Below are 56,837 nucleotides of genomic sequence, written 5' to 3' on the forward strand. Positions count from 1 at the left end.
ACAAGTAATTATCTCTAATCAGTACTTGTAATCGTAATTTACGCCATTGAGTACTGTTATAGAACTCTGTATAGTCCTTGTTATACTTATTGTGCCTAACGCTTTGGTTATAACGCTTAGTATTGGCTTTCCTATAGTCTTGCAACTCGGTTTGAGTATATGACTTATTACCAAGTCGAACCTTTGGTTGAACAAACAAATGAATCAACTTCTTTCATTTGAATTTTTATATTTAAATTTAAAATTTATTTTGTTAAATAAAAAAAGACAAAACGAAATTGAATTAATCAAATCATTTTGTCTTTCAACTTTAGAATTGTTTATCAATCAACAACAAATTAATCATCAAACTTTATAATCAATAAACATTTCGTTGTTAAATTATTTAAACAATAAACTTATCATCATAATTATTTCTTGTTTCAATCTATCTCTTAAACTGATTAAACCTTTATCAATAAAAGTCTATTGTTCTAGATCACATACAATATGGTAGTTGTTAGCATATGACCCTTATTGCCTATGACTTAAACAGTCCACCTTAACAAGTAGTATCCTTTTGTATGTGCGTTCTTATTATGTGGCTCTTTAATCTGTAGCATATAAAAAGACACGCTACATAAAGTAACGTGCCGTAATATAATATAGTATCTATATATAGTACCTATCCCTTAACATTCGGGTACAATATCATAATATCGTTATTTCAAGCGCAATTCACTAACACGGTAATTGCGGTTAATCAAAGTGTATCCATCCTATTCTTTCTGCTGTCATTCTCATTATCTGATTACGCATTCTGATAACTGAATACTGACTAATGATCTTATCGTCTTTCCTTTTCTTAGTTAACTCGTGCGCTATATCTTGCCACTCATATATCAATAAGTCTTGTTCCCAATATCTGTGCTCTATAATAAACTTTTGTTCTGGTGTTGCCTTGTTATATACATCTTCTATCGCTTGTATAGTGGCTTGTAAGTTACAATACTTAATATCTTTATGGAGCTTTACTATCTCATTTTCCACTGGACTACTTGGAAGATTAGATTTACCACCACCAATATTTGAATCAGACGGTTGGTATAACAGTTCATATCTTCTATATGCTAACTGTCCTTTTAAATTGTTATACTTTCTGAAAAACTGTTCCAACTTTGGAATATCTTCTTTACCTAAATTCATCCAATACCTCCAGTTACTTCTTATCAATATATGCCTGAATATAATTCTTTAAGTACGCGTTCTCATATCTAAGTGTAGATATTAAATCACTCTTTATACTATTTGATATGATTGATATAAGCGCTATTAATCCTAATACCATTGCTGTTATAAACCAGAACATATTAAAACCCTCCATGCTTATAAGCTCCAAGTTGTGCACGTTTACCTTGTGACTTTGCAATAGACTTAGTTATTTCATAATCCTTAGGGTATTTATCCACCATGTCATTTGCTTGTTTACGACAAATAATTTCGTATGTGATTTCTTTTGATAGCTCGTATAAAAATATAATTAATAGTGTTTTTAATATTCTCATTGGTCGTCCTCCGTTTCCATACTCGCTTTAAGCTTAAATTTATTAAGTTCTTTCATAGCTACTCGTAATTCTTTCGCGGCACGTTCTACTCTCTTAGTTAACAAAGTAAGTTCGTTCATATTTTCTATTTTTAATGTTGCGTTCGTTTTATGTTTAGTCATTAATTGTCCTCCTTGAATTGCCATTTACTTATAACTTCTCCACACGTGTTACATTTATATTTAGCTGATAATGGATAATCTACAATTTCTCGTACATACCATGATTCATACTTTTCTGCTTTATATTTATAATCTGTATCAATATCTAAATCCTCACCATGACATTGTGCACATCTTCCGTGTTTACTTTCGTACAGACGTTTCCAATCATTGTATTGTTTCCAGTGGTTTTGTTTACGTTCTTTTTTATACTTATCAATAAGTGGTTGAGCGTATTCTAAAGTTTCTTCTAATGTAGTGATACGGTTATCGGTTTTATATGAAGTGTATTCACTTAGTGGTCTACTTGATATGAATCTTGTGTTTTCTTTATTTCGACTCACACGCCATATTGAAAATGTATTAATTATTATTGCTAATGCTAATATTGCTATTGCTATTGTCGTTATCATATTCACTCACTATCCTTTCTTTCATTTAATATACGTTCCGCCTCTTCCTTACTCTCTGCCTCAACAACAGTGAACGTTTCATTCTCTCGTGCTTTAGTTACATGAGTGAATGCGTGACCGGTTGAATCTGTTAAGGTGCGTATTAGGAATTGCATATAATCACCAACCAATTCGTTCCATTTTCTTATTTATATATGGTAAACGGTCATAAAATTCTCTTGCTTCAGTTTTCCAATAAAAGTATTCTTTATGCGACTTACCTTCATCATCGACCCACAGTACATTCCATTCGCTCATACTGAATGTATCTGTAATATCTTTAATTAGACCTAACATCCACACTCACTCCTTATTAAGTAACTCTTTAACTTTTTGTAGTATGTCCTTAGTATCCTGTACTTCCAAACCCTTTTTCTCCTCTTGCTGTTTCATTGCTAAACTCCTTAACTGTCTCTAACTCTGGTGTCCATATAGGTACGATAACTAACTGTGCTAGTCGGTCGCCTTGATGAATTGTGTAATTAGTATTAACGTATTCATTGACATATCCATGTTCAAATTTGTTTTGAATATTAAAATAAGCATCATCTTCTGTATCGAACTCTTGACTATCATTCTTAACATTAATCTTCATATGACCTTGAAACCCTGCATCAATCTTCCCTGTCTCAACTACAAGATGTGTCTTACTACTCACACCACTTCTGCTTGTTAGTAATCCCACATAGCCTTCAGGAATATTCACTGCTAGATCAGTTGCAATTAACGCTTTCTGTTGTGGTTCGAGTATCACTGTTTCTGCTGCGTATATGTCATAACCAGCGCTTAAATCATCTGCTCGTTTTGGTAATGTTGCGTTATCGCTTAGTAGTTTGATTTCTAGTGTGTTATTAATGTATTTTCCATATCCTAATGCCGTTTTATACATGTTAGCCATTTTGTTTGTCCTCCATAAAATAATCAATTACTTTCTGCGTTTCTCTTTCTATGTCGTCCTCTGTATTTACAGTAATCTTTACACGCTCTCTAACTTCTGCAATATAGTTATCCCACGCCTTTGCTTTGCCGTAGACTTCTTGTAATTCTTCAACTGATTCATTTGTAGCTAATCCTGAATACACGTTAGCCTTTATATTTCTATGTTCATACTCATACGCCATATACTCACGCTCCTTATATAAATAGACCTACAACAATACCTATACAAATACCAACAAGTAATCCAGCTAATGACATTTCATATACAAATCGTCTAGAAATTTTGATGAATTCATTTGTGAATTGATTGTTAATTCTTTCTAAACCATCAGAATAGCGTTCGAATATTTCGGTGTAAGTCATTTCATCAAGTTCTCTAACGTTTTTATTTTCCATTTAACTCTCTCCCTTTTCCAACCTATCAATGTAGTTAACCAACGCAATATATCGACTTACACTAGGATTAGCTTCTGCTTTTTGGCGAATGTGGTCGGTTAGGGCGGTATATAATTGTTTCCAATACCTCACTTCTCCATCACAAGCCATTAACTCGTCGTGTTGGATTTGACCATTCAAATCCATATTTCTCGCCCTATTATTTAGATTTTCATTAGTAGCTTTTAATTTCTCATTCTCACGTTCTAACCTTTCGTTTTCTGCTTTGTATTGGTCACGTTCACTTCTAAATCGGTCTACTTCAGTTCTCAATGCAACTATCGTTTCACCTAAATTTATTAATCCCACTCGCCATCACTCCTTAATCTAATATAAATATGGGTCTGCAACTCAAGAAGTTATCTATTGATTCACAAACATCCCAAAACTCTTGAAAGGTTAACTCTGTTGCTTCTTCTGGATTTTTTGTACCAAAAACTGCATGTTTTCCAATCATACCTTTGTAAAAATAAGGTTCTCTTTTTTCAGGGTGTATCTGCAATAACATCATCTACTCCACCAGCTTTCCGTCACGCCAAATTAACACTAGTTCTCTGTCGTCGTTTTCAATGTAAAAATGAGTTACCTCTACGCTTTCGGGGTTTGCAAATAAAACTCTATTAATACTCTTATCATCATGTCCTACATAACGAGATGCTTCGTCTCCCTTATCATCGTGTTTCCATCGTTCTATTAATTTAGGTAATACAGTATCTTCCGTAATTTCATCCGCTACTTCGACTGTGAAGTAGTCATCTGAACTAAATTGATGTACACTACTAAATTCTGCACGACCCGAAGTGTTAAAATGCACGTTTTCCATTCCAGTCTCACGAGCATAGAATGTTTCACCTTTTATCCCGTTCTCCCACGCGTATTCAATCAACTGTGGTAAGTTTAGTTGTTTCTTAGTTTTGATTTTCATATTACTTTTCCTCCATCTTTTGCAAGATATAAGGTGACTGTTTGCAATAAGTAAAATCAACTTTCACAAAACCTATTAACCTAACCCTTTTAAATTGCTTTAACATTTCAATATCTTTTTCACTAACGCCATCTACAAATAAGATGTCACCCTCTTTTAACAAACCGTCTTTACAAAGAATTTGTCTTATTGAATAAGCTTTCACATTTGGGTCTATACGTTTAACTATTTTATTAAAATATCTATTAGGACCTACATAATATCCGTTATGCTTTTTAGCTAAATTGATTAAATTTACCGTTTTACCACTTTTTCTTTTAAAAAAATGGTCAGGTATTAACGTATTAATATCACTGCCTTCTGTTGCTTTCACACATCTATCTAATTTTTTATATTGTTTTTGAAATTTCATTTTATATTCTCCTTAATATTTTTAATTATCATTTTATTTTTCTTAATATCCTCACGTGATACTGCAACAATCACACTACGTTCATTCACATACTTTAGGAATCCGTTTACTCGGTTTTCTTTTAACATCCTTGCAACTTCAACAGTGCTCATACCGTTTGTGTTTATTTTGTATTTAACATCTACTGTGTTGGATAGCTGCATTATTTATCCCAATTCTCAAATGCACGCTCGATATACCACTTAGCTTTAGCTACATCTTCTTTACCATTCTTATGTGGACTACGTGCAAGGTACTTAATCGCATTCCCAATGTGATAAGCTACGTTAGGATTGTAGTGTTTTGTTACCTGCTCTATAAAATCAATTACTTCTATATCACCGTAGTTATAATGTGATGGGTGATTGACTGTGTCGTTTGTTTCGTTGTTATACAATGAATCGACTATTGCTTTTGCTATGTTTTGCGTATCTTTAAACTTACGTTGTTGTAAGTCGTTAGATTGCTTTTGGTCGTTCAATATTACTTTTGTAGTAGCACTCAATCTTTCTTCACCACTCACACTTTCAGTAATACTTTCCATATGATCCTGCCAGTCATCAAAATAGTTTTCATCTGTAACTGTGTATAGATTACCGACCGAATCAATCACTGCCTTATTTTTATCATCGTCATCAAATTCTAATTCAATTACTTTACCTACAACTGCCATACCTTCGCTATATTCACTCTTGCCTAAGTCATACACAATGATGTTTTCACCTTTGTTCAAGTCTCTGATTTTCATTTAATGCACCGCCTTCGGGTAAATGCTCGTTTTCATTAAATACTCACACCATTTACTACGTTCATGTTTTTGAGGTGTACCATCGTATAACCATGGACGTTCGTTCATCTGTTTTTCTTCCAACAGATTGCCATACGCATTTTTATGTCGTTCTTCCCTTTCTAGCTCTCGTACCAAGTGTCTATATTCGGCTAATTTCATCCCCTCAGGCGCAAAACACGCCTCTTTGATTGTCCACCCTTTGTTACGCACCAATCTTTCATATACGCGTTGCCTACTTACACCATTAAGTTCAGCTTGTTTCATGTATTCATCTGGTATCTCGTATAATTGCCCTCTAATTCTCATCGTATTTTCCATCAGCTATATCTCCAATCCATAATTTTTACTTTGTCAAATTCAATAAATTGTCCGTCTAGATAATCATTCTTATACAATTCCATATCTCTATCGATTGCTTCTTCTATATCGTGATTTTCGTAATGATCATACACGGGTATTTCTACTTGTCGTTCAAACATTGCGTCGTAACGGATTGTTATTGTTTCCATTTTCATTATTCATCACCTTCAAGTGGCGTACTAAGTTTTTCTGCCGGTATCAATTCTGGGTTTTCATGGATATTGCCAATAATTTCCAAATCAATATTCTCTATATTAAATCCAGCGTGGAACTCTCTCCATTTCACTATTTTGTTTCTATAACTTTTGACTCCGTTTATACTTGCATACACTTCACGAACAATATCATCTTCGTAAATATCTTTTCCGTTAATATCAGTTAAGCCAGTGAATTGCATTAAAATGTAATCACTATATGGTGTTCCACTTCCTTCACCGTTTTGGAGATTATAATAGTTAACTTTTCCATCGTAAGTAGTTGTTAATTCATCATGTTGATCTTCTCCCACAATATGCATTGGACTTGTACAACTTTCTTTATCAAAAACTCTAAATTTAATTTTTCTCATTGTTCATCACCCTTTAGCTTTCTTTCTCTCTCGTCTTGCTATTATCAATTCTTCGTAAGTTATCCAGTCTTTACCTGTGTATTTAGGCGCTTTACATATCCAAGTGAGTTTCACATCGGGATATAGATATCTAAATAACTTCGCCTTTAACTTTGCTGTTTCTGTTGCCATGCCTTTAACGTCTATGACTTCAATTAATTTGTCGTTATCCCACAGTGCAAAGTCTGCAATATATTCGGCCTTACGTTGTTTCCCGTTCTTAGGTATCAACTCATATCTCGGTTGTATCTCGATATGATCATATCCACCTACATGTAATCTTTGTTCTAAATATTGGTAGTAGTCGCATTCTACTTTGCTATCGAATGTGATACCTTTATACTCAACTTTCTTTGCGTTATATTTACTCATTCAGCCACTCCTACAAGAAATCAAATATGCTTGTTTCTTCAATTCGGTTTAGTTTGTGTTCTGATTTAAAATTCTCTAGCTCGTTATCATTCATTCGCAGAATATCTTTTTTAAACCAAACGATATTCTCACCATCACCTAACGGCTTTACTGAACCAACATCTTTGCCTTTGGTATCGACCAATCTATATTCGTCCATCTGTCTGACCACTCCATCTCATTGAATATCAATTCTTTGTTATCGTCGTATGCGTCAAATGGCGTTATAAGTCTTTTATTAATCAATCTCTCTGTCGCCCAACCTAATTCAAGTAAGTTAGCTCGAATGACTTTATCGTCCTTGTATGTCTCTCTGTATAGGTATCCTAGTAAGGTTTGGAACTGTGCTATATTCATCCGTAAAACCTCTGTGATTTCTTATAAAATTCAAGCTCAACTGTTCCTGTTTCACCGTCTTTGTTTTTAGCAACGTTAAACTCTATATCAGATTTTCCAGTTTCATGATCTTGCATTGATTGGTCATAGTAATCATCACGGTATAGAAGGAAAATCATATTAGCGTCTTGCTCTATGCCACCTGCTTCTCTTAAATCACTCATCATCGGACGTTTGTTATTCCTAGATTCAACACCTCTACTTAATTGAGAAAGGGCTATGATGACGCACCCTGTTTCTTTAGCAATGATTTTTAAATCTCTTGATATCTTTTCAACTTCAAGTCGTCTATCTTTCATTTGCACATCAGATTGCATGAGCGTTAGATAGTCGATAAATATTACATGTGGTTTATCTGATTGCGTCATTGCTCGTTCTCTTATATCTTGTGGTGTAATCTGTGCAGTATCTTCAATTCTTAAATTGCCATGCTTTTTGATTTGGTCGATAGCATCCATCACTTTACTAGTATCATCATCGCTTAACCCGTCTGCTTGTTTAACCTTGTGCAGCGGTATGTTTGTAATGCTAGATACAAGACGTTCAACGATATTATTTCCTCCAGTTTCTAAACTAAAAAACGTTGTCGGATAACCTTTTAAAACGATATTCCACATAATATTCAATGCTAGAGCTGTTTTACCTGTACTAGGACGACCAGCTAATACATTCAACTGACCTTTTTCAAACCCCATTATCTTGTTATCAATTGATTTAATACCAGTTTTGATAAAGTCTTTAGGTTTGTCAGATAAGATGTTATCCATTACTTCCATTAAGTAATTATCTGTTGGGTTCTCTTTATCTATCTTCATATCATCCAATATCTTTAGTTGCTCCATGAGATGTTTAAAATTACTCTTACTAGGCATTGATTGATATTCTGACGCATGTCTTATCGATTCTCTTAGTACATAGCTTTCTAGCAAGTTAAGTTGATCTTGCATAAAGAACATTTTGTCTGTACCGTTCGAACTGTATATCTTGCTTAGCCTGTCTGTAGAAATGAATGTTTTATCTTCTCGGCTTTTGTAGTAGATGTCAGTTACATCAATCTTTCCTGTATCTAACGCATACTGTATAAAGCCTTGAATATATTCATCCGTAAACATTTGAGGTTTCAGCTTTAGTTTCCCTAATAGAGATGGATGGTGCATAAGATTAGAGACGATTGCTTCTTCGGTATTTAATACATCTATATTAGTCATCGTCATTCATCCACTCACTTTTCATCTTTTGCCATTTCTTTTTTAACTGCTCACGATTCTTCGCATATTCAGGATCATGTTTCATTCTGTATTCGTGCGTTTCTTCTTCGGGTATTAGTGATTCATTAACTAGTGTTGGCTTACTATCCATAACTTCCGATAATGATGGCTTATACTTCTGTTCACGAATGTACTTTTTTGTTTTGTGTAGTGTTCTGTCATAGTCTGCATACATCATTAGTTGTTCAAGCCATAATTTGGTTTTTAGGTCATCATTAGCAAAATTCATATTGAAGGCTGAATCAATGAGACTAAGTATTGTGACTGCCTCTTTTTTAGTCATAGTCATTTGTCTAGCCCTCCTCGTTCATCAACTTGTCAAAGAAACTGTTATTATTATTTTCTTGTTTCATTTCTTGATTAAGATATTTATCAAACTTATTACCAAATAATGTAGTAGGTTGTAAGTATGGTTTCATATCGTCAATGTTTATCCATTCATCTGTTTTAATGTCTATTACTCTAATAAAGTCGTCTTTTGTATATCCTTCATTCATACGTGCTTTTATTAGTTTCTGATTCGCTTTTGATTTATGACTGTATCTTTTACCAATCTTACTATTTAAATAATCAATAATTTCTTTGTAAGGAATAAAGTCGACTCTACTATCATTCTTAGTTAAATCATTATTAGTAAAGTCATTATTAGTAGTGTCCGATTTCGCGAATACCATTTTCGCGTCTTCCATTTTCACGTCTTCCATTTTTCGAACCCCATGCTTTATTGGGTATTCATGCAGTGTGTAATCATAGCCATCAAAGTCCCCGTTAGCCTTTCGGCGTTTTTCTCTCGTCATATAACCTTTGTCTAACAATTCATTGATAGTGGTTCTGACACTAGCTTTTCCATCTGTAGAGACTTTTTCTAATTGAGTTTGATAGATTTGCCAATCATCAGGTTTTGAAAACAAATAACTCATTATGCCTTTAGCTTTCCATGAGAGTGTTTCATCTTCGACATAGAATTTACTAGCTATAAAAAACTTCCCTGTAGTTTTTTCTGTTCTAATAATTCCCATCAACTTTTACTCCTTTCAGCATTTTGTTTAATCTCTCGTCAACGTCCACCCATGAATTTTCAAGATGATACTTCTTATTGAAACTATCCATGCCCATGTCGTGTTGCTCTTTATGATGAAAGGAACATAGTCCTAATACTTTGTTATTAAAATGTTCTATCTTGCGTCTATTGCGTCCACGACCTACTGCTTGATAATGTGCTAGCTCTGCATGTTTTCCGCATATAACGCACTTTCTCTTGATAGTAGCCATGTATAAAAACGTTCTGTCATTCTTGATTAGATCACTTGTTTTATATCTGAGCGGGATGTTGTTCTCGAATATCCATTCAATTGCAACATCTATAATTTGACTTGCTACTTTCCTAGAACAATCAGCTAGTGATATGCGCTCATCGTAGCCATATAGCACACGTACATATTCTTGGAATACATTTCTCATATAATCTTGTGGAGTGCCTGTATGAGCTTCTAGGTCGTTCACAAGAGCAAAGATTTTTCGGCGTTGCTTATCTGTTATTTTATATGGGTCAATGACTACTACATCGCATTCAACTTCAAGCCCATTGTCTAGCAATAAGAAATCTTTGTTATTAAGTGTCACACCCTCGATGACAGCAGTAATAGTGCCGTCATCTTGTTGGATGTAGTTTTTTATTACCGCCATATGACCACCTCTTAGAACGGTAACGAATCACTGTCTAAGTTTATGTCGTTATTACTGAATGGGTTATCATTGCTTGAACGTTGGTTATTTGCGCCTGTCTGTTGTACTTTAGAGGTGTTGTTTGCCTGTCCGTTGTTTTTTGGTTCTAAGAATTGAACACTGTCTGCGACAACTTCAGTAACGAACACTCGTTTACCTTCATTATTTTCATAACTTCTTGACTGTATACGACCATCAACGCCAGCCAAATTACCTTTTGATAAGTAATTATTTACGTCCTCTGCTTGCTTTTTAAATACGACTACGTTTATAAAATCAGCTTCACGTTCTCCTTGAGCATTTGTAAATGTTCTATTAATAGCTAGGGTGAAGTTAGCAATACTTATGCCAGATGGCGTCGTTCTAAATTCTGGCTCTTTCGTTAATCGTCCTACTAATACAACTCTGTTTATCATAATTATTCGTTCTCCTTGTCTAATTGTTTTAATCCTGCATCTAGTTTTGCGTTTGCTGTTGCCAAGCCTTTGCCACTTAATTTATTAATATTTTCAACGCCTAGCCAACGCATTGTTTTTTCAAGTGTGGCGTCTCTTCCTTTTTCTTGTGAAATGCGTACAAATTCAGCTATCTTAGCTTCAAGTTCTTGTGCATCTTCACTACTAGCATTCGGTAATTCTTCGCCATTATAGATATATAGACCTAAACCATGTAATGCTGCTGCTTTTACAAAACAACGTTTTTGAGCCTTGTTGATATCGAATGTAGTAGCTTGACCTTTAGATAGTGGTTTATTTTTAAAATCTAATACTGGTAGCCATTCTGATTCAGTCACACCTTTCAATGTGATTGATACTTTTACGAAATAGCCTTCCGGAGTTGCTAGATAAGGTACGAATACTTGGTCATTTACTATATCCGGGTGTGGAAACTCATGTATCTTTATTTCATAGTTAGGGTCAACATTTTTAAGTTGTTCATGTGCATGTGTCCAAGCTAGATAGTTAAAACCATTCTTCTTTTCAACATGATCAGTTACGTTAATTGTGTTTAACTGTTCAAATAATGTTTTTTCACTCATAATCTAACTCCTCATATTTATCTTCTTCTATATGTGTATGTTTAATCGCCATGTGATATGACATATCAATTGTCACTTCATCTAAACCGTTAAACTCTCTTGCTCTACTAAACTGCGTTGAGTAACTAATTTCAGGGTTACTATCACTAGGTTTATTAGTGACGTATATTGGCATTTCTCTGTGTCTGATTAAATATGTCACTGTTTCTTTTGTCATTGACGAAACACCTCTATCCGTGTATATTTAAGTTGTGAAATTTACTAAATCTTGGACTGTTAAGCGTTGGCGCGCTTAGCGGTCTTTTTTTCTGCATAATATGTGTTCCAAAATGCGTAACTACCAATGTAGCTTGAGATTGCGAATACGACACTGTAATGAAAATCAAAAGTTATCATTGAGAAAATCATTGTGCTTAGTATTGCAGTTGACCATGCTAAAATATGTTTCATGTTATCTCTCCTTAAAATTTTCTTTTAGCTCTCTCTTTAATTTCTTCATCATAATCTTCTAAAAATTGACGCATTTTCTTTCTGTTAAATAAATATTTACCTTTTCCATCTGGATTTGGAAATTGTGAAAACGGTGCTATCTTTCTTTTGAAATAATCGTCTTTAATGATGTTGTCGACTATCCATGCTTTTGTAGTAAGATACGTTTCTGCTACTTCTGTTAATGTCATGTTAATAGGTTTATTATCGATAAGTTCTTGGTATTCTACTTTAGAAATGATTATGTGCGTTTCCGGTATTGGTACAGTCACGTTAATTGTTTGTAAATCACTCATTCCATTTCCTCCAATGCTTCGTTATCTATTAAGTCGAACTCATTTTTGTATTTTGCATAACTTCTACTATTTTTGCTGAATGATATACCTGATTTATTTTCATCAACTTCATTAGTAGGAATTATCCAAAATGATGCTTTCTCTCCTTCCAAACCAACGAATATGAAATAATCAGCTGTATTTCTGTATATTTTCTTAGTACGACCACATTCGAGTATTCTTCGATTCTCAGATGCAATGTTCCCGTTCTCTGGTCTTTCAGATAATGCGAAATTAAATCTTTTATCTTTTCTTAACTTCGATGTTTTCACTTCTATTCTTATTTCATCATTAATAAGTAAATCGTATTCTGCTAACTTTGATTCATCGTTCATGTCAACAACATCAAAACCTAAATCTGTTAATTTAAAAATTGCTTTTAATTCACCTTTACGACCTGTTGTGATTGGTGTTTTAATACCATGATATTTCCTATACTGCGTTATAGTTGAACGCGTCACTTTGAATATGCCTGCTATCTCTTTGTCCGTCTTATCTAATTCGTAAAAGAGGTATTTAATCATAGTTTTTTTGATAAAAAATCATCCTTTCTTTTTATTTAACTTTAAAAGTTCAACTATTTTGAACTTCAAAGTTAAAAAAATATATTTGTAGCTCTTCTAAAGGAATGGATAGTAATTCGCATGCTTTAACTATTTCTGTTTGTTTCCAACCTACTTTGTCATTTAATTTCAATGACAGGCTTCTTTCCGATAACCCCATCGCATATGAAAAAGCATATTGACTCCCAAACTTTTCTACTATCTTTCCATTAAGAGCTGAATAATTAAATTGCATCATTTTCACCTCTTTCTAAGTTCAACAACTTTGAACTACAAATAATTTAACACAGGCATTTACCAATTACAACAATTATGTTCAAAAAAATTGAACTTTTCTATTGAACTTTTGTTCAATCAGTCTTATAATGTAACTATATTAATGAAGGAGATAAAGCCTATGAATTCTAACTTTAGTAATCGTTTAAAAGAAGCAATGATCACTTCAAACTTAAAACAAGTTGATATTGTAGAAAAATCAAAGAAATATTTTGAAGATACTGGTGTAAAAATTTCAAAAACCGATTTAAGCCAATATGTAAATGGGAAAGTTAAACCTGGTCAAAATAAACTTTACGTTCTTGCTAAAGTATTAGATGTAAGTGAAGCTTGGCTGTTAGGTTTTGATGTTCCTAAAAATCGTATTCCTGATAAAAAGAGAAATGAAGTGAATAACCAATCTTTAAATGTAGCAGCGCATATAGATGGTGATTTCACTGAAGAAGAAGTTCAAAAAATCATTGAATACGCTGAAGAAGTTAGACGAAAACGTTTAGAACAGCAAAATTCAGATAAGGGGGAATAAAATGTATAGATATGAAGAAATGGTTATGACATTTGATGGGATGGACGGAATATTTATTGATGATTGTAAAAGTTTGGACGGGGATTTTGAGGGGTTTTATTGTAATGGTACGTTGTTAATAGATAAAAATTTATCACAAGAACGTAAACTGGAGGTTTTAGCAGAAGAAATAGCACACCATTATTTTACATATGGCGATATTTTAAACCAAAGGATTTTTATAAATAGAAAATTTGAAACATACGCAAGACGTAAAGCTTATGAAATCCTTATTCCCTTAGAAAAAATTAATACTTTATATGAATTTGGCATTATAACTGTACATGAAATGGCAGTACATTTTGAAGTGACTGACGAATTTATAGTGGGAGCATGTAATCATTATAGGTTAAAAAAAGGTGTATCTTTGTTACCAGAATTAGAAGATATATTTTTTTGACACAAAATAGAACATACGTTCTGAAAAAGGAGAAATTAAAATGAATTTAAAAGAGTTTCAAGAACATATCGAAGATAGATTGCCTGCACTAGATAGTTTTTATGATAGAGCAATTAATTATCAATTAGATAAAGATAAAAGAAGACCACCCAAAAAACGATGGTCAGAAGCTAAAATCGAGAGAGCTGCTGATAATATGTATAAAGATTTAATAAAAAGCATATATGAAAAAGTTAAATCAGTAGTTGAAGAACATGAGAAGAAACCTGCAAATGTATGGATTGATTATTTAGAAAAATATGAAATGTATGAACAGATTAATGAATCGCTTTATGAAATTGAATTTGAATAAATAAAAAATATCTAAACTTTCATTGCAACCTATATTATAATAAAAACAGTATTATATTTATTATTAAGGAGAATGTTATATGGCACACGACAAGAAAAAACCAAACAATGCCATTGGTTGCATTGGTGCATTAGTTATAGCTGTAATAGTTGTAATTATAGTATTAATCACATCATTATTCGGAGGAGATGATAGCAAAAAAGAAACGAATAATGAAGATAACAAAGTAACAGTAAGTAAAAATGCTTCACCTAAAGAGAAGCTTTCCGCTAACATCAAAAATTCTATTGGGAAAAATCATTTTAAATCAATTAAGTTAAATGAAAGCGAAGATAAAATAATTATCTTTTTGAAAGATTATGATGGAGTTACTAATAAAAATCGTATCAAATCAATGGATACTGGAATAGTTAAATCATTACTAGAACTCAAAAAATCTGACATTAATGTTAGCGATATTGAAGTAACAGTTATGCAAAAAGTTGAAACACAAAAAATGAAAGAAATAGAAGCTGTTCAACTTAGAACAAAATGGGATGCTGAAACTGTTAGAAACTTAAATAGTGAAAATAAATCTAACGTTATGAATAATACTAAAGATTATGCAGAAGAATATCATTTAAATAAAAACATCAAGTAAAATTCGGGCAGTTCCGTACTGCCCTATATATTTTTATCTTTTTTAGGAGGAATTAGAATATGAATGTAAAAAAAGTAGGAAAAACATGGGAATACGATTTTAGATACGATAAAAAACGATATAGAAAACGTGGATTTAAAACGAAAAAAGAAGCAACTATTGCGATGAATGAAATATATAATGAAGTCACTAATAGTACAACAATTACTTCGGATATTTCTTTCATAGATTATTTTGATAATTGGATTAAAGTCAATAAAGAAAATCGTGTATCACAATCAACACTTAATAGGTATACGAATGCACTAAATATTTTCGATGAAAAATTTGGAAACATTAAAATCAAAGATATTACACAATTAAAATATCGTGAAATGTTAAAAGAATACGCTGAAGGTCAATTTGTAGGCGGACGAAAAGAAGGAAGAACAAAGCAGAGTGTAATGAAACTTAATAATTGTTATTCACAAGCTTTTAAAGACGCACTTAATGATGGACTTATACAACGTGATCCAACTTGGAACGCACCTATATATGAAAAGAAAGCTACTAAAAATGAAGAAGCTAAATTTTTAAACTTAACAAGTTACAAGAATTTAAAGGCATTTTCTAAAAGTAAAAATGAATTATCATATTTGGCGATTTTTATATTAATTGCTACTGGTGCTAGATTTGGAGAAGTACAAAAATTAAAATATGAAGATTTGAATAAAAAAGATTCGACAATACATTTAAAAGGTACAAAAACAAAATCATCAGATCGAATTGTTACGATTACAGATAAAGATATGCAACACATCCAAAATGTATTAAATGAAAGACCTTTACCCATAGACAGAACAGCATATATTTTTAATACAGGTGCAAATTTAATCAGTAATAAAGCAGTTACCAATACTTTTAGAAAGTTTCTTTTAGATGCTGGTGTAGGAAATTATACATTACACGCATTAAGACACACCCACGCGTCTATGCTTTTAAGCAAAGGATTAACAATACAATATATTAGCAAAAGATTGGGTCATGCAAATATTGAAATAACATGGCGGGTTTATAGCCATCTATTAGAAGAAACCAAAGCTGAAGAAGATAACAAATTGAATCAAGTTGTTGATTTTTAGGTTAAAAAACAAGGTGGACAACTAAACGGACAACATTTAAATATAAATGGTCATATTGTCCGTTCGATGACCAAAATTTTAAAAACAGACTTTTATATATTTTTGACAAAAATAAAAAGAACGCTGTAATGACAACGTTCTTCGTGTATTCTGCTTAACAGAATTTCATGTATTTTTAACTATGTACGGAAACGGAGGGATTCGAACCCTCGCGCCGCTCTCGCGACCTACACCCTTAGCAGGGGCGCCTCTTCAGCCAACTTGAGTACGTTTCCATGGCTCCACAGGTAGGACTCGAACCTACGACCGATCGGTTAACAGCCGATAGCTCTACCACTGAGCTACTGTGGATTAATGTGTTCTCTTATCAAGCACAAATATAATTATATCAATAACAGCAGATTTTTCAAGTATAAATGTTAAAAAAATATGCGGAATATTTACACTAATTTAATATAATATTCCACATACTTTATCTTTTACATTTAAAATTCATTTTCGTTAGCTATTTGTGCTCGAATAAAGAGTATTTGGCTAATGCTTCATAAATATTTAATTGTGGTTTTGTATAATCAATTGGGGAATCAGGATCAAATGTAGCTACTCTAGCTGCTCTATCCATCATGTAGTAATAATATATACCATTCAAGTATTGATGATGCATACTGTGAGCAGAGATATTAACTGTTATCGTTTGATCATCTACAAAGATAACTTTACATTTTTTATCCTTTAGTGGCTTTATTTGTTCAACATAGTGAATGTTAATCCATGTGTTTTCGTCTTTTCTATCAGAGTGAGTTGGGAAAAAATAAGTGGGAAATAATGGAGTAAATAGAAGTGGTGGTTTACTACTAATGCCTGTAATTCGCATTGTATCCTCTTTTTTAAAATTATAACTACTACCGTAAAACCTACATGACCGATCAATAATTTTAGGTGTTCGATCTTTGATTACTGTACATTCATCCTTATATTTAAACACCCGGGTACCTTCTAACAAACCAAATGACACATTACAAGGTTGCAATGCCATATCACCTTTTTTAATTACATAATGCAAATTCATAATTGATGCCTCCTTACACTTTGGTGATAAGCAAATAATATAACATTAAGAATTTAAAATCAATAAAATAATATAAAATTCTTTCTTAATTACCATCAACTTAAATTTCGTAAAAAAGTTTTTGCCATTTTTTATTTTTTGAAAGTTGCATTTTACACTTATTTTTTCGGAATAGTCAGAATATTTGTTGATTTCAATATAAAAAAACTGTATACTACATGTAAATATATAGAAAGGCAGTGGTTAAAATGAAACATAACACACATGTTAAATATAATACATTAGAGTCCTTTGTATCTACTATCAATGATTTGGGTATCGAACTAATAATTGATGAATCACTACGTAACGTTCGTAAGCATGAGTTAGAACATTTAATAGACGATGCTCTAAAAAATAAAAACGAGAATGATTTCAAACGCTATACAGATGAATACAAAAACTTGGAGGAATTTCTCGTTGGATAATTTAATCGATTGCCATTTAAAATAAGGTCTATCCCTACTTATCAGTTGATATTGTCGGTGGATAGACCTTTTCGTATTTTATATATTCATTTGTATGAATTATTTGTTCAATTATTAAGACATTAATCTAATTAATTCGTTTCTATCAATTGCACCAAAGTAATGGTGTATATCGTAATCAGCTAACGCTTCTTCTATACTATTAAAATCATGTAAAGTGCCTTCTAGAGCTGCTTCTAATTCTGTTATATCACCTTCACCAAAGAAATCACCGAATATTCTCGCATGTTCAATTCTACCTTTTTTAACATCTAGCTTAATTTGAACAAAACCTTTTTCAAATTTTTCCTCACGCTCAAAGTTATATTTTGGATTCTTGCCATAATTCCAATCCCAAGTGCGATATTTTTCATTGCTTAATTGTTCAATATTCGCCCAATCTTCATCAGTTAGTTTATATTCTTCAACTTGATTTGTTTCACCGAAAATTGTTTTTAAAATAATTTCTTTGAAGGTATCAATATCAATAGGTTCATCTAAAAATTCAACAATATTAGCTACTCTACTGCGGACAGATTTAATTCCTTTAGATTTGATTTTTGCTGGATTTACTCTTAAGGCATTTTGTACTTCATCCAGTTCACTATTTAAAATAAGTGTACCATGGCTAAACATACGTTCTTTCACCTTGACCATTGCATTTCCCGAAATTTTTGCATTCCCTACTTGTATATCATTTCTTCCACTAAGTTCAGCCTCAACGCCTAAACTTTTTAAGGCTTCAACAATTGGTTCTGTGAACTTTTTAAAATTATGGAAACTATTGCCATCATCATCTGTGATAAAACTAAAGTTTAAATTGCCCGTATCATGATATACAGCGCCCCCACCAGAAATTCGTCGCACCACATCTATACCATGTTCATCAATGTATGGTTGATTGACCTCTTCGATTGTATTTTGATTTTTACCAATTATAATAGATGGTCTATTTACATAAAATAAAAAATAGCTATCATCATTGGGCATATGTTTCAAAACATACTCTTCCATTGCTAAATTAAGTGTTGGATCTGTGATGTCATTGTTGCTAATAAATTTCATTTGTTCCACTCCTTTTCCCATAAATACGCCCTTATAATATTTATGCTACATTTTCACTTAAAATGCCAATCATTCACTCCAAAATTTCAAATAAATTTAAAATCACTTTATGAACATGCAATTTAATGGTTTTTTGTTTATTTGTAGATGATTTTTTTGTATAATACTATCTAGTTAGCATTTCTAGGGAGGATTAAAGATGACTGTTGCAGAAGTTGGAAATATAGTAGAATTTTATGACGGATTAAAAGGCCGCGTAGAAAAAATTAATGATAATTCAGTAATTGTTGATCTAACAATTATGGAGAACTTCAATGATCTAGACTTGCCAGAGAAGACTGTCATTAATCATAAACGATACAAAATCGTTGAACAAGAAGGTTAAGCTCAATGAATAAAATGTCAAAAGCTTTAATATGGTTTGTAATAAGCTTTATTATCTTTCACGTCATCTTGTATGTTATGTGGGGTGAAAAGCAAGTATATTGGTATCTGTACACAGGCATTATGTTAATTGCAGGCATAAGTTATGTTTTTTACCAAAGAGATATTGAATCCAAGCGCCTCCTTACATCACTAGGTATAGGGATATTAGTTGGTGTGGTACTCATTCTCATACAGCTTATTACATCGGCAATGGTTGCTGATTTGAAATACTCAGAATTAATTAAAGAATTGACAAGAACTGGTGTATATTTTAAATGGCAAATGTTAGTAACATTAGTTTTTGTTATACCGTGTCATGAACTTTATATGAGAACGGTTTTGCAAAAGGAATTACTTAAATTAAATATCCCAGGCTGGATAGGTGTAATTATTTCGGCATTATGTTCGGCTTCATTATTTTTCTATCTAGATAAGATGTGGATTGTATTTTTCGTATTCTTAGTTCAAATCGTTCTTTCAATAAGTTATCTTTATACACGAAGAATTGCAACGTCTGTAGTAGCTCAAATTGTTGCTGTTGTAATTCTTCTATTATTCCACGCATAGTTTAATAATTAAGATAAAAAGCAGGTTACCGCTCTAATGCATAGTAACCTGCTTTTTTGTATTCTCAAACATTTTATGTTACCCAATGCCTAGCTGCTTTCGTTATGTGAGGACATTAAATGTTTGCTGTTGTTTAATGGTATATGTTTCATCTTTTAAATTTTTTGATATTAACTCAAACATAGTAACATCACCTGTATCATGTATGACGGCATTTTCTAAATATTGGCGGTAATTTCTATAACAATAGTCTGTCATACTTACTCTATAGACATGATCCAATTTAATATTATTTAACGTAACCCTATCAAAAGGTTTTGCGTTCATATCTATAGTATAATCTACACCTTGCCAAAATGTACAAAGCGTTTCATCAATAATAGTCAGGCTCAATTTTCCATCGCTAAATTCAATATGTGAATATCCATATTCAAGTATATCTTTAATATGCTGACCTTTTAATGTTAAATCTACTGGTACATCTGGGTGAGGATATGCATAATACAAGGAGCCATTTGTCACACTTTCTGTTAAGCCACTTTCTCCATTTGTAGGTAAATGAACACAGGAAATATCATAATTATATTTCAATCTAATACTATCATGTAGTAGTTGCGTAAATTTGTGTGGTTTACATATAACATCGGCCAAACCATCAACAGTGACATTTACCCCTTGATTGGTTAGCGTCTCTGTTGACCAATATTCAACAGCTTTACGGTCATAATGTGTTAAATGCAATAAATGTTCATCTTCTTCGTACTCATTTAAATCGACAATATGTGAGTCAACATTTTCCAATTCATACGAACTTGTGCGTTTTTTAAAATTAATATTCACATGAATTAATTGCTCTGCATTTTGTCCTGCTTGTACATATAGTGTTTGATCATCTCTACCTATAAAGGTTTGATGTTGGTGCCCTGTAATAAGTAAATCAATAACACCAAGCGTTTGCATGATTTTTTCCGCTTCATTTACCTTTTCTTCGCGTTCTTTACCGGACTTATTCAATTGATTCAAGCCACCATGATAAATAACAATAAGAAAGTCTGGCATTTCCGTCTCATGAATATAACGAATCCAGCGTTTAGAAGAAAGTAATGTTTTCTCTATCTGAACGTCTTCTTCCATTTCAAAATGCTCGCGTTCCATCAATCCGTCTGAAGTTAAACCGACTATGGCTATCTTAACCCCTTCTATTTGTTTAATTGTATAAGGGGTTGAAAAATATGGCTCGCGTGTTTGTTGGTATTCGATATTTGCTGATAACCATGGAAATCTAGACAACGCAATAGATCTCGAGAAAAAGGACAGTCCAAATTTGAATTCATTGGGACTAATTCCACTCGCATCATACTGCATTGCATTCATCAATTTAATCATTGGATGCCTTTTATAAGGAGCTACCAAAGCATAATAAAATGCACCTAATGATCCTGCCAAACTGCCGCCACTATCTAATAAAATAACATGCTTGTTTTCATTTCTTACTTTATTTACATATGTGCCTGCTCGATAGATATTCGAGCCATTATCGCCATTAAGGAAATGACTGTGCATATCTGAAGTTGTGATAACATCAATCGCTATTTTTTCACTTTGTTTCATAAGCCTCTCTCCTCATTAACAACAGTTTAACATGATATATTTTTTGTTGACACTAATTTCAACACTAATAAAAATTTTCTAATATGCTTATTATTTTAAGCAATAAAAAAGATAGACACAACGTTTTCATTAGAAATAATTCTAATACCGTTATGCCTATCCTATCAATATTTAAACTGAATATAAATTAACGTATCTATCCGATTTGAACGCGTTCCTTTGGATAATGGAATTTATCGGGTTCTCTTCGGCCACCAATCATAATGATGAAGCTTATCAAACCGACACGACCGATAAACATCAATAACATTAATATCAGCTTCGTCGTACTACTCACATCACCAGTTATTCCTAATGATAAACCACAAGTACCAAAGGCTGACATGACCTCAAAGAATGCTTGTAAAAAACTTAGTTTTCCATTTTCCACTACTAGTATAACAATCATGCTCGTAAAGGTTAATATTGAAGCCATTGTAAAAACTGCAAATGATCGTTGAACATCTGTAGCATGAATCTCTCTATTAAATGCCTTTATTGATGTACGTTCCGCAGTATTACTAAAGTTAAGTAAAAATAGTATCAATATCGCAAATGTTGTGGTTCTTATTCCCCCACCTACTGAACTTGGAGAAGAACCAATAAACATCAGAATACTCATAATTACGTTCGTACCTTCACCAAATTGACTGACATCTATAGTTTGCAAACCTGCACTTCTTGTGGATGCAGATTGAAACAGTGCGTAGAATAATGACTTATGCCATGACATATGGTTAAATGAATGATTATGTTCTAATAACAAGATAATAATCGTTCCAAAGACAAATAATGCCAAATAAGTAACTGTTGTTATCTTTGCAAAAAGTGAAAATCTAAAGTTTGGAATTCTGTTTTTTATATATGCTTTAACTTCTAATAACACAGGAAAACCTATAGAACCCAATACAATTAAAAACATCACTATAGTTTGCACAAAGTAATCACTAGCATAAGGAATCAAAGATTGACCCGTAATATCTAATCCGCCATTAGTAGTTGCTGAAACAGCAACAAACACACCTTGCATGATGGCATATTGTAAATCAGGTGTATCTCGATAAAAATAAAAAGTTAACAATGCTGCACCAATAAGCTCAATCATTAAGATTGTTTTCACAATTTCTAAAATCAGCTTAACTGTACCACTCATTGTATCTTTATTATTATCTAACATGATTAATCTACGCTCGCGCATACCAATATGTTTGCCCAACACAACCCATAGCATTGTACCAATTGCCATGACACCAATACCACCAATATTTAATATAATCATAATGATGATTTGTCCAAATGTACTATATGTATTAGCAATATTGATTGGTGTAAGCCCTGTAACACTAACGCCCGATACGGCCACAAATAAAGAATCAACCGGGTCGACATGTACGCCCGGTTTATGAACAAATGGCAAATTAAGCAATAAGAACGCTACGATAATCGCAACAAGATAATATAATACAATCCCTTGTTGTGGGCTAGATTTCTTTAATAATTGATTGAAAATGGACAATCTATATTCACCCCAACGTTATTTCAATTTAATGTTGATATCTTTAACCTTACCATCTCTATATATTTTTGCTGGCAATGTCTTTAAATCATCTTTATGCGCAAAAATGATCTGTCTATATCTTAGATTATCTTCAACATCTTTACCATCTAATTCTACTATGACATCATTTTTTTGCAAGCCAGATTTATCACCAAGAGAATCTTTTTTAATATCGGCTACGACTATACCCTTATTTACATCATTTGGCAAGTTTATTGTAGAACGAGCAGCATCATCAAGATCTGCAACATTTACAATTTTAACACCCGTATTTGGATAGTTCACCTTACCTTTAGTTTCCAATTGCTTTGCGATAGATTGTGCATCATTAATTGGAATTGCAAAGGCCATACCTTCCACATTATCCATATCTATTTTTAACGATGCAATACCAACAAGTTTCCCATTTCTATCAATAACAGCCCCACCTGAATTACCAGGGTTAACCGGAGCGTCCATTTGAAATGCATTCATCAGCACGTCATATTGATTGTCTTTATCAATATCTACCGGAACATGTCTATTTAACCCGGATATAATACCATCAGATACACTACCTTTAAAGTCATTTCCTAGTGGATTGCCGACAACAATAATAGGTTCACCTAGTACAAGTGTACTTGAATCACCCAATTTCATCGGTTTTACATCTTGATTACCCTTCACTTTTGCTTTGATTACTGCAATATCTGAAAATTTATCAGAACCGATTACTTTACCAATTGTAATCTTATCATTACCATATGTAATTTTTTGCTCTTTTTTATTTCCAACAACATGCGCATTGGTTAAAACATAAATAGAGTCGTCCACTTTTTTGTAGACGACACCTGAACCAAGTTCATTTTGTTTATCCGCTTCCTGTGTTTCCTTATCTGCAGATGAGTCTCCACTTGATGTATCGTTATCTACTGTTACTACCGAATGAATTGCATTATTGGCATTTTTCATTGTTGCTGTATAAGTTTTATTATCATCTTTATTACTTTGGAATATACTATCTTTCGTCTTACCACTTTGATCAACATTATAGAATATTGCATTTATTAATGTAAGTACAAGTATAACTGCAACTACAATTAATATTTGAGCCCAATATGTTTTAAAGAAATGTTTAATCTTTGTTGACGCATTCTGATGTTGTTTGCCTTCATCTCTTTGTGATGTATTTTGAGCTGAATTGTAACGATAGTCTTTCTCATCATCAACATATTTATTCACGCGATGTTTTTGTGCTTCTTCCGAATAGAAATAATCTTGCTGTTTATCTGTAGCAATAGCTGCACTTTCTTTTTTATTATCTGTTGTTGTATAATCAGTTTTTGCTTTATTAGTTGTTGTTTTATCATGTGTTGTTTTATCATGTGCAGTTGTCTCTGGTTGATCCTTTTCTTTACCATCACGCTCTGCATCATTATATTGAGCTTTAGAATGATGTGGTTGTTGATTTCCATTTGACATTAAATGTTCTTCTTTAGGATTTTTATTCGTCTTTCCGTCATGAATATTTTTATCAGTTCTTAATTTCTGCTGTTTCTCATTTGAAGACTGCGCTTTAGACTCTGATGCTAGTTGCTCAGAAGATTTATTTTTTGCATCTTCTTCCTGCTTTGAAGGCATATCTATATCCTTTGCGTCAGCTTGAGTTTCATTCTGCTTAGCAGCTGCTATTGCTTGTTGTTGCTGAATTTCTTCTTGAGTTAACTTCTCAATTCTTGCTTTCCTTAAATTATCTTTCACGCGCTCTTCATTATTTTTGGCAAGCTTTTGTTCCTTCGCTGCCTGTTCCTTTTGCTCTTGCCGTTCTTGTTGAAGACGTTGTTCCCGCTCTTCATTGTGAAAGTATTCCCTTCTTTTCCGACCATATTTGGCTTTTGGGATGACATGTTTTTTATTGTTCGCCATCATAATTCCCCCTAAAACTACATATACCTTATCTTTCTATTATGCCATATTAAAATTAATATTTCTTCTTTATTTTGTTTTATAAAAGTAGATTTAATTTGATTATAATCACTTTCGGCATAATTTTCTAACTAAGTGAACATAATTTTAAAAATAACGTTAATTTCTATACCCTACATGCTTACCACTTTGTTCATCTAATTATGTATTATTTTTATAAAATTTCATCCTGGATACTCCAACTATAGATAAATCTAACATTGTGAATTCTATTTATAAAATCCACGGCTATATTCTTGTGTATTTGTCATAAATTGTATCGATTGTATATTATTGAGAAACGCCTATGTACAACATATAAAATTTAGAACCTCTATACAAAGTATATGATGATTGTTACAAAATATTGTCCTAAGTTTCCCAACAAACTAGTTATTAATAAAAAAACAACCCAAAAGAATACATCTCTTGGGTTGACACTTTACTAGTGCGATACTCTATATCCACCATTATTATATTAGTTGTTTTTTTTGTTTTTTCTTAATGAAGTTAACCAACCGATAATTACCAATAGAATCATGACACTCCAGAAAATAGATTGCCATAATGCTGTATGTGGAAACTCTTCTGGCAAGATTTTTATATCAGGATGTGATAAGACCATGATAACTAATTTAATACCTACCCAGCCTACGATGGCAAAGGCAGCACCTTCTAAACCAGGATATTTATTCAACAAGTTAACAAACCATGATGCTGCAAATCTCATAATTACAACACCGATCATACCACCTAAGAACATAACGATGAATTGACCTAAATCAAGCCCGCCAAAATGAATACCAACCTTTGGTAATGTAACAGCAATTGCAAGGGCTGCTAACATCGAATCAATCGCAAAGGCAATATCAGCAAATTCAACTTTAAGTACTGTACCCCAGAATTCCTTTGGACTGGCTTTCTTTTCCTCACCATCTTCATCATAATGATGATCGTCGCCACCTTCTTGTTCGTGACTATCTTTAGCTTTAAAGAAGGCGACTAAATTCTTAATTGACATGTAGATTAAGTAAATTGCGCCTAGTGCTTGTATCCACCAGAAGTGAGCAATAATACTGATTAAGAATAATGAAATAAAACGGAAAATCAATGCACCTAATAAACCATAAAATAATGCTTTCTTTCTTTGTTCAGGCGGTAAATGCTTTACCATCACAGCCATAACTACGGCATTATCCGCAGCCAACAAGCCTTCTAAGAAGACTAATACGATTAATACCCACGAATATTGTAAAATCAAACTCGCATCCATCTTTGTACAACTCCCTTTTAAATTTAAGCATAAAAATAGAGACCTAAGCTAAGTCAGTGCAAATCCCAAGATATTAATTGTTTATTTTAAAATAAAAAATAGCACAAAAAATAAAAACGATTTCACTTATAGCAAAGGTCTCACTCGACAACAGCTGTTGCCCACCTTACCGGAAAATTAAACTGACTTAACATTATACAGTCGTTTATATGATACATGCTCATTTATCCATAACATATATCTACGACACTATACCAATAACTGAATGAGTTACGGTTCAATGCTAAACCAATCATCTTCGTAATGACGATAAGATGACTCTATTTATAAACAGGTTAACAATATTCACCAATAATAGACGAAATATCATTAATTAAGCTGTTTAAATATAACAGTTGAGTTACTCCCCTCTGACCACAAAGTCATAGGTATTCTATTGATAAACGTATTATACACAAATTTTAGAATTATAACAAACTATATAATTTTACATCTGGGAACTTTTCTTCAAACCATCTAGTTGCAAATTCATTTTCAAATAAAAATACAAAATTATCATAAATGTCTTTTACTAAAATTGAACGAGAAGTACTCATATTATCTTTGATGGCATCTTCATTTTCAATCCAACGTGCAATCTTCTGACCAACTGGTTCCATTACAACATCAACATTATATTCATTCTTCAATCGATGTTCGAAAACTTCAAATTGCAATTGACCAACAGCACCTATAATAATTTGATTAGTGTGTAATGCTTTATAGTATTGTATCGCACCTTCTTGAACTAACTGCTCAATTCCCTTATGGAAGTGCTTCTGCTTCATGACATTTTTCGCCGAAACTTTCATAAATAATTCAGGTGTAAATTGTGGTAAGTCTTGGAAGCTGAATTTTTGATTGCCGCCCACAATAGTATCTCCGATTTGGTAGTTACCAGTATCATACAAACCGATAATATCTCCTGCGACAGCATGATTTACTGTTTCTTTATCATCTGCCATAAATGAAGTTGAACGCGTTATCTTTTGCTTCTTCTTCGTTCTTTGCAATGTGACATCCATACCACGCTCAAACGCACCACTGACAACGCGCATAAATGCAATTCTATCACGGTGTTTTGGGTCCATGTTAGCTTGGATTTTGAAGATAAATCCTGCAAAATCTTTATCAAATGGACTTACTTCAACATCTTCGTTTGTTTGACGTGCATTTGGCATAGGTGCATGATCTACATAAGCATTCAAGAAATTTTGAACACCGAAATTAGCCAAAGCTGAGCCAAAGAACACCGGTGTTAAGTCACCCTTTAATAACGCTTCATTATCAAACGTTTCTCCTGCTTCTTCGACTAACATCAATTCTTCAATCGCTTGTTCGAAGGCACTATCATTAGTGATTGCATGGTCTTCTTCAAGTTCATAATCATCGTTTAAATGTAAGATATTTTCTTCATCTCTAAATGGTTCAATTGTACGTGATTCACGATCGATAATACCAAAGAAGTTTTGCCCCATTCCCACAGGCCAATTCATTGGATATGTTTCAATATTTAATGTAGATTCAATTTCGTCTAGTAATTCAAATGGTTCTTTACCGACACGGTCTAATTTATTGATAAAAGTAAAAATAGGAATACCACGCATTTTACAAACTTTAAATAACTTTAGCGTTTGTGGTTCAATCCCTTTCGCACAGTCAATTACCATGACTGCACTATCCACTGCCATAAGTGTTCTGTACGTATCTTCTGAAAAATCTTCGTGACCAGGTGTATCTAAGATATTAATCTTGTAATGATCATAGTCAAATTGCATTACTGAACTTGTTACCGAAATTCCACGTTCTTGCTCTACTTTCATCCAGTCACTTGTTGCAAACTTCCCACTTTTTTTACCTTTAACTGTTCCAGCTTCTCTAATCGCGCCACCGAATAACAATAATTTCTCAGTCAACGTTGTTTTACCAGCATCTGGATGAGAAATGATTGCAAAGGTTTTTCTTGATTCAACTTCTTCCTTAATACTCATTTATAATCTCCTTTAATTCTCAATTATCCATTGAATAAGGTCATCAGCAATACGACTCGCCGTCTCCTCATCTAATAACGTAAATAAGTGTATCACAATTTCTTCCTTTAATTCATCCTCATTTAAAGACATATCTATCTCTAGAGACCAATTTAAATCAGGCAACGCAATCATGTAACATTGCCCGACTTTATTATCATATATATAGACATGTGATTTTATGTCATTATATTGTATATTTTTAACCTTCAACAGGTCCACCACCAAATTTTTTATACGCTGCTTCTAAACCAATTAAATCATCACGATGTGGTACTTTAACATGTCCAGGCATAATTTGATATGGTTCACGTCCTTTAGATGCTAGTACTACTGTGTCACCTGGTTCTGCAATTTCAATCGCATGTCGAATACCTTCTGCTCTGTCTTCAAATTCAATATAATTATTGTGTGTTGCACCCTTTGCTAACTCAGCGGTTAATTTTTTAGGGTCATCGTTTGCTGGATTATCCGGTGTGAAGATGACATAATCAGCACGGCAAGCAACACGGCCCATTTCTGGTGTCTTTGTCATATCTCGTTCACCGGCCATGCCACATAAAAAGATTAATCTTTGCTTAGCAAATGGTTTAACAGCATCAATTAATTTATCCATACCATCAGCTGTATGTGCATAATCAATGATTAAATCAATTGGTAGTTCTGGATCTAGAACTTCTAAACGACCTTCAACAGGTTCTAAATTTTCAACTGCTTCAATAATGTCTTGCATCGCAATACCTTTACTCCATACAGCGATAATTGCAGCCATAATATTTGAAACATTAAAGCGACCCACATATGGCGATTTTACAACTTTAGTTCCCTCAGGTGTTACAAAGTCAAAAGTCACACCTTGTAATGATTCGATAATATTTTGTGCTTTAAACTGTGCATCATTTTCAATACCATAAGTAAATGTTTCAAATGGTGTTACAGTTCTCAAATAATCTGAGAATGTATCATCATTATTCAAGATTGCAAATTTTTCTCTGGATAAATCCTCACCTAATTGACTAAATAATAAAGATTTAGCGTGACCATATGCTTCCATCGTACCGTGAAAGTCTAAATGGTCTTGTGTTAAATTTGAAAAGATAGCAACATCAAAATCTACACCACTTAAACGTCCAAGTGATAATCCATGACTTGAAACTTCTAAAGTCATTGCTTCAGCACTTTTTTCAACCGCTTCGTTTATCTTTTTTGTTAGTGCAACAGTTTCGGGAGTCGTATTTGCACCTTTCGTTTTATCTTCATTAATTTGAAAGCCATTGGTACCTAAATAAGCACTGTTTTTTCCAAGCTTTCTATAAATATGATGAATCATTGTTGCTATAGAAGTCTTACCATTTGTACCCGTCACACCATAGGTAACAAGTTGCTTACTTGGATATTGATACAATAAATTAACCAATAAACTTGCAACTCTTAACGTATCTGGAACTACCACTTGTGTTACATCACCTGATAAATCTAAAGTTCTATTTACCACAACAATTTGGCAGCCATTATCAACAACATCTTGACAAAATTTATGACTATCGACTGTATAACCCTTGGAAGCTACAAATATACTACCTGTTGTTGCAGTTCTTGAATCTGTAGTAATATCATCTACCGCTCTATTTAATGTTCCTTTGACTTGTTTTACTTTAATTTTTTCAAATAACACATTCGCGTCCAACTTTAATCGCTCCTTTATTTCCAATACTACTATTATACACATTTTCGTTTTATTTTATAGAATCTAATAGTTACTCTCTTAAAGTTAAAATATAATGCTAATAATTATCGTTCACAATATTCAATTGATTCTATAGATTGAATTTGTACGATATACTAATAATATTAACTTTGTATGTTATCCATGTTAATTTTTCTTATAATATTTCTTAATTCCACTTATACATGGCATATAATCTCACTTTAGTGGTATGGGTAATGTATAAAACAATATAATTTCTATGCTATATAAACTCATGATTCAGTATGAATTATTTCATATCGTAAAGTAAAATGATATAATCTTTAATTATTGTGTTTTTTCTTTCGCATGATAAAAAAATGCGTTAAACTTAGCATGAGATAAATTATACTATTGGAGGGTGGCTATTAATGGTTACTCAAAATAAAAAAATATTGATTATTACTGGCTCATTTGGTAATGGTCATTTACAGGTGACGCAAAGTGTCGTAAATCAATTTAATGAAATGAATCTAGACAATTTAACTGTTATTGAACACGATTTATTTTTAGAAGCTCACCCAATTCTGACTTCTATATGTAAGAAATGGTACATTAATAGCTTTAAATATTTCAGAAAAATGTACAAGGCATTTTACTATAGTCGCCCAGACCAAATAGATAAATGTTTCTATAAGTATTATGGACTAAATAAATTGATTAACCTGTTATTAAAGGAAAAACCTGATTTAATCTTATTAACTTTTCCTACACCAGTCATGTCAGTACTCACAGAACAATTCGATATGAATATTCCTATCGCAACTGTTATGACTGATTATCGCTTACAGAAGAACTGGATTACCCCACATTCACAAAGATACTACGTAGCAACAGATGAGTTGAAGAGTGAATTTATGGATATTGGTGTTCCAAGAGAACAAATTAAAGTTACAGGTATTCCGATTTCAGATAAATTTGAACAAGATATTGATAAAGCAACTTGGTTACGTCAGAACAACTTAGATCCAGATAAACCAACAATCTTAATGTCGGCAGGTGCATTTGGTGTATCTAAAGGTTTTGATCAAATGATTCAAGAAATACTTGAAAGCAGTCCTCATTCACAAGTCGTGATGATTTGTGGTAAGAGTAAAGAACTTAAACGTTCATTATCAGCAATATTTAAAGATTATGATAATGTTTTAATTCTTGGTTATACCAAACATATGAATGAATGGATGGCTTCGAGTCAACTTATGATTACTAAGCCAGGTGGCATTACGATTTCTGAAGCATTAACACGACAAATTCCAATGATTTTCTTAAATCCAGCACCAGGTCAAGAACTAGAGAATGCACTCTACTTTGAGCAAAAGGGATACGGCCGCATTGCAGATACGCCTGAAGAAGCGATTAAACAAGTTGCAGCTTTAACTAATACACCTACAGCTTTAGCTTCAATGTCGCAAGCAATGAATGATTCACGTATACCTTATTCTACGTATAAATTATGTATAGATTTATTAGACTTAATTGACCATTCATCTCGTTATGAGGATGTTTACGGAAAGGTTCCTTTATATGCAAAGCTCTTCGTTAAATAAAAATGGCATTTCTAAAAATTTCATAATTATGTTAATCATTCTATTTTTGATGGAATTTGCGAGAGGTATGTACGTGTTAAGTTACCTATCGCTGTTGCCAACAGCAACGTCAATAGCGGTAGGTATAACATCTACTGCTATTTCTATTCATTTTATTGCTGATGCTGCAACCAATTTTGTGATAGGATTTCTCTTAAAGCGTTTAGGTGCAAAGCTCGTATTAACACTAGGCTTTTTATTAGCCTTTGTTAGCTTATTCTTAGTTATATGGTTCCCTACTGCTCCAATTGTATTAATACTTAGTGCTGTTTTACTCGGTATTGCGGTCAGTCCAATCTGGGTGATTATGTTGGCTAGTGTAGATGAGAACCATCGCGGTAAACAGATGGGTTATGTATACTTTTCATGGTTATTAGGTTTACTTGTCGGAATGGTTGGAATGAATATTATATTTAAATTCCACCCTACACAATTCGCCTTTTTAATGTCATTTGTCGTATTAATCGCTTGGATTCTATATTATTTTGTAAAAATCAGATTAACAAACTATAATACGCGTCCTGTAAAGCAACAAGTTGGTCAAATTGTAAATGTAACCAAGAGACATTTACTACTATTTCCTGGTATTTTATTACAAGGTGCGTCAATTACGGCGTTAGTACCAATCTTACCTACATATGCAACTAAAGTGGTAGGCGTTTCTACTGTTGAATATACTTTAGCTATCGTCTTTGGTGGTATTGCTTGTGCATTTTCAATGTTGTTTTTATCAAAGATTATTGATAATAATGGACACAAATTTATGTATAGCATGATCTTTGGTGGATTTTTACTTTATACATTGATGATATTTGCACTATCTTTAATTACAAATATTTACCTTGTATGGATTTTAGCAGTATTTATTGGTTTAATGTATGGTTTATTGTTACCAGCTTGGAATACATTTATGGCAAGTCACATTCATCAGGAAGAACAAGAGGAAACATGGGGTGTATTTAATAGTATTCAAGGTTTCGGCTCTATGATTGGTCCAATTGTCGGTGGATTGATTACAGAATTCACTAAATCTGTTAATAACACATTTTATTTCTCAGCGTTCGTCTTTTTATTCCTAGCCATTTTCTATGGTGTTTACTTTATTAAAGTTAGAAAAGCACAGCGTGATTAAATATAGCTTGGATTATCACAATCCATTTTCCACATAAGAGTTAGTTCGCATATTGCGGATTAACTCTATTTTTTATATTAATAACTAGCATATTGTTATTCGCTCCATTTATTAATTGTATTTACTTCGAAAATCTAATTTTCGAAAATGGATTATACTTCTACTTTCAATATTTTGATTTTAATTATTGAATAAAATCAAAAAAAGATGGCCCCTATCTATATAACAATAGAGACCATCAGTCATTGAGCACCATAATATATTAACTGGTACTATTTTTAATTCCTAAATATAACAAGTAAACGTTGATTAACAATTAATGGGCTTTAGCTTAAGCTAAATTAAAGCTTTCTAGTAACTTCCATTTTTCTTCTTTTTCCTCATAATAAACTAAAGAAAGTTGTTCAATCGTTTCTTTATAATCAATTCCCGCAAGTTTTAATTGACCGTAAATATCTTCAAATTCTTGGCTTGTAAGTCCTTGAGCAATCGTAAAGTGAGGCACAAATGGATGATCTGCTACACCATAAAAATCGCCTTTATTAAACTGATTGAATAATTTTTCAAGCGCTTCTGTTTTTTGTACTTTAAAATAAATGACATTCGTTGTAGGAGCAAAACTAGATGCCTTTGTAGCATGTACCTCTACAGCTGGAATACCTTCAAGTCTAGATTTAATGACATCCTTTACAGACTCTAATTCACTATCGTCTATTTCAAATTGCCCCTTAATCGTAATATGCGGCATAATTGTCGCATAATGGTTATCATAACGTTTACGATATGCATTTACCTCATCTTGAAATGCTTTCGACGGAATTAATGCCAATCCTAAAATCATTTAAATTCCTCCTTTGTTTAACATACTTTCATTATATCAAATTTTCTAAAAATTCGTTACTTTAAACTAAATTTACTTCAGATAATTAAAAAGAAATATTATCTGATAAAAAATAAATTAGTAAATCGTCTAAGTAATGCTTCCACGATTTCCATCTATGGCCGCCATCGAATTCGAAATAATGATATGTAACACCAGATGTTGCAATAAGTTGATTTAATTCACGGTTCGGCGTTAAAAAATCAGCTCGCTTACCAGTTGTTGGTAATTCAAAATCATCTTCCTCAAGCCCTACAATGTGCCATATAGTAAGCTGTTCTTGAAATTGACAACGGTCAAACATTGTAGTTATAACCTCATCATGTTGCGGACTTAACATACCTACTTGACTAAATACCCTAGGATACGATAATGCAGTCATCAATGCGACACTTCCAGCTAAACTATCGCCTAATAATATGCGACTATTACCCACTTTAAATGTCGGAAATGTTCGATCTATAAATGGCAATATTTCATTTGCAACAGCTTTCACAGTTAATGGCGTTCTAGCACCTTGTGGATGAAATTCAGCACGGCGTTTGTCCACATCTTCATAATGAAAACCAACAAATATAGCACGTTCAACTTTATTTTCTGCTCTTAATTGCTCATATGTTCGATGAATTCTACCAAAACTAAAAAAGTCCAAACCATCAAAACAAAATACAACCTTATATTTAAAAAGTTCAGTAAAGTCCTTAGGTAAATAAATCGATAACGTGACATCTCTTTCTAATATTTCACTTGGAAATTCTATTTTATTAATGTTTCCCGGTTGAAATTCATACATAAATTAAGCGCCCCCTAGTTGTCTTAATGACATTGTACCAAGAGACGCAATTTTTTAAAATAATTCGCTTTATATTTTATTAGTATTACTTCTATGACTTAATATTCTCTTCTTCTTTCAAGCGTTTCGGATAATCATGCAACCAAAATGTAGCTTGCGGTAACTTTTTAGGGTCAGGTTTATAAATTGCCATTTTGCCTGAACCCAGTTGTTTTTTCTGTTGTTCATAGTCTTTAAGTGCATTGATAGCAGGTTTATGCAATATCCAAATCGCAATGATATTCAACCATGCCATCATTCCGACACCTAAATCCCCCATCATCCATGCAATATCTGCCGTTTTAACTGCACCATAAATCGTTGCAACAATCAGTACAATTCTTGTGACATTAATCCAGAAGAAACTAAAGTTTTTTGAACGCTTTCTAGTCAAATATGAAATATTAGTTTCAGCAATATAGTAATATGCCAAAATTGTCGTAAATGCAAAGAAGAACAATGCACAAGCAATAAAATATGAACCTATACCTGAGAATGCTGGATCGAAGTGATAACTACCACCTTGGAATGCTTTATCGATACCAGCTTGTGCATACATTGCAGTTCCTGAGTAATCCTTATCTCCATTAGACATTTCAACAAAAATACCATTATCTTTAATTAAATTAGACTTATCTGTTGTCTCACCATTATTACTAGATACATTATACGTGCCAGATAACAAAATAATTAATGCAGTAGCTGTACATACAAATAATGTATCAACATATACTGAGAATGCCTGAACTAATCCTTGTTTAGCTGGATGCGATACTTCCGCAGCTGCTGCCGCATGTGGGCCAGTACCTTGACCAGCTTCGTTAGAATAAAGTCCCCTTTTAACACCAATTTCAATCATTGCTCCAAAAATTCCACCAAATGCTGCTTGTAAACCAAATGCTGATTTAAAGATAAGTGCAAATAACGCTGGAACTTGCTCTATGTTTAAAAAGATAATAATAACTGCCATTAAAATATAAGCTATTGCCATAAAAGGTACGATTGCTGTTGCTGCATTCGCAATCCATTTTATTCCACCAAATATAATGAGACCTAAAATAATTGCAAGCGCGATAGCTATAATCCAAGGTTGGATATTAAATGCATTCTTCATCGAACTAGCTATTGCATTGGATTGTACACCCGGTAAAAGTAAACCAACGGATACAACCGTTACAACAGCAAATATTAAACCATATATTTTGCCCATTTTCCCCTTAATCCCTGATTCAATATAAAATGCTGGACCTCCACGGTATTGGCCCTTTTCTTCGCGTTTATAAATTTGACCTAACGTTGATTCAATAAAGGCACTACTCGCACCTAAGAACGCCGTAGCCCACATCCAAAACACTGCACCTGGACCACCTATAAATATAGCTGTCGATACCCCAACGATGTTACCTGTTCCGACACGTCCAGCTAGTGATAATGCAATCGCTTGGAAACTTGAAATACCCGTTGGTGATTTCTCACCATGAAACATCAATCTAATCATTTCCTTAAAGTGGCGCACTTGGAAAAAGCGCATCATCAAAGAAAAAATAATCCCCGTTAATAATAATCCGTAAACTAATGGCTTACTCCACACAATATCATAAATCCAAGTAAGAAAACTTTCGAACATAATGTATCCCCCTTATTGTACAATATGTAAAATGATATATTTTTACTCATTATACACGTGAGAAAAGTTCCTCGCAATGAATTTCTAAAGTTATTTTTTAATTATCTATAAAGTTAATAAACACTAATTTATAAACATTTTATCGTATTATAGTGTTAACGTAATACTGCTATAAAGAAAGGTTGAAGTAATTGTAATTAAATCTTTAAATAAAGACTATACTGTAGCTTATCTTCTTTATTTACTATTAAGTTTTATCTTTTGTTCTCTCTATTTATGATATATACTGAAAAGTACTTCAATTAAAGTTAAATTTAGGAGGAACTGCCCCATGCTAAATAAAGTATGGTTTAGAACAGGTATCGCGCTATTAATCCTGTTTCTACTTATTAAACTAGCAATGGAAGTCCATAGCGTCTTTACTCCATTTATTGTGATTATTCAGTCAGTATTGATTCCATTCTTACTGAGTGGATTTCTATTCTATGTTTGTTTACCATTTCAAAAGTTATTGGAAAAATACAAAGTCCCTCGATGGGGAAGCATTTTAATCATCTTTATTGGTTTAATCATTATTATTAGTATTATTGTAGGTATCGTTGGTCCATTATTAATGGAGCAAATAGAGAATTTAATTAATCAAATTCCTACGTTACAACATGAGGTACAACATATTATTAATTTCTCTCTTGATCAGATGGAGAGACTACCATCAGATGTGACTGATCGAATCAATAAAATGGTACAAAATATGAGTGATAGCGTTGCAGATATCCTTTCAAACTCATTCACTTATATTACATCATTCATTTCTACATTATTCTTACTCATAATGGTACCGTTTTTCTTAATCTATATGTTAAAAGATCACGAGAAATTCATTCCATTTATCGCAAAATTATTTAAATCTAATAGAAAGATTTTTGTTGTAGAATTGTTAAAAGATTTAGATAACACACTTAAATCTTATATCCAAGGTCAAGTTACCGTAAGTATTATCTTAGGAATCATTTTATACATCGGTTACACAATTGTTGGTTTAAATTACACATTACTATTAGTTATGTTTGCTTGTATTGCTAATATGATTCCTTTCTTAGGACCATGGATGGCATTTGCACCAGCAGCTATTATTGCTATCATCCAAAGTCCAGCAACATTTATTTGGGTTTGTATTATTACATTAATTGCTCAACAGTTAGAAGGTAATGTTATTACACCAAATGTTATGGGGAAATCATTAAACATTCATCCACTCACAATCATTGTAGTAATCCTTGCTGCAGGTAATTTAGGTGGCTTCACTTTAATCCTTGTAGCCGTACCACTTTACGCAGTGATTAAAACGATAGTCAGAAATATTTATAACTATAGACAACAAATCATCGATAAAGCAAACAGTGATGTCAAAGATTAACATTATGCTAAATCATTAAGTAATAAAGCTTTAATATTAAATAAGAGAGCTAACCCGTATGATTCAATACGGATTAGCTCTCTATTTTTTTAGATTTTTAGACTATGATGACAGTCGATATATCCACTAATAAAAATATTCTATTAATTTTATATATTCAACCTTTGACTGTAACTCAATCTATTCTATGAAATTCTTTACTGCATCAAATTAAGCATAAAAAAACTACTACCGAAGTAACAACACTTCAGTAGTAGTTTATTATTGTTCAATCTTATATATTATTTAATACAGTGGAATCCGCTATCGACATGAATATTTTCACCAGTTACACCGCTAGATAAATCACTTAATAGATATGCAGCTGTTTTACCAACTTCTTCTTGATCTACGTTACGTTTTAATGGTGCACGTTCTTCAATTTCTTTTAAAATTGTGTTAAATCCGCCAACGCCTTTAGCACTTAACGTACGAATTGGACCTGCAGAAATGGCATTTACTCGGATGTTATCTTCACCTAAGTCTAATGCTAAATAGCGTACGTTTGCTTCTAAACTTGCTTTAGCTACACCCATTACATTATAATTTTGTACTGCAAATTCGCCACCTAAGTAAGTTGTAGCAACGATACTACCACCTTCAGGCATCAATTTCTTAGCTTCACGTGCAACAATTGTTAATGAATATGAACTGATGTCTTGTGCTAATAAGAAACCGTCACGAGAAGTTTCAGTGAAACGACCACGTAAGTCTTCCATATTAGCAAATGCAATTGAGTGATACACGCCATCAATATGACCTACTTCATCACCAATTTTTGAGAAACCATTAATAACATCTTCATCATTTTGAACATCAATTTGGAAGATATGATGTTCTTTTTGATTTAATTGATCAACAAGTTTTTCTAACTCTTTACGGCTACGTTCTTTTCGATATGTAAATACTAATTTCGCACCAAGTTGATCTAATACTTTAGCTACACCAAAACCGATACTACGCTTATTAGCGATACCCATAATAACATATGTTTTATTTTCTAAATTAAACATGATATAACTCCTTTTGAAAATATTCAATTTAAACTGGTTCGAGATAATGAAAAATGGTGCCCACTCGATACCAATTTCAATACTCTTTATTTTAACATTGGTTATATTATTTGAACAATTTATTTTACTAACATTGTGCTTAGATATACTTAAATTATTTCACCACATAAAAAAACAATGACCTAAAGCAATTGCTTTAGGTCATTGTCTTCTATCATTAGTAATATAATTCTAATTCTCGTTTCAATTCATCTACATATTCTTTAGAACCTGTAACGATTAATCTATCTCTATAACGTAATTGTGTATCTCCATGTGGAACAATTGATTCATTGTTACGTATAATGCGCACGAAGATAATATCGCCATCGAATGGGAAATTACGTAATTGGATTTGATCGTATTGATGATTTAACATGGCAATTTCATATAATGATGTCTCAACATTACTTAAGAGATTAAGCATGTTAGGCGTTTCAATTAAACCTTTTAAGAGAATCTTATTACTCATATAACTACTAAAGACTTCGATACCTTGTTTCTGTAATGTTTCATCTTCAGAACTTGACTCTAGACGACAAATTACACGTTTGACACCTTTCGCTTTAGCCATTAATGCTACTTTACGGTTAATGGCATCATCATTTGTCGAACAAACAACGATATTACGAGAGAATAGACCTAGTCGCTCTAATAATTCTTCCTCATAATCTGCAATTTCTATCATAGATATTGCATCAGATAGTTTACGCTTATCGCTAAGGTCGTTTCTATAATAAAGCGAAACTTGATATAGCTGTGATGATAAATTTTGAGCAATTGGAATCGTCAGTTGGTTCTTACCAATTAAGCTCACTTCAATTTGTCTTGTCGCTTCATCTGGTATTGGGAACATCTTTTTAAATACTATTGGCACAAATACACATGTAATTACTGCACTTAGTATTAAAATACCTGAAATTTCAGGAGAAATTGTTCCTAGTTGTTCTGCAATTTTAGCAGATGCAATAACCAATGATAACGTAGATGTGAGTAAGAAGGCAGATGAAATTGTCGTCTTCATATCAAACCATCTACGTATATAAAATACTGGAATCAGCTTAGAAATTAAGAACGCTATTATTAAAAATGGAATAATTAATAATAATGACGGTTCTTTGATTAAAGTTGGGATATTTAAATCAACCCCGACCATGATAAAGAATATAGGAATAAAGAAACCATAACCAAATGAATCTAGCTTTTCAACCATATCTTCATCAGGTCCTAATAGTGATACGACGACACCTGCAAGAAATGCACCAAGAATGTTTTCTGCGCCAACACCTTCTGCTAATGCTACAAGCATAATGATCAATGCAAACACTGCACGTATACCAATTTGTGTCGTACCGTCCATTAATTTTTGCAAGAATTGGGCCTTCTTAAAGATACCACCCAATAAGTAAAAGATAATTGTAAATACAACCAAGCTACCTATTAACCAAAGTGAAGTGCTACCAGACGCATGTAAGGTACCATAGGCTGTAAGTAATATCATGGTTACTAAATCTGCTAAGACTGCAACGAGCAAAATAAATTGTCCAATTGTCGTTCTCATGATATTCATTTCTTTTAATGTTGGAACTACCACGCCAAGTGATATCGTTGAAATAATGATGACCATTAATAAGACATCATCAATCAATCCAAACCATTTAAACATGTATGCAAAAACAATTGAAATAATCATGATAAACATAAATACTACAAGTGCTAATTGTAAATGCCCCGGTTCTTTCTTTTTGCGTGTTCCTTCTTCTTGCTGTTCTCCACTTTTATCCTTTTTAAAAGCTTTAAAATCTATTTCCAATCCACTTAAAAACATTAAAAATATAAATCCTAATGTTGATAATATATTTAGCATTTCGTCACGTTCTACTAAATTTAAAAATGAGTGACCAATAACGATACCCATTAATATTTCTGCAACGACGACGGGTATAAATGTAATTCTAAGTCGATTTACTAAAATAGGTGTTAAAAATGCTGCTAAAACTACTACAACAAGTGATACGAATTCCATATAACCCCCCTATGTTAAATAAGACATAAATGATGTAGCTAATCCAAAATAGATTAACATACTAACAATATCATTAATTGTTGTTATAAATGGTCCACTAGCAACGGCTGGATCTATCTTCAATTTATTCATTACTAAAGGAATCATTGAACCAACTAATGTACCTACTGTCATTGCAATTGTCAAGCTTGATCCGACAATTATTGCTAAAATTGGTTGTCCATAAATAATCACAATGATAATACAGAGTAATATTGCACAAACCAAGCCACTTAAAAAGCCACTCCCTGCTTCACGTAAAGCAACCTTAAATTTACTTTCCTCATCAATTTCACCTGTTGAAATATTACGTACTGATACGGCTAATGATTGTGTCCCTGAATTCCCTGACATCCCGCTAATAATAGGAATAAATGCTGCTAGTAATGCAACCTTCGCTAATGTATCTTCAAATGAACCTAATATTGTTGCTGTAATCATACCTAAGAACGTCAAGATGATTAACCATGGCAAACGTTTCGTTGCTGTTTTCAAAATAGAATCATTTGTCGCATCGACATCTGATACACCGGCTAAACGAGAGTAGTCTTCACTTGCTTCTTCATCCATAACGTCTAAGATATCATCGATAGTGATAATCCCTAACAAATGATCTTGGTAGTCGACAACTGGCATTGCGATAAAGTCATAGTCTCGCATCTTCTGTGCTACATCCTCTTGGTCGTCGGCAGCATTAGCACTAATGACACGTTCACTCATAATGTCTTCGATATAAGCATCATTTTCTGCAACAATCAAATCTCTCAGTGATAACACACCAGCTAATTGTTTATCATCATTGACAGTAAATATAACGTAAATTGTTTCAGCATCTGGAGCTTGTTCTTTAACATGCATCAATGCTTCCTTTACTGGCATTGTTGCTTTAAGCGAAATATACTCGGTAGTCATGATACCACCGGCAGTATCTTCTTCATAATGTAATAACGCTTTGATTTCCTTAGCGTCCTCACGATTCATCAATGTCAGTAAACTGACGACCTTTTGCTTAGACAATTGGTTCATAATATCAACGGCGTTATCATATGACATATCCTCTAACACTTTACTCGCATATGTAGCATCCATCGTATCAAACAATGCCTCATAATCTTCTTCATCAATTTCTAGTTGTTCGAAGAAATCTGCAACCTCTTCTGGCGATAATACTTCATAGATTCGTTGACGAATATCATCATCACTGTCTTCAAAATATTCACTTTGTTCATAGTTGTGCATTGATAAAAATTCTTCTCTAAACGCGTCAATCTGATTCTCATGTAGTAATCGATCGAGTAAATCTTTATCATATACCTGTTCGTCCTCTAAAGTGATTGAATCTCTTTCATTTGCCATATTTCACACCTCCATGAATGATTAAATTATAGCATATTAAATTTTGTTTCTATTGTGTCATATTGATCAATTACTTCAATTTTTTGGTTTGTTATTGGATGTATAAATGTGACTTTTTTACATCCCAATAATTGATGATTATATATATCCTGTTTTCCACCATACAAATCATCACCGACTAACGGATGTCCTATATACTGAAAATGAACACGAATTTGGTGCGTTCTACCAGTTAACAATTGGACCTCACATAAGCTATATTGTGATTTAACCTTTAATCTTTGAAACATTGTTTGTGCATACTTTCCAGAATCATGAACATGACGTTGAATGATACTATCTGGGTGCCTCGCAATGGGCGCTTCTATCATGCCCTGTTGTTTCACTTTCCCATGACAAACACAAATATATCGTTTATCTATAGACGTTTGCGACATTAAATGATGAATATAACCGTGTTTAGCAATAATTACAATGCCTGAAGTATTTCGGTCTAAACGTGTGACTATATGTGGTGTTAACTCGAGGGAATGTTGTTGAAAATAGCTCAACACTTGTTCTACCAAACTTTTATGTTTATGGTCTCTAGAAGGCGCACAATTTTGCTCTGTTGGTTTAGATATAATAAGCAAATATTCGTCTTCATACAAAACAGTAAGTGCTTTATCATAAGGCACTAAATTAGCACTAGGTTGCTCTTTGGGTAATTGAATGCATAAGCTATCACCTTCCAAGAGTTTGTGTCTAACGGTTACTGGTTGTCCATTAACTAATAAAGCGCCATTACGTTTAATGGCGCTTATACTTTTCTTTGAAAAATCATTATTTTGTAAAAAAGCTTTAACTGTTTCGTGATGATGAATATGAAAGTTAAATTCCATTATTCATCTTCTCCACTAGAAATAAATGAATCATGAACCCTTTTCCAAAATGGGAAAGGTCTAAATCTTGCAAATCTTACCTTTTCATTAGCAACTCGAAATTGTATTGCATTTACATTTTTATGTTTGATACTCACATGATCAATAGACGTCAATATTGTATCGTGATTAACTGGTGTAATTAAACAAGTATGATGCTTTGGCAATACTAAAGGTGAACCTACTGTTCTAAACACTCTATTGTTAATAGAAGCAATTTCGGCAATTTGCATTGCTTCTAATGACGGGTGGATTAATGCACCACCTAAAGCTTTGTTATAAGCTGTTGAACCTGATGGCGTTGACACACATAAACCATCACCTCTAAAGCGTTCAAATTGATTACCACGTATATTAACGTCTACAACTAAAGTAGAGCCATTTTCAGTCTTCATCGTTGCTTCATTCAATGCTAAATAACGTGTTTCATATCCGTTATCATTATAACGTACGATAATCTCGAGCAATGGATATTCTATCACTTGGAATTCAGAATTGTTTATTTCTATGATTAACTTTTCAACCTCGTGAGGAAGCCAATCAGCGTAAAAGCCTAAATGTCCAGTATGTACACCGACAAAGGCACATCGAGACAACATATGGCTATATTGATGGAATGCTTGAAGTAAAGTCCCATCACCACCAACTGAAATAACAATTTCAGGATTATCTGGATCTTCAACCATTTGGAAATCTTTCATATGATTAATCATTTTATGCTTTAATGCATTTGATTTCGAATCACCTTTAGATAAAATTGTATATCGCAAGATTGCACCTCTCTAGTTATCATTTTGCTTTTTTGCGCGCTTTTTAGAATAATATTTTTGCGCTTCTTGAATTTCTTCTTTGATTTCTGACATTTCTTCATCTAGTAAAAATGCTGCCTCGGCTGCTCTCTCTAATCGATGTTGGATTTCAGGTGGATAATCACCATCATATTTATAACGCAAGGTATGTTCTATCGTTGCCCAAAAATTCATCGCCAATGTTCTAATTTGAATTTCCGCTAAAATCTTTTTCTCCCCTTGTAAAGTTTCAATCGGATATTCAATTATGACATGAAATGAACGATAACCACTTTGCTTTGTATTACTAATGTAATCACGCTCTTCTACGACTTTAAAGTCTTGTCGTTGTCTCAATAAATTGACTACGACATCAATGTCATCGACAAATTGGCACATTAAGCGCAAACCAGCAATGTCATACATTTCCTCATGCAATCGATCAAAAGGAATGCCACGTTTATTTGCTTTATCAATGATACTTGTCATTGGTTTGACTCTACCTGTGACAAATTCAATTGGCGATGCATTATCATCAACCTCATATTGTTTTCTAAGGCCCTTTAGTTTCACTTTCAATTCATCGACTGCTTGTTTATAGGGCGACAAAAATTGATCCCATTGATTCATTGTGCCTCACTCCGCTTCACTCTAATTCGAAAGTCTCTTCAACAACGGAAACAAACTCCTTACCATAATTTGAATTACCTTGGATATTATCCAATATGTAATTGAATTCTCTTTCGAAATGTTCTAATTCTAAATCATCATTAACTATAATCTTTTTACCCTTATTTTCATGTAACATCGACCAAGTTTCTTGTACAAAGATTAGATAGGAATACGATTGCCCATCATCTAAAATATACGCAAAACTATAATTATCACTGTCAACAAGCATTTGTCCAGCTTCCTGTAAACCTTCTGTTGACGCTTCTGTATAACAATTTATACTATCCTCTGTTACTTTAATCTCATTTACATATATACGCATGCTTGTTCCTCCTTATTCCCCACTATTTTAACATAATTTGAAGTTACATAACACGTTACATGACTACTCAAATATCATCAACCGATGTTCGCTATTAAATTATTTTTCAAAATAATGCACTTCAATTTAAATTATTCGCTCTGTAGTTTAAAATTAATACATTAATTGCCTAAACTTAGGAGTGTATATATTGTCAACGAATAATGAAATTGAATTTAAACAACTTTTGTCGCAAACAGAATATCAACAAATTTACGACACGTATTTTAAAGGAATTATTCCTTTTAGCCAAACGAATTATTATATTGATACCCCAGATTTCCAATTAAAAGCACATAAATCTGCCTTAAGAATTCGTGTTAAAGCCGATTATAACGAAATGACTTTAAAGGTCCCAGCAGAAGTTGGTTTAATGGAGTATAACTTTGAGACCTCTATTGTCCCACAGCTAGATAAAGTTATAACTCCAGATACAATACCACCAGACATTATAGAGCAACTTAAACAGATGGATATAACCTTAGATGAATTAACTATCTTAGGAGCACTTACAACGAATCGTGTTGAAAGTAAGGTGTCAGATAATTTACTTGTACTTGATCACAGTAGCTATTTAGACCAAGAGGATTATGAATTGGAATATGAAGTGAGCGATTATAATCAAGGACTACAGAACTTCAAATCATTGTTAGAACAATTCAATATCCAACACCAAACACCTGATAATAAAGTCCAAAGATTCTTCTCACGCAAAGCAAAACTCAACGAAAAATAGTCAACACAATTGCCTAAAAGTCGAATTACTTCCAAATGTAAATATTCATGTTATATTAGTATTATATTAAGAGAACATGGTGATACTATGACGCAAACACCTTATGAAATTATAGGACAAGATGCCTTATATAACATGATTGATTACTTTTATTCACTCGTAGAAAAGGATGATAGGATTAACCATCTTTTTCCGGGAGATTTTAGTGAAACAAGTCGAAAGCAAAAGCAGTTTTTGACGCAGTTTTTAGGTGGACCGCCATTATATTCAGAAGAACATGGTCACCCTATGTTAAAAAGACGTCATTTAGATTTTAAAATTTCAAATTATGAGCGTGACGCTTGGCTCGAAAATATGTATAGTGCAATACAACATGCACAATTGCCAGCAGGTGTCGGAGATTATTTATTTGAAAGATTACGTTTAACAGCAAACCATATGGTAAATTCCGAAATTTAATTGTAGGTGAAAAAAACATGACTGAAGAACTAAAATTGATACATGCTAATAGTCGTGAAGATGCAAATCTTTCACCTGTGAGTAAAATAGAAATTTATTCATTTTTCGATCCATTTAGTAAAGAATGTTTTAAACTATCTGCAATACTCTCAAAACTGAGAATTGAATATAAGCAATATGTCAGCATTAGGCATATACTTAACCCTTCATTACGTGTTTTGACAAAGTGCCAAGCACAAAGTACATCAGACTTAGACAATATTGCACTATCTTATAAAGCTGCCGAATTACAAGGTAGATTACGTGCAGAACGCTTTATTCATCTTGTACAAAATGAAATCATCCCTAAGCGAGACATCATCACAGAATCTATGGTTAATAATTGCATTACCAATGCCGGCCTCGACTATGAGGTATTTAAGGAAGACTTACACAATAGTTGTCTTAAAGAAAGCTTACAAGTTGATTTGCATATTGCTAGAGAAATGGATATCGAAGAGGCGCCTACTCTTGTATTCTTTAATGAAGATGTACATGAAGAAGGTTTGAAAGTTGAAGGTCTATATCCGTATCACATTTATACGTATATCATAAATGAACTCATTGGTACTACAATTGAAAAAGAATTACCACCAAGTTTAGAAGATTACATCAAACAACAACAATTAGTAACTAAAGAGGAATTATTAACTATTTATGAGTGGCCTGAAAAACTGATGAATAAAGAACTTAAAAAATTAGCATTGCAACAAAAAATTGAAAAATTGCAATCTCCAGAGGGCAAATTTTGGAGATCAAAAATTTGAAACACGCTTTTTATGTTTGATAAAAAACATATTAAACTTAGCTATGAAGAAATCTATTATGATAGATATTTTCATAGCTATTTTTTGTTATAGAACTTAAGTCCCTTAAATTCAACATAACTAGTACTTAGATGCATGAATTCAATTTATATGAATAGCTATTTTCAATACTTTAGTATGATTGACTCGTTTTCTAAGCATGCTGTCTCACCCTTTGTCATCGACTGGCATAACTTCAACAAGTGTCTCACCAATATACAACTCTAAAACATTATAGAATGCACTCAAATACTCAGCCAGAATTTATGATTTTATATACAAAAAAGAGCTACTCCTTCAAGGATTAGCTCTCTTTTGTATGATTCTATTTGATGTCATAAACACTCTATTTTTGTAATAAATTATTACGCAACGTATAATTAGATAACTATTATTACCATTTATATACAATACCTATGGGATTGCATTTTCTAATATTACTTAAGATGAAACTATTTATATTACTAACTTTAATTAAATATTTACTTACAACTACTGCTAAAGCAAGTTATTTTGATTACTACTTACTAAATACAGCGAATCTTTTTTGAATATGATTACCTTCTATTGCCTCATCAACCATTGCAATTGCATAATCAGCATAACTTACACTAGTACCAATTACTTCATCATCACTAATTTGATATTCACCAGTTCTTTCACCATCAACTTGAAAATCAGGTGCTGGGCTAATAAATGTCCATAATACGTCATTGCGTTCTTGTATTTCATTTAATGTTTTAGTTTGTGCCAATGCAGTTTTCTTAAACATTTCTGGGAAATCAGGTGAATCTACTAATCGCATAGTGTGTGCTTCATCCACAAATAAACTTCCTGCTCCTCCAATAATCAACAAACGTTGGTCACTATGACTCACTAAGTCACTTAATAATGCTAATGATTTACTATGCTGATCCAATTTATCCTGATCTGGTTGACCAAATGCATCAATAATTACATCAAATTCTGCAATATCCTCTTTTGTTAAATCGAATAAATCTTTTTGAATGACTTGTGTGGCTTTTGTTTTATTTTCACTACGCACTATAGCTGTTACATCAAGACCTCTTTCTACCGCTTCATTTGTTATTAATTTACCTGCTTTACCATTCGCTGCTACGACTGCTATTTTCATAATTAACCAACTCCTACATGTATTAATTTTAGATACAAGTTAATTATAGTTACTTCTCTTTATGATGTCAAATATATGTTCCTGTGAAATACAAGTGAGATATTATTTAAAAAAGAGCATAAAAAAAACGCCGTGTCTGATTACACGGCGCTAAACAAAGGGGATGGGAGAAATTTTTTCACTTCAAACAAAGGGGTATGTTTGTTATGTGATTAATTTCATGTTTATAATATAACACGGTCAAATGACCCTTTCAAGCATTTAAATTAAATAAATGCACTTTGTCACAAACTTGTCATATTGAAAACGAATTCATTCATACTAAGCTTTCATAAGCTTTTCAAATGCATCCAATTTCTCTTCAAATACTTTACATGCTTGCTCAATTGGTTCAGGAGTTGTCATGTCCACACCAGCATTTTTTAATATTTCAATAGGATAATTTGAACTACCTTTTTTCAAGAATTCATTAATATAACGTTCTACAGCTGGTTGACCTTCAGTCAAAATTTGATGACTCAAACTTTGTGCTGCACTATAACCTGTAGCATATTGATAAACATAATAATTCATATAGAAGTGAGGAATTCTAGACCATTCTTTGCTAATGTTTTCATCCGTTTCAACAGAATCACCGAAATATTGCTTATTTAATTTAGCATATTCTTCGTTCATTCTATTAGCAGTTAATGGTTCACCTGCTTCTTCAATTTGGTGAATCTTATGTTCAAATTCTGCAAACATTGTTTGTCTGAATAATGTTGCTCTAAAGCGTTCTAATTCTTGATTTAGTAATAACAAACGTCTATCATCATCTAAATGTTGATCCATATAATGACTTAATAGAGCTTCATTGCATGTAGATGCAACCTCAGCCACAAAGATAGTGTAATCACTTGAATTTGAAGGTTGGTGCTTTCTACTGAAATAACTATGTGCAGAATGGCCAAATTCATGTACTAATGTATATAAATCAGATACTGTATCAGACCAATTTAATAAGATAAATGGGTTTGTTAAATGCGCACCAGATGAATAGCCACCAGAGCGTTTACCTTTATTCTCAAATACATCTACCCAACGATTATTCAAGCCTTCTTCGACGACCTTCATATACTCTTCACCCATTGGTTGTAGTGCCTTAATCATCCAATCTTTTGCTTCTTCGTATGGCATTTCAAATTTTACATCTTTAACTAATGGTGTATATAAATCATACATTTTCATATCATCTAATCCCAATAGTGACTTACGTAACTCTGTGTAACGATGTAGTAATGGTAAATAATCATGAACTGTTTTAATAAGGTTATCATAAACAGTTTCTGGTATATGATTAGAACTTAGTGCTGCTTCACGAGCACTTTTATAATTGTGTGATCTTGCGTTAAATACATTTTTCTTAACTTCACCAGCTAATGTTGAACCTAATGTATTATTAAATGCACCGTATGCTTTATATAAATTTTCAAATGCTGATTTACGTAATACACGGTCATCTGATTCTAAACATTTAATAAATGTGCCTTGTGTTAATGAATGTGCATTACCGTCTTTATCAATTGCATCTTCAAACTCTAAATCTGCATTGCTAAACATACCATAAACATTATCCGCAGTAGATAAGGCATCTTGTGCTTCTGTTAATAATTTTTCCTTATCTGCACTCAATACATGTGGACGCTTTTCGTTAATCAATTTAAGATCAAATGCATATCGTTTCAATGCTTCATTTGAATCTACAAATTCTTGAATGGTAGATTCGTCAATTTGTAAAATTTCAGGTATTAAAAAGCTCCAACTAGAACTAAATTTGATAATCAGTTGATATGCTCGTGATTCAAGTCCTTTATATTTATCATTTGCTGTATCTTGATCCTGCTTTAGATGCGCATAAACATAAATTTTTTCAAGTTTAGAACCAAGTTCATCTTCTAAAGCTAAGGCATGGTATAGCTTTTCAGAACTATCACCTAAGTGTCCTTTAAACTGTTCCTCTTTACCTAATTCACCTTCTACTTCCTTAAAGGCAGCTTCAAATGCTTCGTCATTTTCAAATATAGTTGATAAATCCCATGTATATTCTGGATATTTACGTTCTTGTTCTTCTCTTGTTAATTGTTGACTCATAATATGCTGTAAACCTCCTATATAATTCCTTATCTTTAATTTTCTCATTTCAGCGGTTTTTTTGCACGTTATTACAATTGAAAATACGATAATATAATTTAAATTGATTTACAATTGATTGTACAATCTCTGTTTGATTCATATCATTTAAATAAAATGTATTAAATTTGAGTAATTCTTTAAAGCTGTCTAAAGTATAAGTCCCTGTATAGAATAAATAATACAGTTGTAACTGCCAATAAACTGGATGTGATTGAATAAATAACTGCTCCTTCAATATCAAACCAAAGCAATTACACACATCATTGATTTGTAATCTTAAATTGTAAATGACGCTTAATGTTGGTTCTAACACTGAGTGACGATGCTGACACTGGTTTATGTATTGCTTTACTTTGCTATAGCTCAACTTATATAACTTTATATCTTCTGAAATTTGATTTGTTAAAATAATTTCAACTGGCGAAATCACCTTACATTGCGCCCTAAATGACTTACCACCTAAAAATTGAATATTATAATACAACAATAGTTTCTGATTTACCCAGTCCCAAGCAAACAATGTTCTATTACGTGGATTAATAAATGCCCGTTGAAAACGAGTCAAGAACAATAAATATTTACGTTTATTATAATTAGGATTCTTTATAATCCATATTACATTTAAATTATTTAATGTTAGACCATTTGTTCTTTTCAACACGAAATCACAATTAATTTGAGAAAATTGAATTTCAATGGCATATCTTTGTTCAACTACAATATCAGGATACTGCAATGCTGATTTAATATAAGGTTCAATACTTACCGCATATCCGTGAACTTTATAATATTCTGCTAATTTATATTTTAATAAGTAATGTTCAGCACCTTCACCTTTATTACAATACGCGTCAGCCTGTTTATAATGTGCGAAATGTGCAATCTTTTTTGTCCCGTTGCGCAAATACACTTTACGCGAACAATGTGGACACCAATAAGTAATCTGTCTGTTGGCCCTACGTGCATCAATGAGTTGGTGTAATTGATCAATTGCATATATCATTTTCTCACCTCATAAATATACACGTTGCAGAAAGGATTATTACTCTTTTTATATAAAAAATTAAAAAAACCTATCAAAGTAATACTTCGATAGGTCTATCTATTGATGCTTTCATTAAAGCTTGCTTTATTCTGATGTGCTTGGGAAATATCGACGAACTTGTGCTGCAACATTATGGCTCATAATAATTTTTGCATAGTCATTTAGATAAACTTCTGTCTTATCTGTTGGATATGCGAATTCAAGTAATTGACTATAACTATCATTAATTGTTTCTTGATCCACTGTTGCATCAAAATGAACAGCATAGTAATAAACATTGTTAAAACTATATAATAAATCTTCAAATTCGTCTGTCTTAGGATCATTATGGTAAGCAAATTCGATTACTTCTTCTAAATCATCAAACTTAACAATAACAGTGCGAACATCTTGTGGTTTGCGTTCTTTACGACCTTTAGGTTGCTCATTAGTCTTTTGTTGTTGTCTTTGATCGAATAGCTCTTCTAAGCTATCATCTTGTTCAAATGTTTGTGATAATAATTCATTAACTTGATAATCAAATTGTTCATTTTCATCATCGTCATCTGACATATTAACCAAGTCTTCATTCTTAGATTTAGAAATTGTAACTTCTACGCCCTTTTCAAACGCATGCACTTGAATCCAAAGTGGGCCTTCAACGACAAAATCTTCTTCTTCATTTATTTCTTCCATCATATTCCAAAAGAATTCTTCCCCACGCTTACGATTTGTCCATAAATCTTCACGCTTAAATCCTCTTGCTTCAATATCACTATATGTTATAAATAATTTAACAGTAGTATCGTCAACTCGCTCTATTCTCATATCATCTCACTCCTTACAGTCGATGAATAGTACTCATTATTGTATTAGAATATATAAAAAATTACAATTCTTTTGTTTGATTAAATTTCACCTTTTTCTATCCGGTTACTTATATTAACATATACCCTGACATAAGCCAAAAAAACAGCACGCTTTAAACTATAATTATAACGCATAAAACAATTGAAAATCAGATGAGTTGACCTAGTACGGTAGTTATCTGTTATGGTACAAAAAAGAAACCATAAAGCAACACTATGCAATGCTACTTTATGGCTCAATCTTTGATTTGTTATGTGTTGATTAGTCAACCATACGTTGCGCTTCTTGTAATTGGAACGTACGCACTTTTCTAGGTAAAAAACGTCTAATTTCATCTTCGTTATATCCAACTTGTAAACGCTTGTCATCTAAAATGATTGGACGGCGTAATAAACCTGGATTGTCTTGTATAATAGAATATAAGTCTTGAAGTGGTAATGCATCAATATCTACATTTAATTTTTGATAAGTCTTAGAACGTGTAGAAATGATTTCGTCTGTTCCATCTTCAGTCATTTTTAAAATTTGTTTGATTTCGTCAATTGTTAAGTGTTCTGAAAAAATGTTACGCTCCGTATACGGAATGTCATGTTCTTGTAACCATGCTTTCGCTTTACGGCAAGATGTGCAACTTGGTGAAGTAAATAATGTTACCATACATCTCACTCTCCTATTTTTCATGAATAAAATTCATTTGATTTCATTATTTATATGATTAAGAAATACTAAGTATCTTCCTCTTCCTAACCTTACAATACACAGTATACCCTTCTAACATTAAAATTAAATGAGAATTTCTTAATTATTTAAAATTTTTTTCATAACTAAGCAATTCTTGTTCAATTTTTTGTTAAAAATATTGATATATGTTTAGTCTAACATAACTTACAAATGAAAGAAATACTGTTATACTATACGTAATATGCATAAAATAATAATTTAGAAAGTAGGCATCATAAAATGGAAACATTATTTTCAGGTATCCAGCCAAGCGGAATTCCAACACTTGGTAATTACATTGGTGCATTGAAACAATTTCGTGAAGTCCAAGACGATTACGATTGTTTCTTTTGCATCGTCGATCAACACGCAATCACAATGCCACAAGACCGCTTAAAATTGCGTAAACAAACACGACAACTTGCAGCAATATATTTAGCAGCAGGCATAGACCCAGATAAATCTACATTATTTATACAATCTGAGGTTCCTGCACACGTTCAAGCAAGTTGGATGTTAACGACGATATCTTCAATTGGCGAATTAGAACGCATGACACAGTTCAAAGATAAATCAGCGAAACAATCATCTGAAGGTGTTCCAGCAGGATTACTAACATATCCTCCTTTAATGGCAGCAGACATCGTGATTTACAATACAAATATCGTTCCAGTAGGAGATGATCAGAAGCAACATTTAGAGTTAACTCGTAACTTAGTTGATCGTTTCAATTCACGTTATAATGATATTTTAGTGAAACCAGAAATAAGAATGCCAAAAGTTGGCGGACGTGTGATGAGTTTACAAGATCCTACTAAAAAAATGAGTAAAAGCGATGACAATCAAAAAAACTTTATCTCATTATTAGATGAACCAAACGTGGCAGCTAAGAAAATAAAAAGTGCTGTAACTGATTCTGATGGCGTTATTAAATTCGATAGAGAAAATAAACCAGGTATCTCAAACTTATTATCTATTTATTCAAGCTTAACTGACGAATCAATAGATGCACTCGTTGAAAAATATAAAGATTCTAATTATGGTGTATTTAAAACAGACCTTGCTGAAATCGTTAAAACATTCTTAACAGACTTCCAAGAAAAATACGAAGGCTACTTCAATTCTTCAGAGTTAGATGATATTTTAGATAAAGGTCGCGACAAAGCTCAAAAAGTTTCATTTAAAACATTGAAAAAAATGGAAAAAGCTATGGGTCTTGGACGCAAAAGATAAATATTATTTATAAAAACTGTCAACAAACGGTGATGTTTGGTGACAGTTTTTTCAGTTTCAAAAACGACCTAACCTTGAGTAAAGGTTAGGTCATTAAATTTAAATTATTTATCTTTCTTTTTTCCAGTTTCTCTATCGATGGATTTGTCTATTTTCACATGTTTCAACGTTGTATCTCCACCAATTTGGTGATATATCAGTCCTTTAACTTGAGGGTTTGTTAAGTGTGCTTCACCTTTTTGATAAATGGGTGCAACTGGTGCATCACTTAACATTAATTCCTCAGCTTTTTTCATTGCTGCATTACGTTCGTCAGGTTTAGTCAATAATTTGCCATTAGCATCTTTAACTAATTTATCGTATTCTTTGTTACCCCAACCAGTGTTGTTTGATGCATTACCTGTTGTCATAATACTTAAATATGTTAATGGATCTGGATAATCCGGTCCCCAACCAGATAATGATGCTTCAAATGTTTCTGCATGTTCTTGGTTAATTCTTTGTTTAAAAGGAAGTTGTTTGATTTTCAATGTAACACCAGGCAAATTCTTTTCTACCTGTGATTTGATGAACTCTGCTGATACTTTTGCATCTGCCGTATCTTCAGTATTCATCGTGAATGTAACTTGATTCACACCAAGCTCCTTTTTAGCCTTTTCTAAGTGTGCTTTTGCTGACTTAGGATTGTATGTCAGTGGTGAATCTATAGTTTCTGAGAAGTCTTTACCATCAGGTGTTTTAGCTGTCATCTTAGATGTAAAGCCATCCATACCCGTAGAACCATTATTTTTCACTGAGTTAACATATCCTTCTTTATCAATAGCTTGTGAAATTGCAAGACGTAAGTTTTTATTTTTAAATTCCGGTACATTTTTTTGGTTTAATTTAATATAGAATGTACTTGCCAACAAACGTTTTTTCAAACCTGGATTGTCCTTATATTTATCTACTTGGTCAGCTGTAATAACAGTATCATCTACTGAACCAGTATCAAATAACGAAGCTCCGGCTTGTTGGTCTTTCAACACCTTATAATTCACACGATCTAAATGAACTGCCTTTTTATCCCAATAGTCTTTATTCTTAGAAAGTTGAAGTTTATCTTCGACTTTCCAATCATTCAATTTAAATGGTCCATTATATACTGTTTTTTGTGCTGTTGTACCATACTGTTCACCGTATTTTTTTACTATTTTTTCATTTTGAGGCATAAATGTAGCGAAGGCTAGCATTTCATTAATATACGGAATAGGTTTTGTTAACTTCACTTGTAACGTATAATCATCTAGTGCTTTAACCCCTAGTTGATCAACTTTCTTTTTACCCATATTGATTTCTTCAGCATTTTTAATATCATACATTATGTATGCATATTCAGATGCAGTATTTGGATTTACTACACGTCGCCATGCATATACAAAATCTTGTGCTGTCACAGGATCTCCATTAGACCATTTAGCATTTTTTCGTAATTTTATAGTTAATGTTTTGCCACCATCGCTCTTCTTAGGCATTGATTTGGCAACACCAGGTACTGCTTTATCATCTTTATCTAAAGTATATAATCCCTCATAAATTTGGTTATATAAATCAAATGACACTGTATCTGTAGCTAAAGCCGTATCAAGAGATGAAATATCTTGAGGTAACACCTTTCTAAATACTTGTCCCTTATCAGAATATACACCCTCTGCACTACTACAGCCTGCTGTGATTACAGTTAAAGCTAACAGTACAATAAATAATTTTATCCTTTTCATAGAAATCCCCCTTTCCCTCTATACTATTGTCTGCTTAAATTGATTTTTGAGATTTTCTGCTTCTTCTTCAGTAGTAAACACGTAATGACTAGGAGTGATTTCGTGTAATGTTCTTCGACTATTATTAGCAGAATCTTCCGTATAAACTGTTCTTTTTCGTACGCGCTCACTTTCAGGATCAGGTTGTGGCACAGCTGAAAGTAACGATTTAGTATATGGATGCATAGGGTGATTATAAATTTCATCGGCAGAACCTAACTCTACGATTTTCCCAAAATGCATGACCGCAATTCTATCCGAAATGTATTTCACCATGGATAAATCATGTGCAATAAATAGGAAAGTAATTCCTTTTTCTCTTTGTAATTTTAATAGTAAATTAACGACTTGTGCCTGAATCGATACATCTAATGCAGAAATCGGTTCATCGGCAATTATAAATTCTGGCTCTACTGCAAGGGCTCTAGCGATGCCAATGCGTTGACGTTGGCCACCAGAGAATTCATGTGGATATCTATTGGCATGTTCTTTACTTAAACCTACAGTTTCTAATAAATCATATACACGTTTTTTACGATCTCTCGTACTCGTTGCGAGTTTATGTATATCTATGCCTTCTGCAACGATATCCATAACTTTTAGTCTAGGATTTAAAGATGCATATGGATCTTGGAATATCATTTGCATTTTTTTATTAAATTTCAAAGAATCTTTACGGTTTTTAATCTTTTGAATATCGATACCTTCATATAAGATTTCACCATCTGTAATATCATTTAATTTAATAATCGCTTTACCCGTAGTAGATTTACCACACCCAGATTCACCAACTAAACCAAATGTTTCACCTTTATAAATATCAAAGGAAATATTTTCTATAGCCCTCACTTCATTATGTTTACCTTCGTTAAAATACTGTTTTAAGTTTTTAACTTGTAATAACACTTCATTATTTTGCTTCATTAAACGACACCCTTTCTACTTGTTGAGGTTTGTCGA

At 32.6% G+C, this 56,837-nt stretch carries 73 protein-coding genes and 2 tRNA genes (2 of these 75 cut by a window edge); 15 read left to right on the plus strand and 60 right to left on the minus strand.

Going from position 1 to position 56,837, the window contains the following annotated elements; all coding sequences use genetic code 11:
• The 31 genes from JN168_RS09165 to JN168_RS09315 all read right to left on the minus strand — a co-directional run.
• Positions 1–199, minus strand: the 5' portion of a protein-coding gene (locus JN168_RS09165) for an HNH endonuclease (protein WP_107579394.1). 152 nt of this gene lie to the left of the window's left edge; only the first 199 of its 351 coding nucleotides appear in the window; its start codon is at positions 197–199; its stop codon lies off the left edge, out of view.
• 539 nt (positions 200–738) lie between these two features.
• Entirely contained in the window at positions 739–1,185 is a 447-nt protein-coding gene (locus JN168_RS09170; RefSeq protein WP_279525805.1) for a DUF722 domain-containing protein, read from the minus strand.
• Positions 1,186–1,349: 164 nt separating this feature from the next.
• Complete coding sequence (gene rinB, locus JN168_RS09175; protein ID WP_279525806.1) at positions 1,350–1,544, minus strand: transcriptional activator RinB; 195 nt, start codon at positions 1,542–1,544, stop codon at positions 1,350–1,352.
• Entirely contained in the window at positions 1,541–1,705 is a 165-nt protein-coding gene (locus tag JN168_RS09180) for a hypothetical protein (RefSeq protein ID WP_279525807.1), read from the minus strand. Before JN168_RS09180 ends, rinB begins: the two co-directional genes overlap by 4 nt.
• Positions 1,705–2,157 carry a hypothetical protein gene (locus JN168_RS09185; RefSeq protein ID WP_279525808.1) on the minus strand — a complete coding sequence of 151 codons (453 nt, stop codon included), beginning with the start codon at positions 2,155–2,157 and terminating at the stop codon, positions 1,705–1,707. The genes JN168_RS09180 and JN168_RS09185 overlap by 1 nt, the downstream gene beginning before the upstream one ends.
• A 2-nt stretch (positions 2,158–2,159) precedes the next feature.
• A complete protein-coding gene (locus JN168_RS09190; RefSeq protein ID WP_279525809.1) occupies positions 2,160–2,312 on the minus strand; it encodes a DUF1381 domain-containing protein in 153 nt (50 codons plus the stop codon).
• 4 nt (positions 2,313–2,316) lie between these two features.
• Positions 2,317–2,493: a hypothetical protein gene (locus JN168_RS09195; protein WP_279525810.1), complete on the minus strand. Its 177-nt coding sequence runs from the start codon at positions 2,491–2,493 to the stop codon at positions 2,317–2,319.
• 49 nt (positions 2,494–2,542) lie between these two features.
• A complete protein-coding gene (locus JN168_RS09200) occupies positions 2,543–3,052 on the minus strand; it encodes a dUTP diphosphatase (RefSeq protein ID WP_279526275.1) in 510 nt (169 codons plus the stop codon).
• 34 nt (positions 3,053–3,086) lie between these two features.
• Positions 3,087–3,317, minus strand: a complete 231-nt coding sequence (locus tag JN168_RS09205) for a hypothetical protein (RefSeq protein ID WP_279525811.1) — start codon at positions 3,315–3,317, stop codon at positions 3,087–3,089.
• A gap of 13 nt (positions 3,318–3,330) precedes the next feature.
• Positions 3,331–3,531 (minus strand): hypothetical protein, encoded by a 201-nt coding sequence (locus JN168_RS09210; RefSeq protein ID WP_042738316.1) that lies wholly within the window; start codon positions 3,529–3,531, stop codon positions 3,331–3,333.
• On the minus strand, positions 3,532–3,879 hold the full coding sequence (locus tag JN168_RS09215; RefSeq protein WP_042738315.1) for a hypothetical protein: 348 nt from the start codon (positions 3,877–3,879) through the stop codon (positions 3,532–3,534).
• A 13-nt stretch (positions 3,880–3,892) separates the two neighbouring features.
• Positions 3,893–4,078 carry a hypothetical protein gene (locus tag JN168_RS09220; RefSeq protein ID WP_126542119.1) on the minus strand — a complete coding sequence of 62 codons (186 nt, stop codon included), beginning with the start codon at positions 4,076–4,078 and terminating at the stop codon, positions 3,893–3,895.
• Positions 4,079–4,081: 3 nt separating this feature from the next.
• Positions 4,082–4,495, minus strand: a complete 414-nt coding sequence (locus JN168_RS09225; RefSeq protein WP_042738313.1) for a hypothetical protein — start codon at positions 4,493–4,495, stop codon at positions 4,082–4,084.
• A gap of 1 nt (position 4,496) precedes the next feature.
• Positions 4,497–4,907 carry a PDZ domain-containing protein gene (locus JN168_RS09230; RefSeq protein WP_279525813.1) on the minus strand — a complete coding sequence of 137 codons (411 nt, stop codon included), beginning with the start codon at positions 4,905–4,907 and terminating at the stop codon, positions 4,497–4,499.
• Positions 4,908–5,109: 202 nt separating this feature from the next.
• Complete coding sequence (locus JN168_RS09235; RefSeq protein ID WP_279525814.1) at positions 5,110–5,694, minus strand: DUF3310 domain-containing protein; 585 nt, start codon at positions 5,692–5,694, stop codon at positions 5,110–5,112.
• Positions 5,695–6,054, minus strand: coding sequence for an SA1788 family PVL leukocidin-associated protein (locus tag JN168_RS09240; protein ID WP_279525815.1), 360 nt, complete (start codon positions 6,052–6,054; stop codon positions 5,695–5,697).
• A complete protein-coding gene (locus JN168_RS09245) occupies positions 6,054–6,251 on the minus strand; it encodes a hypothetical protein (protein ID WP_279525816.1) in 198 nt (65 codons plus the stop codon). The genes JN168_RS09240 and JN168_RS09245 overlap by 1 nt, the downstream gene beginning before the upstream one ends.
• Positions 6,251–6,664 carry a YopX family protein gene (locus tag JN168_RS09250; RefSeq protein ID WP_279525817.1) on the minus strand — a complete coding sequence of 138 codons (414 nt, stop codon included), beginning with the start codon at positions 6,662–6,664 and terminating at the stop codon, positions 6,251–6,253. The genes JN168_RS09245 and JN168_RS09250 overlap by 1 nt, the downstream gene beginning before the upstream one ends.
• A gap of 6 nt (positions 6,665–6,670) precedes the next feature.
• Positions 6,671–7,075: a DUF1064 domain-containing protein gene (locus JN168_RS09255; RefSeq protein WP_279525818.1), complete on the minus strand. Its 405-nt coding sequence runs from the start codon at positions 7,073–7,075 to the stop codon at positions 6,671–6,673.
• 10 nt (positions 7,076–7,085) lie between these two features.
• Positions 7,086–7,259 (minus strand): hypothetical protein, encoded by a 174-nt coding sequence (locus JN168_RS09260; protein ID WP_279525819.1) that lies wholly within the window; start codon positions 7,257–7,259, stop codon positions 7,086–7,088.
• Positions 7,223–7,471 carry a hypothetical protein gene (locus JN168_RS09265; protein WP_279525820.1) on the minus strand — a complete coding sequence of 83 codons (249 nt, stop codon included), beginning with the start codon at positions 7,469–7,471 and terminating at the stop codon, positions 7,223–7,225. The genes JN168_RS09260 and JN168_RS09265 overlap by 37 nt, the downstream gene beginning before the upstream one ends.
• Positions 7,468–8,718, minus strand: a complete 1,251-nt coding sequence (locus tag JN168_RS09270; RefSeq protein WP_279525821.1) for a DnaB-like helicase C-terminal domain-containing protein — start codon at positions 8,716–8,718, stop codon at positions 7,468–7,470. Before JN168_RS09270 ends, JN168_RS09265 begins: the two co-directional genes overlap by 4 nt.
• A complete protein-coding gene (locus tag JN168_RS09275) occupies positions 8,711–9,067 on the minus strand; it encodes a replicative helicase loader/inhibitor (RefSeq protein WP_107641481.1) in 357 nt (118 codons plus the stop codon). Before JN168_RS09275 ends, JN168_RS09270 begins: the two co-directional genes overlap by 8 nt.
• Positions 9,068–9,071: 4 nt before the next feature.
• Complete coding sequence (locus JN168_RS09280; protein WP_279525822.1) at positions 9,072–9,797, minus strand: conserved phage C-terminal domain-containing protein; 726 nt, start codon at positions 9,795–9,797, stop codon at positions 9,072–9,074.
• Positions 9,784–10,464, minus strand: a complete 681-nt coding sequence (locus tag JN168_RS09285) for a putative HNHc nuclease (protein ID WP_279525823.1) — start codon at positions 10,462–10,464, stop codon at positions 9,784–9,786. Before JN168_RS09285 ends, JN168_RS09280 begins: the two co-directional genes overlap by 14 nt.
• Positions 10,465–10,475: 11 nt before the next feature.
• Positions 10,476–10,919 carry a single-stranded DNA-binding protein gene (gene ssb, locus JN168_RS09290; RefSeq protein ID WP_279525824.1) on the minus strand — a complete coding sequence of 148 codons (444 nt, stop codon included), beginning with the start codon at positions 10,917–10,919 and terminating at the stop codon, positions 10,476–10,478.
• A 2-nt stretch (positions 10,920–10,921) separates the two neighbouring features.
• Positions 10,922–11,542 carry a Sak single strand annealing protein gene (locus JN168_RS09295; RefSeq protein WP_279525825.1) on the minus strand — a complete coding sequence of 207 codons (621 nt, stop codon included), beginning with the start codon at positions 11,540–11,542 and terminating at the stop codon, positions 10,922–10,924.
• The gene (locus JN168_RS09300) at positions 11,535–11,759 is read right to left on the minus strand and encodes a DUF2483 family protein (RefSeq protein WP_042738300.1); all 225 of its coding nucleotides are present in this window, start codon (positions 11,757–11,759) and stop codon (positions 11,535–11,537) included. The genes JN168_RS09295 and JN168_RS09300 overlap by 8 nt, the downstream gene beginning before the upstream one ends.
• Positions 11,760–12,003: 244 nt before the next feature.
• Positions 12,004–12,327: a DUF771 domain-containing protein gene (locus JN168_RS09305; RefSeq protein ID WP_107641475.1), complete on the minus strand. Its 324-nt coding sequence runs from the start codon at positions 12,325–12,327 to the stop codon at positions 12,004–12,006.
• Positions 12,324–12,827, minus strand: a complete 504-nt coding sequence (locus JN168_RS09310; protein ID WP_279525826.1) for a hypothetical protein — start codon at positions 12,825–12,827, stop codon at positions 12,324–12,326. The genes JN168_RS09305 and JN168_RS09310 overlap by 4 nt, the downstream gene beginning before the upstream one ends.
• Before the next feature lie 112 nt (positions 12,828–12,939).
• On the minus strand, positions 12,940–13,164 hold the full coding sequence (locus tag JN168_RS09315; protein WP_279526276.1) for a DUF739 family protein: 225 nt from the start codon (positions 13,162–13,164) through the stop codon (positions 12,940–12,942).
• Between the two features lie 162 nt (positions 13,165–13,326).
• Between JN168_RS09315 and JN168_RS09320 the strand changes: the two genes are divergently transcribed.
• The 5 genes from JN168_RS09320 (at position 13,327) to JN168_RS09340 (ending at position 16,283) form a co-directional block, all read left to right on the plus strand.
• Entirely contained in the window at positions 13,327–13,731 is a 405-nt protein-coding gene (locus tag JN168_RS09320; protein ID WP_279525827.1) for a helix-turn-helix domain-containing protein, read from the plus strand.
• A gap of 1 nt (position 13,732) precedes the next feature.
• Positions 13,733–14,170: an ImmA/IrrE family metallo-endopeptidase gene (locus JN168_RS09325; protein ID WP_279525828.1), complete on the plus strand. Its 438-nt coding sequence runs from the start codon at positions 13,733–13,735 to the stop codon at positions 14,168–14,170.
• A 40-nt stretch (positions 14,171–14,210) separates the two neighbouring features.
• On the plus strand, positions 14,211–14,522 hold the full coding sequence (locus JN168_RS09330; protein ID WP_279525829.1) for a hypothetical protein: 312 nt from the start codon (positions 14,211–14,213) through the stop codon (positions 14,520–14,522).
• Between the two features lie 79 nt (positions 14,523–14,601).
• Positions 14,602–15,162: a hypothetical protein gene (locus JN168_RS09335; RefSeq protein WP_279525830.1), complete on the plus strand. Its 561-nt coding sequence runs from the start codon at positions 14,602–14,604 to the stop codon at positions 15,160–15,162.
• Positions 15,163–15,221: 59 nt separating this feature from the next.
• The gene (locus JN168_RS09340; protein ID WP_279525831.1) at positions 15,222–16,283 is read left to right on the plus strand and encodes a site-specific integrase; all 1,062 of its coding nucleotides are present in this window, start codon (positions 15,222–15,224) and stop codon (positions 16,281–16,283) included.
• 186 nt (positions 16,284–16,469) lie between these two features.
• On the opposite strand, the gene JN168_RS09345 is transcribed toward JN168_RS09340, so the two are convergent.
• The 3 genes from JN168_RS09345 to JN168_RS09355 all read right to left on the minus strand — a co-directional run bounded on the left by JN168_RS09345 (position 16,470) and on the right by JN168_RS09355 (position 17,352).
• Positions 16,470–16,558 (minus strand) — tRNA-Ser (locus tag JN168_RS09345).
• A 1-nt stretch (position 16,559) separates the two neighbouring features.
• Positions 16,560–16,634: transfer RNA gene (locus JN168_RS09350), tRNA-Asn, on the minus strand.
• A gap of 154 nt (positions 16,635–16,788) precedes the next feature.
• Positions 16,789–17,352 carry a competence protein ComK gene (locus tag JN168_RS09355; RefSeq protein WP_042739843.1) on the minus strand — a complete coding sequence of 188 codons (564 nt, stop codon included), beginning with the start codon at positions 17,350–17,352 and terminating at the stop codon, positions 16,789–16,791.
• A 248-nt stretch (positions 17,353–17,600) separates the two neighbouring features.
• Here JN168_RS09355 and JN168_RS09360 point away from each other — a divergent pair, with 248 nt between their 5' ends.
• Entirely contained in the window at positions 17,601–17,819 is a 219-nt protein-coding gene (locus tag JN168_RS09360) for an IDEAL domain-containing protein (RefSeq protein WP_042739842.1), read from the plus strand.
• A gap of 114 nt (positions 17,820–17,933) precedes the next feature.
• Here the strand turns inward: JN168_RS09360 and lplA are convergent, their stop codons facing one another.
• A complete protein-coding gene (gene lplA / locus JN168_RS09365) occupies positions 17,934–18,923 on the minus strand; it encodes a lipoate--protein ligase (RefSeq protein ID WP_279525832.1) in 990 nt (329 codons plus the stop codon).
• Between the two features lie 199 nt (positions 18,924–19,122).
• Here lplA and JN168_RS09370 point away from each other — a divergent pair, with 199 nt between their 5' ends.
• Together JN168_RS09370 and JN168_RS09375 are read left to right on the plus strand one after the other, a co-directional pair.
• Positions 19,123–19,308: a YkvS family protein gene (locus tag JN168_RS09370; protein WP_042739840.1), complete on the plus strand. Its 186-nt coding sequence runs from the start codon at positions 19,123–19,125 to the stop codon at positions 19,306–19,308.
• A 5-nt stretch (positions 19,309–19,313) separates the two neighbouring features.
• Positions 19,314–19,916 carry a CPBP family glutamic-type intramembrane protease gene (locus tag JN168_RS09375; protein WP_042739839.1) on the plus strand — a complete coding sequence of 201 codons (603 nt, stop codon included), beginning with the start codon at positions 19,314–19,316 and terminating at the stop codon, positions 19,914–19,916.
• Between the two features lie 102 nt (positions 19,917–20,018).
• Here the strand turns inward: JN168_RS09375 and JN168_RS09380 are convergent, their stop codons facing one another.
• The 7 genes from JN168_RS09380 to JN168_RS09410 all read right to left on the minus strand — a co-directional run bounded on the left by JN168_RS09380 (position 20,019) and on the right by JN168_RS09410 (position 30,097).
• A complete protein-coding gene (locus JN168_RS09380; protein ID WP_042739838.1) occupies positions 20,019–21,527 on the minus strand; it encodes a bifunctional metallophosphatase/5'-nucleotidase in 1,509 nt (502 codons plus the stop codon).
• 196 nt (positions 21,528–21,723) lie between these two features.
• Positions 21,724–23,082 (minus strand): TrkH family potassium uptake protein, encoded by a 1,359-nt coding sequence (locus JN168_RS09385; protein WP_279525833.1) that lies wholly within the window; start codon positions 23,080–23,082, stop codon positions 21,724–21,726.
• 18 nt (positions 23,083–23,100) lie between these two features.
• Positions 23,101–25,029, minus strand: a complete 1,929-nt coding sequence (locus JN168_RS09390; RefSeq protein ID WP_229367099.1) for a S1C family serine protease — start codon at positions 25,027–25,029, stop codon at positions 23,101–23,103.
• 517 nt (positions 25,030–25,546) lie between these two features.
• Entirely contained in the window at positions 25,547–26,341 is a 795-nt protein-coding gene (locus tag JN168_RS09395; RefSeq protein ID WP_042739835.1) for a TerC family protein, read from the minus strand.
• Between the two features lie 467 nt (positions 26,342–26,808).
• Complete coding sequence (locus JN168_RS09400; RefSeq protein WP_042739834.1) at positions 26,809–28,371, minus strand: peptide chain release factor 3; 1,563 nt, start codon at positions 28,369–28,371, stop codon at positions 26,809–26,811.
• Between the two features lie 12 nt (positions 28,372–28,383).
• On the minus strand, positions 28,384–28,623 hold the full coding sequence (locus JN168_RS09405) for a YueH family protein (protein ID WP_042739833.1): 240 nt from the start codon (positions 28,621–28,623) through the stop codon (positions 28,384–28,386).
• On the minus strand, positions 28,613–30,097 hold the full coding sequence (locus JN168_RS09410) for a UDP-N-acetylmuramoyl-L-alanyl-D-glutamate--L-lysine ligase (protein WP_042739832.1): 1,485 nt from the start codon (positions 30,095–30,097) through the stop codon (positions 28,613–28,615). The genes JN168_RS09405 and JN168_RS09410 overlap by 11 nt, the downstream gene beginning before the upstream one ends.
• 431 nt (positions 30,098–30,528) lie before the next feature.
• On the opposite strand from JN168_RS09410, the gene JN168_RS09415 reads away from it, so the two are divergent.
• Complete coding sequence (locus JN168_RS09415) at positions 30,529–31,704, plus strand: diglucosyl diacylglycerol synthase (protein WP_042739831.1); 1,176 nt, start codon at positions 30,529–30,531, stop codon at positions 31,702–31,704.
• On the plus strand, positions 31,682–32,875 hold the full coding sequence (gene ltaA, locus JN168_RS09420) for a lipoteichoic acid biosynthesis MFS flippase LtaA (RefSeq protein WP_042739830.1): 1,194 nt from the start codon (positions 31,682–31,684) through the stop codon (positions 32,873–32,875). The genes JN168_RS09415 and ltaA overlap by 23 nt, the downstream gene beginning before the upstream one ends.
• Before the next feature lie 331 nt (positions 32,876–33,206).
• Here the strand turns inward: ltaA and JN168_RS09425 are convergent, their stop codons facing one another.
• The 3 genes from JN168_RS09425 to JN168_RS09435 all read right to left on the minus strand — a co-directional run bounded on the left by JN168_RS09425 (position 33,207) and on the right by JN168_RS09435 (position 36,214).
• Positions 33,207–33,716: a YjcG family protein gene (locus tag JN168_RS09425; RefSeq protein ID WP_042739829.1), complete on the minus strand. Its 510-nt coding sequence runs from the start codon at positions 33,714–33,716 to the stop codon at positions 33,207–33,209.
• 85 nt (positions 33,717–33,801) lie between these two features.
• Positions 33,802–34,548, minus strand: coding sequence for an esterase family protein (locus JN168_RS09430; RefSeq protein ID WP_042739828.1), 747 nt, complete (start codon positions 34,546–34,548; stop codon positions 33,802–33,804).
• Between the two features lie 91 nt (positions 34,549–34,639).
• The gene (locus tag JN168_RS09435) at positions 34,640–36,214 is read right to left on the minus strand and encodes an alanine/glycine:cation symporter family protein (protein ID WP_042739827.1); all 1,575 of its coding nucleotides are present in this window, start codon (positions 36,212–36,214) and stop codon (positions 34,640–34,642) included.
• A 331-nt stretch (positions 36,215–36,545) separates the two neighbouring features.
• On the opposite strand from JN168_RS09435, the gene cozEa reads away from it, so the two are divergent.
• Positions 36,546–37,631: a lipoteichoic acid biosynthesis protein CozEa gene (gene cozEa, locus JN168_RS09440; RefSeq protein WP_042739826.1), complete on the plus strand. Its 1,086-nt coding sequence runs from the start codon at positions 36,546–36,548 to the stop codon at positions 37,629–37,631.
• A 281-nt stretch (positions 37,632–37,912) separates the two neighbouring features.
• Here the strand turns inward: cozEa and fabI are convergent, their stop codons facing one another.
• The 7 genes from fabI to JN168_RS09475 form a co-directional block, all read right to left on the minus strand.
• A complete protein-coding gene (gene fabI / locus JN168_RS09445; protein ID WP_042739825.1) occupies positions 37,913–38,683 on the minus strand; it encodes an enoyl-ACP reductase FabI in 771 nt (256 codons plus the stop codon).
• A 217-nt stretch (positions 38,684–38,900) separates the two neighbouring features.
• A complete protein-coding gene (locus JN168_RS09450; RefSeq protein WP_107590013.1) occupies positions 38,901–40,748 on the minus strand; it encodes a monovalent cation:proton antiporter family protein in 1,848 nt (615 codons plus the stop codon).
• Between the two features lie 9 nt (positions 40,749–40,757).
• Positions 40,758–42,143, minus strand: a complete 1,386-nt coding sequence (gene mgtE, locus JN168_RS09455; RefSeq protein ID WP_042739823.1) for a magnesium transporter — start codon at positions 42,141–42,143, stop codon at positions 40,758–40,760.
• A gap of 26 nt (positions 42,144–42,169) precedes the next feature.
• Entirely contained in the window at positions 42,170–43,024 is an 855-nt protein-coding gene (locus JN168_RS09460) for an RluA family pseudouridine synthase (protein WP_279525834.1), read from the minus strand.
• Entirely contained in the window at positions 43,024–43,833 is an 810-nt protein-coding gene (locus JN168_RS09465) for an NAD kinase (protein ID WP_042739821.1), read from the minus strand. The genes JN168_RS09460 and JN168_RS09465 overlap by 1 nt, the downstream gene beginning before the upstream one ends.
• 12 nt (positions 43,834–43,845) lie before the next feature.
• On the minus strand, positions 43,846–44,481 hold the full coding sequence (gene yjbM / locus JN168_RS09470; RefSeq protein ID WP_042739820.1) for a GTP diphosphokinase: 636 nt from the start codon (positions 44,479–44,481) through the stop codon (positions 43,846–43,848).
• Positions 44,482–44,497: 16 nt separating this feature from the next.
• Complete coding sequence (locus JN168_RS09475) at positions 44,498–44,845, minus strand: UPF0738 family protein (RefSeq protein WP_107512666.1); 348 nt, start codon at positions 44,843–44,845, stop codon at positions 44,498–44,500.
• Between the two features lie 190 nt (positions 44,846–45,035).
• Between JN168_RS09475 and JN168_RS09480 the strand changes: the two genes are divergently transcribed.
• The 3 genes from JN168_RS09480 to yjbH all read left to right on the plus strand — a co-directional run bounded on the left by JN168_RS09480 (position 45,036) and on the right by yjbH (position 46,885).
• Positions 45,036–45,620: a CYTH domain-containing protein gene (locus JN168_RS09480; protein ID WP_229367095.1), complete on the plus strand. Its 585-nt coding sequence runs from the start codon at positions 45,036–45,038 to the stop codon at positions 45,618–45,620.
• An 87-nt stretch (positions 45,621–45,707) separates the two neighbouring features.
• On the plus strand, positions 45,708–46,079 hold the full coding sequence (locus JN168_RS09485) for a truncated hemoglobin YjbI (RefSeq protein WP_042739817.1): 372 nt from the start codon (positions 45,708–45,710) through the stop codon (positions 46,077–46,079).
• 17 nt (positions 46,080–46,096) lie between these two features.
• Positions 46,097–46,885, plus strand: coding sequence for a protease adaptor protein YjbH (gene yjbH, locus JN168_RS09490; RefSeq protein ID WP_042739816.1), 789 nt, complete (start codon positions 46,097–46,099; stop codon positions 46,883–46,885).
• 559 nt (positions 46,886–47,444) lie between these two features.
• Here yjbH and JN168_RS09495 read toward each other — a convergent pair.
• The 5 genes from JN168_RS09495 to spxA form a co-directional block, all read right to left on the minus strand.
• Positions 47,445–48,059, minus strand: coding sequence for an NAD(P)-dependent oxidoreductase (locus tag JN168_RS09495; RefSeq protein ID WP_042739815.1), 615 nt, complete (start codon positions 48,057–48,059; stop codon positions 47,445–47,447).
• Between the two features lie 321 nt (positions 48,060–48,380).
• On the minus strand, positions 48,381–50,189 hold the full coding sequence (gene pepF, locus JN168_RS09500; RefSeq protein WP_042739814.1) for an oligoendopeptidase F: 1,809 nt from the start codon (positions 50,187–50,189) through the stop codon (positions 48,381–48,383).
• A 49-nt stretch (positions 50,190–50,238) separates the two neighbouring features.
• Positions 50,239–51,234: a competence protein CoiA gene (locus JN168_RS09505; RefSeq protein ID WP_229367091.1), complete on the minus strand. Its 996-nt coding sequence runs from the start codon at positions 51,232–51,234 to the stop codon at positions 50,239–50,241.
• A gap of 126 nt (positions 51,235–51,360) precedes the next feature.
• Positions 51,361–52,083 (minus strand): adaptor protein MecA, encoded by a 723-nt coding sequence (gene mecA, locus JN168_RS09510; RefSeq protein ID WP_042739812.1) that lies wholly within the window; start codon positions 52,081–52,083, stop codon positions 51,361–51,363.
• Positions 52,084–52,386: 303 nt separating this feature from the next.
• Positions 52,387–52,782: a transcriptional regulator SpxA gene (gene spxA, locus JN168_RS09515; protein WP_040030144.1), complete on the minus strand. Its 396-nt coding sequence runs from the start codon at positions 52,780–52,782 to the stop codon at positions 52,387–52,389.
• Between the two features lie 303 nt (positions 52,783–53,085).
• On the opposite strand from spxA, the gene trpS reads away from it, so the two are divergent.
• Positions 53,086–54,078: a tryptophan--tRNA ligase gene (gene trpS, locus JN168_RS09520; protein WP_107513061.1), complete on the plus strand. Its 993-nt coding sequence runs from the start codon at positions 53,086–53,088 to the stop codon at positions 54,076–54,078.
• Positions 54,079–54,182: 104 nt separating this feature from the next.
• Here the strand turns inward: trpS and JN168_RS09525 are convergent, their stop codons facing one another.
• The 3 genes in view from JN168_RS09525 to JN168_RS09535 are tightly spaced (at most 18 nt apart) and all read right to left on the minus strand, a layout consistent with a single transcriptional unit that may run on beyond the window.
• Entirely contained in the window at positions 54,183–55,838 is a 1,656-nt protein-coding gene (locus JN168_RS09525) for a peptide ABC transporter substrate-binding protein (RefSeq protein WP_042739810.1), read from the minus strand.
• 18 nt (positions 55,839–55,856) lie between these two features.
• Positions 55,857–56,801: an ABC transporter ATP-binding protein gene (locus tag JN168_RS09530; RefSeq protein ID WP_279525835.1), complete on the minus strand. Its 945-nt coding sequence runs from the start codon at positions 56,799–56,801 to the stop codon at positions 55,857–55,859.
• Positions 56,788–56,837 carry the final stretch of an ABC transporter ATP-binding protein gene (locus JN168_RS09535; RefSeq protein WP_107527692.1) on the minus strand. Its footprint extends 1,036 nt past the window's final position, so only the last 50 of its 1,086 coding nucleotides appear in the window; the start codon falls outside the window, past its right edge; its stop codon occupies positions 56,788–56,790. Before JN168_RS09535 ends, JN168_RS09530 begins: the two co-directional genes overlap by 14 nt.

It is taken from the genome of Staphylococcus gallinarum (assembly GCF_029774255.1).
Lineage (GTDB): Bacteria > Bacillota > Bacilli > Staphylococcales > Staphylococcaceae > Staphylococcus > Staphylococcus gallinarum.

Excerpts from the sequence above, each read along its gene's own strand:
- JN168_RS09355 (WP_042739843.1), bottom strand. The coding sequence starts at position 17,352 with ATGAATTTGCATTATGTAATTAAAAAAGGTGATATGGCATTGCAACCT.
- JN168_RS09415 (WP_042739831.1), top strand. The coding sequence starts at position 30,529 with ATGGTTACTCAAAATAAAAAAATATTGATTATTACTGGCTCATTTGGT.
- JN168_RS09380 (WP_042739838.1), bottom strand. The coding sequence starts at position 21,527 with ATGAAACAAAGTGAAAAAATAGCGATTGATGTTATCACAACTTCAGAT.
- JN168_RS09430 (WP_042739828.1), bottom strand. The coding sequence starts at position 34,548 with ATGTATGAATTTCAACCGGGAAACATTAATAAAATAGAATTTCCAAGT.
- JN168_RS09170 (WP_279525805.1), bottom strand. The coding sequence starts at position 1,185 with ATGAATTTAGGTAAAGAAGATATTCCAAAGTTGGAACAGTTTTTCAGA.
- JN168_RS09485 (WP_042739817.1), top strand. The coding sequence starts at position 45,708 with ATGACGCAAACACCTTATGAAATTATAGGACAAGATGCCTTATATAAC.
- JN168_RS09460 (WP_279525834.1), bottom strand. The coding sequence starts at position 43,024 with ATGGAATTTAACTTTCATATTCATCATCACGAAACAGTTAAAGCTTTT.
- JN168_RS09375 (WP_042739839.1), top strand. The coding sequence starts at position 19,314 with ATGAATAAAATGTCAAAAGCTTTAATATGGTTTGTAATAAGCTTTATT.
- spxA (WP_040030144.1), bottom strand. The coding sequence starts at position 52,782 with ATGGTAACATTATTTACTTCACCAAGTTGCACATCTTGCCGTAAAGCG.
- mecA (WP_042739812.1), bottom strand. The coding sequence starts at position 52,083 with ATGAGAATAGAGCGAGTTGACGATACTACTGTTAAATTATTTATAACA.
- JN168_RS09320 (WP_279525827.1), top strand. The coding sequence starts at position 13,327 with ATGAATTCTAACTTTAGTAATCGTTTAAAAGAAGCAATGATCACTTCA.
- JN168_RS09505 (WP_229367091.1), bottom strand. The coding sequence starts at position 51,234 with ATGATATATGCAATTGATCAATTACACCAACTCATTGATGCACGTAGG.
- trpS (WP_107513061.1), top strand. The coding sequence starts at position 53,086 with ATGGAAACATTATTTTCAGGTATCCAGCCAAGCGGAATTCCAACACTT.
- JN168_RS09335 (WP_279525830.1), top strand. The coding sequence starts at position 14,602 with ATGGCACACGACAAGAAAAAACCAAACAATGCCATTGGTTGCATTGGT.
- JN168_RS09305 (WP_107641475.1), bottom strand. The coding sequence starts at position 12,327 with ATGAGTGATTTACAAACAATTAACGTGACTGTACCAATACCGGAAACG.
- JN168_RS09220 (WP_126542119.1), bottom strand. The coding sequence starts at position 4,078 with ATGTTATTGCAGATACACCCTGAAAAAAGAGAACCTTATTTTTACAAA.
- JN168_RS09530 (WP_279525835.1), bottom strand. The coding sequence starts at position 56,801 with ATGAAGCAAAATAATGAAGTGTTATTACAAGTTAAAAACTTAAAACAG.
- JN168_RS09300 (WP_042738300.1), bottom strand. The coding sequence starts at position 11,759 with ATGACAAAAGAAACAGTGACATATTTAATCAGACACAGAGAAATGCCA.
- ssb (WP_279525824.1), bottom strand. The coding sequence starts at position 10,919 with ATGATAAACAGAGTTGTATTAGTAGGACGATTAACGAAAGAGCCAGAA.
- yjbH (WP_042739816.1), top strand. The coding sequence starts at position 46,097 with ATGACTGAAGAACTAAAATTGATACATGCTAATAGTCGTGAAGATGCA.
- JN168_RS09190 (WP_279525809.1), bottom strand. The coding sequence starts at position 2,312 with ATGCAATTCCTAATACGCACCTTAACAGATTCAACCGGTCACGCATTC.
- JN168_RS09185 (WP_279525808.1), bottom strand. The coding sequence starts at position 2,157 with ATGATAACGACAATAGCAATAGCAATATTAGCATTAGCAATAATAATT.
- rinB (WP_279525806.1), bottom strand. The coding sequence starts at position 1,544 with ATGAGAATATTAAAAACACTATTAATTATATTTTTATACGAGCTATCA.
- JN168_RS09475 (WP_107512666.1), bottom strand. The coding sequence starts at position 44,845 with ATGCGTATATATGTAAATGAGATTAAAGTAACAGAGGATAGTATAAAT.
- JN168_RS09295 (WP_279525825.1), bottom strand. The coding sequence starts at position 11,542 with ATGAGTGAAAAAACATTATTTGAACAGTTAAACACAATTAACGTAACT.
- fabI (WP_042739825.1), bottom strand. The coding sequence starts at position 38,683 with ATGTTTAATTTAGAAAATAAAACATATGTTATTATGGGTATCGCTAAT.
- JN168_RS09255 (WP_279525818.1), bottom strand. The coding sequence starts at position 7,075 with ATGAGTAAATATAACGCAAAGAAAGTTGAGTATAAAGGTATCACATTC.
- JN168_RS09425 (WP_042739829.1), bottom strand. The coding sequence starts at position 33,716 with ATGATTTTAGGATTGGCATTAATTCCGTCGAAAGCATTTCAAGATGAG.
- pepF (WP_042739814.1), bottom strand. The coding sequence starts at position 50,189 with ATGAGTCAACAATTAACAAGAGAAGAACAAGAACGTAAATATCCAGAA.
- JN168_RS09195 (WP_279525810.1), bottom strand. The coding sequence starts at position 2,493 with ATGTTAGGTCTAATTAAAGATATTACAGATACATTCAGTATGAGCGAA.
- JN168_RS09450 (WP_107590013.1), bottom strand. The coding sequence starts at position 40,748 with ATGGAATTCGTATCACTTGTTGTAGTAGTTTTAGCAGCATTTTTAACA.
- JN168_RS09250 (WP_279525817.1), bottom strand. The coding sequence starts at position 6,664 with ATGAGAAAAATTAAATTTAGAGTTTTTGATAAAGAAAGTTGTACAAGT.
- JN168_RS09245 (WP_279525816.1), bottom strand. The coding sequence starts at position 6,251 with ATGAAAATGGAAACAATAACAATCCGTTACGACGCAATGTTTGAACGA.
- JN168_RS09180 (WP_279525807.1), bottom strand. The coding sequence starts at position 1,705 with ATGACTAAACATAAAACGAACGCAACATTAAAAATAGAAAATATGAAC.
- JN168_RS09240 (WP_279525815.1), bottom strand. The coding sequence starts at position 6,054 with ATGGAAAATACGATGAGAATTAGAGGGCAATTATACGAGATACCAGAT.
- JN168_RS09390 (WP_229367099.1), bottom strand. The coding sequence starts at position 25,029 with ATGGCGAACAATAAAAAACATGTCATCCCAAAAGCCAAATATGGTCGG.
- cozEa (WP_042739826.1), top strand. The coding sequence starts at position 36,546 with ATGCTAAATAAAGTATGGTTTAGAACAGGTATCGCGCTATTAATCCTG.
- JN168_RS09265 (WP_279525820.1), bottom strand. The coding sequence starts at position 7,471 with ATGAATATAGCACAGTTCCAAACCTTACTAGGATACCTATACAGAGAG.
- JN168_RS09400 (WP_042739834.1), bottom strand. The coding sequence starts at position 28,371 with ATGAGTATTAAGGAAGAAGTTGAATCAAGAAAAACCTTTGCAATCATT.
- mgtE (WP_042739823.1), bottom strand. The coding sequence starts at position 42,143 with ATGGCAAATGAAAGAGATTCAATCACTTTAGAGGACGAACAGGTATAT.
- JN168_RS09285 (WP_279525823.1), bottom strand. The coding sequence starts at position 10,464 with ATGGCGGTAATAAAAAACTACATCCAACAAGATGACGGCACTATTACT.
- JN168_RS09275 (WP_107641481.1), bottom strand. The coding sequence starts at position 9,067 with ATGACTATGACTAAAAAAGAGGCAGTCACAATACTTAGTCTCATTGAT.
- ltaA (WP_042739830.1), top strand. The coding sequence starts at position 31,682 with ATGCAAAGCTCTTCGTTAAATAAAAATGGCATTTCTAAAAATTTCATA.
- JN168_RS09225 (WP_042738313.1), bottom strand. The coding sequence starts at position 4,495 with ATGAAAATCAAAACTAAGAAACAACTAAACTTACCACAGTTGATTGAA.
- JN168_RS09495 (WP_042739815.1), bottom strand. The coding sequence starts at position 48,059 with ATGAAAATAGCAGTCGTAGCAGCGAATGGTAAAGCAGGTAAATTAATA.
- JN168_RS09395 (WP_042739835.1), bottom strand. The coding sequence starts at position 26,341 with ATGGATGCGAGTTTGATTTTACAATATTCGTGGGTATTAATCGTATTA.
- JN168_RS09270 (WP_279525821.1), bottom strand. The coding sequence starts at position 8,718 with ATGACTAATATAGATGTATTAAATACCGAAGAAGCAATCGTCTCTAAT.
- lplA (WP_279525832.1), bottom strand. The coding sequence starts at position 18,923 with ATGAAATTTATTAGCAACAATGACATCACAGATCCAACACTTAATTTA.
- JN168_RS09330 (WP_279525829.1), top strand. The coding sequence starts at position 14,211 with ATGAATTTAAAAGAGTTTCAAGAACATATCGAAGATAGATTGCCTGCA.
- JN168_RS09340 (WP_279525831.1), top strand. The coding sequence starts at position 15,222 with ATGAATGTAAAAAAAGTAGGAAAAACATGGGAATACGATTTTAGATAC.
- JN168_RS09325 (WP_279525828.1), top strand. The coding sequence starts at position 13,733 with ATGTATAGATATGAAGAAATGGTTATGACATTTGATGGGATGGACGGA.
- JN168_RS09370 (WP_042739840.1), top strand. The coding sequence starts at position 19,123 with ATGACTGTTGCAGAAGTTGGAAATATAGTAGAATTTTATGACGGATTA.
- JN168_RS09315 (WP_279526276.1), bottom strand. The coding sequence starts at position 13,164 with ATGCAATTTAATTATTCAGCTCTTAATGGAAAGATAGTAGAAAAGTTT.
- JN168_RS09235 (WP_279525814.1), bottom strand. The coding sequence starts at position 5,694 with ATGAAAATCAGAGACTTGAACAAAGGTGAAAACATCATTGTGTATGAC.
- yjbM (WP_042739820.1), bottom strand. The coding sequence starts at position 44,481 with ATGAATCAATGGGATCAATTTTTGTCGCCCTATAAACAAGCAGTCGAT.
- JN168_RS09230 (WP_279525813.1), bottom strand. The coding sequence starts at position 4,907 with ATGAAATTTCAAAAACAATATAAAAAATTAGATAGATGTGTGAAAGCA.
- JN168_RS09205 (WP_279525811.1), bottom strand. The coding sequence starts at position 3,317 with ATGGCGTATGAGTATGAACATAGAAATATAAAGGCTAACGTGTATTCA.
- JN168_RS09360 (WP_042739842.1), top strand. The coding sequence starts at position 17,601 with ATGAAACATAACACACATGTTAAATATAATACATTAGAGTCCTTTGTA.
- JN168_RS09280 (WP_279525822.1), bottom strand. The coding sequence starts at position 9,797 with ATGGGAATTATTAGAACAGAAAAAACTACAGGGAAGTTTTTTATAGCT.
- JN168_RS09525 (WP_042739810.1), bottom strand. The coding sequence starts at position 55,838 with ATGAAAAGGATAAAATTATTTATTGTACTGTTAGCTTTAACTGTAATC.
- JN168_RS09210 (WP_042738316.1), bottom strand. The coding sequence starts at position 3,531 with ATGGAAAATAAAAACGTTAGAGAACTTGATGAAATGACTTACACCGAA.
- JN168_RS09435 (WP_042739827.1), bottom strand. The coding sequence starts at position 36,214 with ATGTTCGAAAGTTTTCTTACTTGGATTTATGATATTGTGTGGAGTAAG.